The sequence below is a fragment of the Variovorax sp. 350MFTsu5.1 genome, from assembly GCF_048302515.1.
GTDB lineage: Bacteria > Pseudomonadota > Gammaproteobacteria > Burkholderiales > Burkholderiaceae_C > Variovorax > Variovorax guangxiensis.
In genome coordinates, this window is record NZ_CP157620.1 from 1 (window position 1) to 57,671 (window position 57,671).

Sequence of the window (57,671 nt, forward strand, 5' to 3'; positions counted from 1 at the left end):
ATGTCGACTGACGGCATCGGCGAAAGCCTCTGGCAGGCCTGCGTCGACCAGCTCGCGCAGGAGTTGTCCGAGCAGCAGTTCAACACCTGGATCAAACCCCTGACGGCACAGGTCGCCGACGACCTGTCGCGCATGACCGTGTTCGTCGCCAACCGGTTCAAGCTCGACTGGATCCGTGCCCAGTACGCCGGCAAGATCGCCGCCATGGCGGAGAAGATGTACGGCCAGCCGGTTGCCATCGAGTTAGCGCTTGCTCCTCGCGAAATCCCCGTGCGTGCTGCACCCGTGGCCGTCATGACCGAAACGGACGTGCCGCGCGACGTGGCTGGCCCGGGCGAGGAGCCGGCCGCCGCCGGCTTCAAGAACCGCCTGAATTCCGGCCTCACCTTCGACACCCTGGTCGAGGGCACGGCCAACCGCATGGCGCGCGCCGCGGCGATGCACGTGGCCGGCATGCCGGGTCACCTGTACAACCCTCTTTTCATCTATGGCGGCGTCGGCCTGGGCAAGACCCACCTGATGCATGCTGTGGGTAACCGACTGCTGGCCGACAAGCCGGACTCCAAAGTTCTCTACATCCACGCCGAGCAATTTGTGTCGGATGTGGTCAAGGCGTATCAGCGCAAGACCTTCGATGAGTTCAAGGAGCGCTACCACTCGCTCGACCTGCTGCTGATCGACGATGTGCAGTTCTTCGCCAACAAGGACCGAACGCAGGAAGAATTCTTCAATGCGTTCGAGGCCCTGCTGGCCAAGAAGTCGCACATCGTGATGACCAGCGACACCTATCCGAAGGGCCTCGCGGACATCCACGAGCGCCTGGTTTCGCGCTTCGACTCCGGCCTCACGGTCGCCATCGAGCCGCCCGAGCTCGAGATGCGCGTGGCCATCCTGATCAACAAGGCGCGCGCCGAATCGGCCGAAATGCCGGAAGAAGTCGCCTTCTTCGTCGCCAAGAACGTGCGCTCCAACGTGCGCGAGCTCGAGGGCGCGCTGCGCAAGATCCTCGCCTACTCGCGCTTCAACCAGAAGGAGATCTCGATCGCCCTGGCGCGCGAGGCGCTGCGCGACCTGCTGTCGATCCAGAACCGGCAGATCTCCGTCGAGAATATCCAGAAGACGGTGGCCGACTACTACAAGATCAAGGTCGCCGACATGTACAGCAAGAAACGCCCGGCCAGCATCGCGCGGCCGCGGCAGATCGCGATGTACCTGGCCAAGGAGCTCACGCAGAAGAGCCTGCCGGAAATCGGCGAGCTGTTCGGCGGGCGCGATCACACGACGGTGCTGCACGCGGTGCGCAAGATCTCGGGCGAGCGCCAGCAGCTCACCGAGCTCAACCAGCAGCTCCACGTGCTCGAACAGACCCTCAAGGGCTGACCGGAAAGAAATCGGATGTCGTCCAGGAAGCTCCCCGCGACAGCGGAGAATGGCGCCCTGCAAGCTGATTCAAAGAGATAGGAAGAGGAAGAAGACATGATCGTTTTGAAGGCAACCCAGGACAAGGTCCTCGCCGCGCTGCAGTCGGTGGCGGGCATCGTGGAGCGGCGTCACACCTTGCCGATCCTGGCGAACGTGCTGATCCGCAAGACCGGCGGCCAGCTGCAGCTGACCACCAGCGACCTCGAGATCCAGATCCGCACCACCGCCGAGCTCGGCGGCGATGAAGGCAACTTCACCACCACCATCGGCGCGCGCAAGCTGATCGACATCCTGCGCACCATGCCGGCCGACCAGACCGTGAGCCTCGAATCGAGCGCGAGCAAGCTGGTGCTCAAGGGCGGCAAGAGCCGCTTCACGCTGCAGTCGCTTCCGGCGGAAGACTTCCCGCTGGTGCAGGAAGCCGCCAACTTCGGCCCCGTGTTCAGCGTGCCGCAGAAGACGCTCAAGGACCTGCTCTCGCAGGTTTCGTTCGCGATGGCCGTGCACGACATCCGCTACTACCTCAACGGCATCCTCTTCGTGGCCGAGGGCAAGCAGCTGAGCCTGGTCGCCACCGACGGCCACCGCCTGGCCTTCTCGTCCGCCACGCTCGACGTGGAAGTGCCGCGCCAGGAAGTGATCCTGCCGCGCAAGACCGTGCTCGAAATGCAGCGCCTGCTGTCCGACGCCGAAGGCGCCATCGAGATGCAGTTCGCGAACAACCAGGCCAAGTTCAGCTTCGGCGGCATGGAGTTCGTCACCAAGCTGGTCGAGGGCAAGTTCCCCGACTACAACCGCGTCATCCCGAAGAACCACAAAAACACCGTCACGCTGGGCCGCGCGCCGCTGCTGGCCAGCCTGCAGCGCACCGCCATCCTGACCAGCGAGAAGTTCAAGGGCGTGCGCCTGAACATCGAGCCGGGCACGCTGCGCATCGCGTCGAACAACGCCGAGCAGGAAGAAGCACAGGACGAGCTCGACATCGACTACGGCGGCGACACCATCGAGATCGGCTTCAACGTGACCTACCTGATCGACGCGCTGTCGAACATGGACCAGGACATGGTCAAGATCGACCTGGCCGACTCCAACAGTTCGGCGCTGCTGACCATTCCCGAGAACGCATCCTTCAAATACGTCGTGATGCCGATGCGCATCTAGCAGACAGAAACCACGGCGCCTTGCGCACACGACCCGCGGCCTTCCGCGGGTTTGCGCTTTCAAGAGGCGGCGAATTGAGCTTTTGAGAGCCCGAAAAATCACGCGCGAATGCCGTGAGAGACTGAGGAATATCCGAATGAGTGCTGAAGAAAACAAGCCCGACGTGCCGCACACCGAGCCCGTCTACATCCCCGAGATCGAAACCGTGGCCGCCGACACCAGCTATGGCGAAGGCTCGATCACGATCCTCGAAGGGCTTGAGGCCGTGCGCAAGCGCCCCGGCATGTACATCGGCGACACCTCGGACGGTACCGGGCTGCACCACCTCGTCTTCGAGGTGGTCGACAACTCCATCGACGAGGCGCTGGCCGGCCACTGCGACGACATCGTCGTGACCATCCACACCGACAACTCGATCTCCGTCACCGACAACGGCCGCGGCATTCCCACCGGCGTGAAGATGGACGACAAGCACGAGCCCAAGCGTTCGGCCGCCGAGATCGCGCTGACCGAGCTGCACGCCGGCGGCAAGTTCAACCAGAACAGCTACAAGGTCTCGGGCGGCCTGCACGGCGTGGGCGTGAGCTGCGTGAACGCGCTGAGCACCATGCTGCGCCTGGTGGTGCGCCGCGAGGGCAAGATCCACGAGCTCGAATTCAGCCGCGGCTTCGTGCAGAACCGCCTGCTGGAGACGGTGAACGGCGTCGAGGTCTCGCCCATGAAGATCATCGGCGACACCGACAAGCGCGGCACCGAGGTGCACTTCCTGCCCGACACCGAGATCTTCAAGGAGAACTCGGACTTCCACTACGAGATCCTCAGCAAGCGCCTGCGCGAACTGAGCTTCCTGAACAACGGCGTGCGCATCCGCCTGAAGGACGAGCGCACCGGCAAGGAAGACGACTTCTCTGGTGCCGGCGGCGTGCGCGGCTTCGTCGAGTTCATCAACAAGGGCAAGACCGTCCTGCACCCGAACTCGTTCTACGCCGAGGGCGAGCGCCCGGCCGACACCTACGGCGGCATTCCCGGCACGCACATCGGCGTCGAAGTGGCGATGCAGTGGAACAGCGGCTACAACGAGCAGGTGCTGTGCTTCACCAACAACATCCCGCAGCGCGACGGCGGCACCCACCTCACGGGCCTGCGCGCAGCGATGACGCGCGTCATCAACAAGTACATCGAGGAGAACGAGCTGGCCAAGAAGGCCAAGGTCGAAGTCACCGGCGACGACATGCGCGAAGGCCTTTGCTGCGTGCTGAGCGTGAAGGTGCCCGAGCCCAAGTTCTCCAGCCAGACCAAGGACAAGCTGGTGTCCAGCGAAGTGCGCGCGCCGGTGGAAGACATCGTCGGCCGCCTGCTGACCGACTACCTGCAGGAACGCCCGAACGACGCCAAGATCATCTGCGGCAAGATCATCGAGGCCGCCAAGGCCCGCGAAGCCGCACGCAAGGCCCGCGAAATGACGCGCCGCAAGGGCGTGCTCGACGGCATGGGCCTGCCAGGCAAGCTGGCCGACTGCCAGGAGAAGGATCCGGCGCTGTGCGAGGTCTACCTGGTGGAGGGCGACTCCGCCGGCGGCTCCGCCAAGCAGGGCCGCGACCGGAAGTTCCAGGCCATCCTGCCGCTGCGCGGCAAGATCCTGAACGTCGAGAAGGCACGCTACGAGAAGCTGCTGACCAGCAATGAAATTCTCACCATGATCACCGCGCTGGGCACCGGCATCGGCCGCGCCGGCGCGAGCACGCCGGGCGGCGGCGCCGACGACTTCAACGTCGCCAAGCTGCGCTACCACCGCATCATCATCATGACCGACGCCGACGTCGACGGCGCCCACATCCGCACGCTGCTGCTGACCTTCTTCTACCGGCAGATGCCGGAGCTGGTCGAGCGCGGCCACATCTACATCGCGCAGCCGCCGCTGTACAAGGTCAAGGTCGGCAAGGAAGAGCAGTACCTGAAGGACGGCCCCGCGCTCGACGCCTTCCTGCTGAAGGTGGCGCTGAAGGACGCGCGCATCGAGACCGGCGGCGCCAGCTCGACCACGCTCAGCGGCGACACCCTGGCCGAACTGGCGCGCAAGCACCAGGTGGCCGAGGCCGTCATCGCGCGCCTGCGCAACTTCATGGACGCCGAAGCGCTGCGCGCCATCGCCGACGGCGTGGCGCTCGACCTCGACACCACGCCCGCCGCCGAGGCCTCGGCCGTCGCGCTGCAGGCCAAGCTGCGCGAGCTCAACACGACCGGCGTGCCGGCCGAGGTGAGCAGCGAGTTCGACGCCCGCACCGACAAGCCCCTGCTGCGCATCAGCCGCCGCCACCACGGCAACGTCAAGAGCAGCGTGCTCACCCAGGACTTCGTGCACGGCGCCGACTACGCCGCGCTCGCCGAAGCCGCCAACACCTTCCGCGGCCTGCTGAGCCCCGAGGGCGCGGTGGTCAAGCGCGGCGAGGGCGACCGTACCAAGGAAGAAAAGGTCGACGACTTCCGCCAGGCCATGAAGTGGCTCATCGGCGAAGCCGAACGCGCCACCTCGCGCCAGCGCTACAAGGGCCTGGGCGAGATGAACCCAGAGCAGCTGTGGGAAACCACCATGGACCCGAACGTGCGCCGCCTGCTGAAGGTGCAGATCGACGACGCGATCGAGGCCGACCGCGTGTTCACGATGCTGATGGGCGACGAAGTGGAACCGCGCCGGGAGTTCATCGAGCAGAACGCGCTGCGGGCGGCGAACATCGACGTCTGATTCTTCTTCCCGGCCCTGGGGCCGCGCTCCATCGGAGCGCCCGGCCTCAGTGCTGCAGGATCTTCGAAAGAAACTGCCGCGCCCGATCCGACCGCCCGTCAGGGTTGCCGAAGAACTCATCCTTCGCGCAGTCTTCGACGATGCGGCCGCGGTCCATGAAGATCACGCGGTTCGCGACCTTGCGGGCGAAGCCCATCTCATGGGTGACGCACATCATGGTCATGCCTTCGCGGGCGAGTTCGACCATCACGTCGAGCACCTCGTTGACCATCTCGGGGTCGAGCGCGGAGGTGGGCTCGTCGAAGAGCATGGCGACCGGGTTCATCGCCAGCGCGCGGGCGATGGCCACGCGCTGCTGCTGGCCGCCGGAGAGCTGGCTCGGAAACTTGTGCGCGTGGGCGCGCATGCCCACGCGCTGCAGCAGCGCCATCGATGCGGTGCGGGCCTCCGAAGCAGAGCGCTTGAGCACCTTGACCTGCGCGATCGAGAGGTTGTCTTCGATCGAGAGGTGGGGAAACAGCTCGAAGTGCTGGAACACCATGCCCACGCGGGCGCGCAGCTTGTTGAGGTCGGTCTTCGGGTCGCCCACCGACACGCCGTCGATGGTGATGCGGCCGCGCTGGAAGGGCTCCAGCGCGTTGACGCACTTGATGAGGGTGGACTTGCCCGAGCCCGAAGGCCCGCAGACCACCACGACCTCGCCCTTGCGGACCTGGGTGGTGCAGTCGGTCAGCACCTGGAAGGCGCCGTAGCTCTTGTCGACGTGGCTGATTTCGATCATGTCGTGTCTCCGGTGAGATGAAATTCAGCGCGCGAGCAGCCGGTGCAGGGTGTTGGCGACCACGCGCGTGGCCTTGTGCAGTTCGTCCAGCGGCACGCGCTCGTCGGCGCGGTGGCCGTTGGCTTCGAGCAGCGACTCGGGGCCGGCGCCGTACATCACGGTGGGGATGCCGGCCTCGCTGTAGAGGCGCGCGTCGGTGTACAGCGGCACGCCGATCGGCGTGACCGGCTTGCCCATGACTTCGCTGGCCTCGCGGCACACGAGCGCGGCGAACTCATCGGCGCCGGGTGCGGGCGCGAAGGGGCGGGCCAGCAGGATCTGGCGGATCTCCACCGAGATGCCGGGCAGCGGCCGGCAGGCGGCTTCGATCACCTCGCGCAGCTCGGCCTCGACGGCTTCGGGCGACTCCTCGGGCACGATGCGCCGGTCGATACGCAGGCTCAGCACGTCGGACACCACGTTGGTGTTGATGCCGCCGTCGATGAGGCCCACGACCATCGTGGGATGGGTGATGCCGGGCGTGCGCGATGGGCGGCCGGCGAGGCTGTCTCGATATCGATAGAGCGCGGGCAGCAGCGTGGCCGCGGCTTCGATCGCGTCGTGGCCGGTGTCGGGTCGGGCGGCATGCGCCGAGGTGCCGCGCACGACGACCTCCAGGTGCAGGCAGCCGTTGTGCGCCACGACGACGTGGTGCGAGAACGCGGCGGAGAGCACGAAGTCGGGCTTGCTCAGGCCCTTGGAGAGGATCCAGCCGGGTCCCGTCATGCCGCCGGTTTCCTCGTCGTAGGTCAGGTGAAGCTCGACGCTGCCGGCCAGCGGCGTACCCGAGGCCGCGAGATGCTTGAGCGCGCGCATCGCGAAGGCGTAGGTGGTGAAGTCCGACTTCGACACGGCGGCGCCGCGCCCGTAGAGCCAGCCGTCGCGTACCTCGCCGCCGTAGGGGTCGACGCTCCAGCCTGCGCCGGGCGGCACCACGTCGCCGTGCGCGTTGAGCGCCACCACCGGGCCGTCGCCGAAGCGCTCGCGCACGATCAGGTTGGTCACGCTGCGCATGCCGTGCGTGGCCGCGAACTCGGCCGGCACCTCGTGGCGCTCGACCGTGAAGCCCATGGCCTCGAGCAGCCGGGCGGTGAGCTCGGCGTGCGGGGCGCAGTCGCCGGGCGGGTTGTCGGAGGGGCAGCGCACGAGCTCGGCGAGGGTGCGGACCTGCTCGTCGAAGTGCGCGTCGATGTAGTCGCGCAGCGTGTCGCGCGGGGATGCGTTTTCGGTCATGGCGGTCAGAGGAAGCGGTCGATGAGGAAGGGGCTGATGTCGATGTCGGTGCGGCCGCGCACGATGAGGTCGGTGACCAGCCGCGCGGTGACGGGGGCGAGCGTGTAGCCGTTGGAAGTGACGGCGTTGTAGAAGCCGGGGCGGCCCGGCACTTCGCCGAGGATGGGCGCGCCGTCGATGTTCACGTTCATGCCGGCCCAGCAGCGCACCATGTGCAGCCCGCGCACGGCTGGCAGCACGTGGCCGGCCACCCAGAGATTGCCTTCGATGCTCTCGCGCTCGGCGCGGTTCAGGCGCATGCCTTCGTTGAAGGCGGCCGTCCAGCCGCCACCGACGATGAGGGCGCCGCTGGCGGCCTGCTTCAGGCTCAGGTGCCGGTCGGCATGCGCAACGAGGTGGTTGACCAGCGGCGGCGCGGGCTCGGTCACGATCATCTGCAGCGGCGCGCCCTTGACGGGGATGTCGATGCCCAGCATGCGGCCGACGGCGCTCGACCAGGCACCGCTCGCGTTCACGACGCGCCCGGCGTGGATGCTGCCGCGCGAGGTGCGCACGATGAAGCCGGCGCCTTCGCCCGGCAGCGCCTCGATGGACTGCACGTCGCAGCCGCGCAGCATGCGCGCACCCTGCTGCTGCGCGCGCCGGGCGACGGCGTAGGTGGCGCGCAGCGGGTTGATCTTGCCTTCCATGGGGCAGAGCTCCGCGCCCAGCAGCTGCCCGGAGAGCGCGGGCGAGAGTCGCCGCAGCTCGGCGCCGTCGATCACCTGCGCGTCGATGCCGTGGCTGCGCTCCAGCGCGGCCTTGGCTTCGAGAAAACGCATGCCGGCTTCGCTGTCGGCCACCATGAGGCCGCCGGTGATCTTGATCTCGAGGTCCTCCCCGCAGTCGGCCTCGATCTCCTGCCACAGGCGCACCGACATCGGCCCGAGCGGCAGCGTGGCCGCGGCCGGGCCACCGCCTTCCTGCGCCTTGGCACCGAAGTCGAACGAAAGAAGCTGCACGTGCAGGCTGCCGGCGTTGGCGCCGGAGGCCTGGAGGTTGATGTCGTCGCGGTCGACCACCGTCACGTCCTGGCCGGCCTTCGAGAGGTAGTAGCCCAGGCAGGAACCGAGCACGCCGGCGCCGATCACCAGCACGTCGGTGCGCAGCGTGCCATCGAAGGGCGCCTGTTCCACCGGCCTCGCGAGGTTGGGCGTGATGGCGGGCTTGTGGCCGCCCCATTCGGGTTTCTCGAAGCCGAGCGCGCCGGCCGGCACCGGCTTGGCGGGCGGACGCGGGGCGAAGTACTGCTCGACCTGCGGCGGCCGGCCGGTCATCTCGGCCAGCAGGCGGCCGGCGGTAACGCCGCAGTAACGCGCCTGGCAGCGGCCCATGCCGAGACGGGTGTTGCGCTTGAGCGCGGCCAACGTGTCGCTGCCGGCGCGGATCTGCTCGCGTACCGAGCCGAAGGTGATCTCCTCGCAGCGGCACAACAGGGTTTCGTCGGGCACCGCCGCGAGGGTGACGGGCGGCGGCGCGTAGATCGACCACAGCGCCTGCTGGAAGCATTCGGCGCGATGCAGTTTTTCAGCGGCCCCGTCGGGCTCGGGCGCCTTCAGGCCGAGGTTGCGTGCGACTGCAGCGCCCGCCAGCGTGCCGCGCGCGAGCGCGACACGGGAGCCGCCGAGGTCGGCGCCGTCGCCCACCACGTACACGCCGGGCAGGCTGGTGGCGCCGTCTTCCTGGGTGACGGTTGCCAGGTAGCCGAGATGGCGGGGCGCGAGGCGGTGCTCGCAGCCCAGCATGCGCGCGAGTTCGGTGGAGGGAATGAAGCCGTAGCCGAGGCAGAGCGTGTCTGCTTCGAGGCGGCGTTCCGTCGCGGGCATGGCCTGGCCCTGGGCGTCGATCTGCGCGACCTGCACAGCGTGCAAGCCGGTGGAGCCTTCGGCGGAGACGACGGCGTGCTCCCACAGCACTGGCACCTTGCGGGCGCGCAGTTTTCGCAGATAGCGCCAGCCGTCGAGCAACAGGTCGGGGGCCGTGCGCGCCGCGCTCAGCAGATGACGCCATTGCCGCAGCGAAGGGCGCGGCGCCGACTCCAGCACGGCGACTACTTCGGCGCCGCCCGCGAGCAGCTCCGCGGCGAGCTGCAGGTTCAGCGGCCCGTTGCCGGCGATCACGACGCGGCGCCCGGGCGCGACGCGGTAGGCGCGCGCCAGCGTCTGGCCGGCGCCGGTGGTCATCACGCCGGGGAGGGTCCAGCCGGGGAAAGGCACGGGGCGCTCGTAGGCGCCGGGGGCGATGACGAGTTGCCGGCAGCTGATCACGCAAGCGCGACCGTCGATGAGCGCGGCGACTTCGTGTGCAGAGAAGGCCGCCCAGACCTGTGCGCCCTGGACGATGACGACGCCGGCAGCGCGGACATCGTTTTCCAGCGCGAGGCCCTGCGCGAACTGGCGGTCCGCAGGGGAGGGCGCCGCATGCGAAGGCGCGAGCGGCTTGTAGAACTGGCCGCCGGACTGCGGGCGCTCGTCGAGCACCAGCACGTCGGCACCGGCGCGGCGCGCGGCGAGCGCGGCGGAAAGGCCGGCCGGACCCGCGCCGACGACGAGCACGTCGACCTGCCGGCGCTCGGGTTCGGCGCCGGGCTGCGGGGTGAGCGGCTGCAGCGGATCGTCGTGCGTGCCGGCGGGCTGGGTCGAACGCACCTGCTGGCCGTCGGCCACTTTGGTCAGGCAGGCGCGCTGGCTGGCCTGGCCGTCGACGGTGACGAGGCAGTCGAAGCACGCGCCCATGCCGCAATAGAGACCCCGGCGCTCGCCGCCGCGGGTGTGGCGCATCGCCTTGATGCCGCCGGCCGCCAGCGCTGCGGCGATGGTTTCGCCTTCCAGGCCCTCGACGGGCTGGCCGTCGTACCAGAAGCGCACGGGGCGCCCGGCCGGGGTGATGGAAGGGTGGGTCAGTCTGGCGCTCATGGTCAGTGCGATGGAAGAACGTCAACTTACGGTTGACGCGCTAAATTGTATACGTATACTCAACGTATACATATACCGAATCGCCCGAATTTTCCCCAAGGACTGCCCATGACAGCGTTCCGCGGCACCTATACGGTGCTCATCACCCCCATGACCGCCGACGGCAAGCACGTGGACGTGCCTGCGCTGAAGAAGCTGGTCGACTGGCAAATCGAGGAAGGCATCCACGGGCTGATCCCCCTGGGGAGCACCGGTGAGTTCCTCTCGCTGACGCCCGACGAGCGCCAGCTGGTGATCGAAACCTGCGTGAGCACTGCTGCAAAACGCGTGCCGGTATTGATCGGCACCGGCGCGGAGTGGACCGACGAGTGCGTGCGGCTGAGCCGCGAGGCCGAGAGCATGGGCGCCGACGGCGTCATGATCATTCCGCCCTTCTACAGCACGCCCACCGACGACGAGCTGTTCGAGCACTACCGCAAGGTGGGCGAGGCGATCGGCATTCCCATCATGGTCTACAACAACCCGGCCACCGCCAACGTCGACCTCAAGCCCGAGCTGGTGGCGCGCCTCTCGCGCATCGACAACTGCAAGTACATCAAGGAGTCGACGCTCGAAGTCACCCGCGTGCGCGACATCATCGAGCTGTGCGGCGACCGCATGACCGTGTTCGCCGGCATCCTGGGCTACGAGTCGTTCTGGCTCGGCGCACAGGGCTGGGTGGCCGTGTGCTCCAACCTCATTCCGAAGATGTCGGCGCGCCTTTTCGAGCTGGTGGCCGACGAGCGCGACATGCCCGCGGCACTCGAGCTCTACAGGAAGATGCTGCCGATCGTGCGCTGGGTCGGCGGCCATCGCTATGTGGCGGCCTCCAAGGACGGCCTGTCGATGATGGGCCTGCCCGTCGGCAAGCCCCGCGCCCCGCGCCTGCCGCTGCCCGATGCCGATGCGGCCGACCTGCGCCGCGAACTCGCGCGCCTCGAACTGCTGGACTCGATCCGCACCTGACGCGGCCAGCCCCGTTCCGCTTTCCCTTTCCCACCTCGTCGCCTCGATCCCTTCCTCAAGGACCACACCATGAAACTGCTCCCCGCTCTCGCGTCGGCAACGGCACTCTTCATCTCCTTCGCTGGCGCCGCGAACGCGCAGCAGGCCTGCAAGTCGCCGGTGCCCGACTCGGCCCTCGTCAAGAAGGGCACGCTGACCATGTCGGTCAACCCGACGCTGCCGCCGATGCAGTTCGTCGACCAGTCCGGCGCGCTCAAGGGCATGCGCGTGGAACTGGGCGAGCAGATCGCCAAGCGCCTGTGCCTCACGCCCGAGTACGTGCGCATCGAGTTCTCGGCCATGATCCCCGGCCTGCAGGCCGGCCGCTGGGACGTGATCAACACCGGCATCTTCTTCACCGAGGAGCGCGCCAAGCTGATGCAGATGCTGGTCTACGAAGACCAGGCCATCAGCATCAGCGCCGCCAAGGGCAATCCGCTGAAGATCGCCAAGCCGGAAGACCTCTCGGGCAAGAGCATCGGCGTGGAGATCGGCGGCTTCGAGGAGCGCAAGGCGCGCGAGCTCGACAAGCAGCTCACCGACAAGGGCATGAAGGGCATGACCATCCGCACCTTCGAGAACTTCGCGATGGCCTTCCAGGCGCTGCGCGCGGGGCAGGTGGAGGTGGCGCTGTCCATCGACTCGACCGGGGCCGAATACCAGAAGCGCGGCGACTTCGAGCGCGTGCTCAACGGCCTGTTCCCCACGCCGGTGGCGCTGGCCGCGCGCAACAAGGAGCTGGCCGCCGCGATGGCCAAGGTCATGAACGACATGAAGGCCGACGGCAGCTTCCAGAAGCTGTTCGACCAGTACGGCGTCAAGGCCGCCGACGGCGCCGTGACGGTCAAGGGCCCGGCGAGCTGAGGGCGCGCCGCCGTCCGCATCGCCATAGAGCAAGCAAGCGAAGGAAACTTCCATGGGACAAGGCTGGAGCTGGTCGGGCTTCTTCGACTACCTGTTCAATCCGTACATCCTCAGCGGCGCGGTGACCACGCTGTGGCTCACGCTCGCGGCGATCGCGGGCGGGCTGGTGGTGGGCTGCGCGCTGGCCCTGGCCCGCCTGTCCAGCCACCGCTGGCTGTCGGCGCCGGCGCACTTCTACATCTGGGTGTTCCGCGGCACGCCGCTGCTGGTGCAGCTCATCATCATCTTCACCGGGCTGCCGCAGCTGGGGCTGAAGCTATCGGTGATCGAGTCGGCGCTGCTGGGCCTCATCCTCAACGAGGCGGCCTACCTTGCGGAGATCGTGCGCGGCGGCATCCAGTCGATTCCCGCCGGGCAGACCAACGCCGCGCGCGCCGTGGGCTTCAGCAGCGCGCAGACCATGCGCTACATCGTGCTGCCGCAGGCCATGCGCCTGATCGTGCCCACGCTGGGCAACAGCATCAACGGGCTGCTCAAGACCACCTCCATCACCTCGGTGATCTCGATGGAGGAGCTGCTGCGCCGCACGCAGGTGCTGATCCAGGAGAAGTTCATGGTGCTGGAGCTCTTCATCGTCGCGGCCATCTACTACCTGCTCATGACCACCGCCTGGGACTTCATCCAGCGCCGCATCGAGCGCCACTACGGCCGCGCTTACGGCAGTGCCGCCGATGCGCCGATCGTGCCCGCAGAGCCCGCGCTCGAACAGCGCTAGAAGGAACCCGAGCCCCATGAGCACCTACGACCTGATCCTGCGCAACGCGGACATCGCCACCGCCGGCGACCGCTACACCGCCGACATCGGCGTGCGCGACGGGCGCGTCTGCGCCATCGCGCAGGGGCTCGACGCCAGCGCCACGCGCGAGATCGACGCGCGCGGCCGGCTGGTCACGCCCGGCGGCGTCGACGGCCACTGCCACTTCGACCAGCCCACCAGCGACGGCTCGCGCTTCGCGGACGACTTCCTCTCCGGCACACGCTCGGCGGCATGCGGCGGCACCACCACCGTGCTGCCCTTCGCCGCGCAGCAGAAGGGCCGCAGCGTGCAGGAGGCGGTGGACGACTACCACCGCCGCGCCGAGGGCAAGGCGGTGATCGACTACGCCTTCCACCTCATCGTGGCCGACGCCACGCGCGACGTGACGCAGCGCGAGCTGCCCGCCTTGATCGAGAAGGGCTACACCTCCTTCAAGATCTACATGACCTACGACGACCTGAAGCTGGACGACCGCCAGATCATCGAGGTGCTGGCCACCGCGCGCCGCCACGGCGCGATGACGATGATCCACGCCGAGAACAGCGACTGCATCGCCTGGCTCACCGAGCAGTTGCTCGACGCGGGCCTCACCGCGCCGCGCTACCACTCCAGCTCGCGGCCGATGGCGGTGGAGCGCGAGGCGACGCACCGCGCCATCGCGCTGGCGGAACTGGTCGACACGCCGATCCTGATCGTCCACGTCTCGGGCCGCGAGGCCGTCGAGCAGATCCACTGGGCGCGCGGGCGCGGGCTGCCCATCCATGCCGAGACCTGCCCGCAGTACCTGTTCCTGAGCGCCGAGGACCTGGGCATCGACCCCGACGACCCGATGCACGGCGCGCGCTGCATCTGCAGCCCGCCGCCGCGCGACAAGGCGAACCAGCAGTTCATCTGGAACGGCCTGTCGAGCGGGCTCTTCACCATCTTCTCGTCCGACCATGCGCCCTTCAACATGAGCGGCAGCGACGGCAAGCGCGTGGCCGGCGACGACGCCTCCTTCGACCGCATCCCCAACGGCATTCCCGGCGTCGAAACCCGCCTGCCGCTGCTCATGAGCGAAGGCGTGCTCAAGGGGCGCATCGACATCCACCGCTTCGTCGAGCTCACCGCCACCAACCCGGCGCGCCTGTACGGCCTGTACCCGCGCAAGGGCACCATCGCCGTGGGCAGCGACGCCGACTTCGTGGTGTGGGACATGTTCCCCGAAGGCCAGGAGAAGCTGCTCGCCAACGACATGCTCCACCACGACGCCGACTACACGCCCTACGAGGGCATGCGCCTGCGCGCCTGGCCCGGCCTGACCGTCTCGCGCGGGCGCATCGTGTGGCAGGACGGCGTGTTCCAGGCCGAGCCCGGCTCCGGCCAGTTCCTGCCGTGCCTGCGTCCTCGTGCGCCCAACGACGGCAATCCGCTGGACAAGTGGCTCTGAAAGAATGGCTCTGAGCGCGCCTGGCCGCCCCTGCTAAGCTCACCCGCCCTCGTGGCTTTCGCCCATCCCCGCATGCCCAGCCTTCCCAGCCCCACGCAGCCCGCCACCATCACGATCGCTCCGCTGGAGGTGCGCTCCGCCAGCCTGGCCGAACAGGCCTACGACCGGCTGCGCACCCTGATCCTCGATCGGCAGATCTCGGCCGGCAGCCCGCTGCAGGAGGCGCGGCTGGCGGAAGACCTGCGCATCTCGCGCACGCCCATGCGCGAAGCGCTGGTGAGGCTGGCGGGCGAGGGGCTGCTGGTGCGGCGCGACGCGCGCTCCTACGCCGTGCGAGCGCTCGGCACCAAGGAGTACTTCGACTGCATGCGCGCGCGCGAAGTCATCGAGTGCGAGGCGATCGCGCTGGCGGTGGGCAAGATCACCGACGCGGAGATCGACGCCCTGGAGGCCGACATCGCCACGCTGGGCGGCGGCGAGCACAGCGAGACCGAGCACTGGCACTTCGACGACCGCTTCCACCTGCTGATCGCCAAGGCCAGCGGCAACGTCGTGTTCCCCCGGCTGGTGGAGGAGCTTCGCGTCAACGCACGGCTCTTCCGCCTGCACAGCCCGCTGCACAGGCATTCGGAGAACCACGACGAGCACGGCGAGATCATCGGCGCCCTGCGCGCGCGCGACGCCGAACGCGCGCGCGTGGCCATGCGCGACCACCTGCGCAGCCTGCAGGAAGACGTCAAGCGCGCGCTGATCGAGTAGCCGGATAGCGGCGGGCGCGCGCAGCTTCGTCGATCAATCGCCCTCGAGCTGCGTCTCCAGCTTCTTCGCGACGCCGCTGTAGTGCCGCGCCGAGGCCGCATTCTTCTGTCCGGCATAGTGCGCGCTGACAGCGCGTGCCGCGCGCAGCGCCGTCTCGAAGCCGTCGTGCCGCTCCTGCCATTCGGTGTCGCGCGTGCCGATGTCTCCCCGCACGAACCTGCCCACCTGGAAACCGCCATCGAGGTCGACGGTGCCGATCACCGGAACGCCTTCGCGCAGTTCGCCGTAGAACGCGTGGCCCGCGGTGGTGCCGACGCGGGTGCGGAGCATGCCGAGGCCGGCGGCCTTGCCGCCGGGGCAGGCGCCAATCCAGTAGGTCGGTGCCGTGCCCAGCGAGGAGGGCGCCACGAAGCGGCATCCCGTAGCGGGGTCCTGCGACCACTTCATGCCGCCGCCGCTTTCCTGCCCGACCGCCAGCATCGGTGCCGATGAGAGAACCAGCGCCACGAGCATGGCGGCACCCGGTCCGGTACCTGGATAACTCTTCTTCTTGCGCGAAATGCGGCATTCCAGTTGCATGACATCGTTCCTGTAGAAGCCCGTTGGCCGACCCGCCTGCGGTATGTGGCGGCCCCGAACAGCCGGGGATTCTCCTATGGCTGCGGGCGTCCGGCACCTCTTCCGGCCGCGCAAGGTGCCGGCCCCGGAATTCGGGCCGGTCCATTTAAAAACTGCCAACGAATTCATTAATAAAAAGGCCTCGGGCATTGCCGGAGGCCTTTTTCTTTTTCCCCTACCCGCAGTGCGGCAATCCCTTTGCCGTGGTTGCCCTGCCTGATTTTTTCGAGTGCCCGATTCAAAAACTCCCAACGCTTTCTTTTTTCTACAAATGAATTTCTAAACAGAATTACTACGCCGGCCCGGCCGATTTCCGGGCCCGATCCGCCAACCTGTCCTCCACCTGAACACCTCAGGGGAGACAAGGTGTTGCACTTCGGATTTGACTCTCCGTGCCCTTTAGGGCCTGCGCCACAGCCTTTCCGGGTCGTCCGATGCCATTCGTATTGCCCCGTTCGCCTGCAAACGGAACAGATCTTCGTAATTCCAAATACGCTTCAATTCCGAAGTTCTCGTGCTTTCACGTCAACAAATTTAACTGATGCGTCATTTGTGCGAGCACCCCAATTACAGTGCTGCAGCGCGGAATAATCGTGCAACGCCCGCGGCCCGGCCGCGCAAATATTCATCCCGCCACCCGAAGTACCTGCGCTTTTTTATTAATTGACAGAGCGCGGACCCTGGAGAGCGCACGTTATGCAGGAAGTGACCGTGGAAGCCGCTGCGACTCCAACCCGTGACAACCCGGCCAGGCCGCCGCCCCTGCAACAACAGGAGCAGCAACAGGCCCGGGGCACCCGCTCCACTTTCGCCCTGCTGTGGCTCAGCGAGACCGCCTTCGACCTCGGCACCACGCTGGTCAGCTTCGCGGTGGGCGTCTGGATCTTCTCGCGCACCGGCTCCGCGCAGGACTACTCCTTCTCGGTGCTCGCCGCCGCGCTCGCGGCGATGCTGGCCACGCCTTTCGCCGGCGTGCTGGCCGACCGGCACGACCGGCGCCGGGTGGTGCTGTGCTGCGACCTCGCCGCCGTCGCCGGCACCTTCGCGATCGTGCTGGCGCTGACCTCGGGCCGGCTCGGCATCGACGCGCTCTACGCCTATGCCGCGGTCGCGGCCGCCGTCGGTGCGCTGCGGCGGCCGTCGATCCGGGTGGCCGTCAGCCGTTTCGTGCCCAAGGACCGCTTCGCCCAGGTCGGCGGGCTGACCGGCATCTCCCGCGCGCTGGTGCAGGTCGGCGCGCCCGCCACGGCCGGCTTCCTGATGGCGCACGCGGGCGGCCTGCAGGGCGTGATGGCGACGCAGCTGTGCCTGCTGCTGGCCGCCGCCGCGCTGGTGTTCGCCGCGCTGACCCGCGCCGGCGCGGACGTACGCGGTGGCGCGGACGTACGCAGTGGCGGTGTGCCCGCGCAAGGCGGCGCGCTTTGGCGCGGCGCTGGCGCCAGCCTTTCCGGCGCGCTCGCCTACCTGCGCGAGCAGCCGCTGATGCGCGCGCTGCTCGGCTACGGCGCGCTGGTGCAGTGCCTCATGGTGCTGGCCACGGCCATGGTGACGCCGATGGTGCTGTCCACGCACTCCAGCGGCGTGCTGGGCCTGGTGATGTCCGTCGGCATCGTCGGCGGCCTGCTCGGCTCGATCCTGGTCGCCACCGCGCGGCTGCGGCACGGGCTGATGCGATGGGTGCTGGCCTGCGACGCGCTGCAGTGCGCGGCGGTGCTGGCCGCCGGCTGCGCGACCACGCCGGCGCTGTGGTGCGCCGCGGCCTTCGTCTGCCTGTTCTGCGGCAGCACCTCGGTCGCGTGCTCGCATGCGCTGTGGATGCGCAAGGCGCCCCTCAGCTGGCAGGGCAGCGTCTTCGCGCTGATCGCCGCGTCCAACATGCTCGTGATGTGCGCCGTGCTGCTGGCCGGCGGCTGGCTCGCCGACGCGGTGCTCGAGCCCGCGCTGCGCCCCGGCGGCGCGCTCGACGGCACGCCGGTGGGCAGCCTCTTCGGCACGGGGCCGGGCCGCGGCATCGGCTTCCTGTTCTTTGCGAGCGGCGCGGCCGGCCTCGCGCTGACCGTTTTCGCGCTCTTCCACCCGCGCCTGCGCCGGCTGGAAACGCTGGTCCCGGACGGCGGCCAATCGTGAGCGGCCCGCACGTGCACCCCCTGAGTTCGCCCCAGCAGGCCGTCTGGCTCGAGCAGTCGCTGGCGCCCGATGTGCCCTGTCACAACATCGGCGTGACGGCCAGCCTCGACGGGCCCACCGACGTCGACCGGCTGGAAGCGGCGATCCGCGCCGTCGTCTCGCGCCACCAGGCGCTGCGCACCGTGCTCGAGCGCGGCGGCAACAACGGCGACAACAACGGCGAAGCCATGCAGCGCTTCGCCGCGCCCGACGACGATGCCGCCGGCGCGCCGCTGCAGCGCTTCGATTTCACCGGCGACGCCGACCCTGAGGCGAGCGCATGGGCACACCTGCGCGCCGCCTTCCTCGCCCCCTTCGCGCTCTACGGCCAGCGGCTGTGGCGCATGCAGTGGCTGCAGGTCGCGCCCCGGCGCGGCTACTGGCTGGTGTGCTTCCACCATCTCGTCGCGGACGGGTGGTCGGTCTCGCTGATCGGCAATGCCGTCGCCGATGCCTACAACCGGCTCGGGCGCGGCGAGGCAGCGCTCGGGGAAGAAGAAAAAGACGAAGGCGGCGACTATGCCGGCTTCATCCGCCTCGATGCCGAGTACCAGGCCTCCCCGCGCTACGCCCGCGACCGCGCCTTCTGGCTGCAGCGCCACGCACGCCTGGCCGCGCCGCTGTTCGAGGACGCCCCCGCGCGGCGCAGCCAGGCGGCCCGCCGCAAGGTGGAGCAGGCCGTCTGGCACCTGGACCGCGCCGACCACGACCGCCTGACCGAAGTGGCCGCCGCGCAGGGCGCGTCGAGCACGCACTTCCTCGCCGCGCTGCTGGCGGTGTACTTCGCGCGCCTTCATCAGGAACGCGAAGCTGGCGACGAAGTCGTGATCGGCATGCCGGTGCACAACCGCACCAGCGCCGCGCACAGGCGCATGCCCGGCATGTTCTCGGGCGCGATCCCGGTCGGCATCGCGGTCGATCCGCGGCAGAGCTTCGCGCAGACCCTGCGCGGCGTCGCGGCCGAACTGAAGCGGTGCTACCGCCACCAGCGCTATCCCCTGGCCGAGCTGCACCGCGAGCTGCTGGCCGGCACGGGCGAGCGCCGCGGCCTGTTCGACATCTCCCTGTCGATCGAAAGCTTCCAGGGCGACCTGAGGCTCGAAGGCATCCGCAGCACGGTGTTCCCGCTGCACAACGGCCACGAGCGCCAGCCGCTCGCGGTCTACGTGCGCGACTACGAACCCGGGCGCCCGGTGCACGTCGAGTTCAACCACGACCCGGCGCTGTTCTCCGCGCCGCAGATGGCCATGCACCTGCGGCGACTGCAGGCGCTGATGCGCGCCGCAACCGATGCGCCGCATACACCCGTGCGCGACCTGCCGCTGATGGACGAAGCCGAGCGCGACTTGGTCGTGCACGGCTTCAACCGGCCGCTGCTCGACACCGGCGCCCCTTCGCTGATCCACGCGCTGTTCGAGCAGCAGGCCGCGCGCGACCCGGACGCCATCGCCGTGCAGTTCGAAGACCAGCGGCTGAGCTACGGCGAACTCGACCGGCGCGCCAACCAGCTGGCCCACCACCTGCGCGGGCTGGGCGTGGGCCCCGACGCGCTCGTCGCGATCTGCCTGGAGCGCGGACCCGGCATGGCGATCGCGATCCTCGCCACGCTCAAGGCCGGTGGCGCCTACGTCCCGCTGGATCCGGCGCAGCCCGACGAACGCCTGGCCCACATGCTGCGCGACAGCACGCCGGTGGCGCTGGTCGGCGACCGCGCATCGCTCGATCGCCTGCCCGCGCTGCCCTCGTGCCAACGGCTGCGCCTCGACCAGCCATGGGAAGAAGCACCGTGGTGCGACGCACCCATCGGCAATCCGCAAATCGAGGGCCTCGCGCCCTCGCACCTGGCCTACGTGATCTACACCTCCGGCTCCACCGGCCTGCCCAAGGGCGTGATGGTCGAGCACGCGCAGGTCGGCCGACTCTTCGCCGCGACGCGCGGCTGGTTCGGCTTCGGCCGCGACGACGTGTGGACGCTCTTCCACTCCTTCGCCTTCGACTTCTCGGTGTGGGAGCTGTGGGGCGCGCTGCTCCACGGCGGCCGGCTGGTGATCGTGCCGCACGCGGTCAGCCGCGCGCCGGCGGAGTTCCACCGCCTGGTGTGCGAGCAGGGCGTGACCGTGCTCAACCAGACGCCGAGCGCATTCCGCCAGTTCGCCGCCGCATGCCGGTCTGCCCCGAAGGAGCTGCCGGCGCATGCGCTTCGCCACGTGATCCTCGGCGGCGAGGCTCTGGAAACCGCCACGCTCGCACCCTGGTACGCGCTGGCGCACAACCGGCGCGCGCAGCTGGTCAACATGTACGGCATCACCGAGACCACCGTGCACGTCAGCTGCCGGGTGCTCGGCCCCGACGATGCCCATCGCGCCGGCGCGAGCCCGATCGGCACGCGCATTCCCGACCTGAGCCTGTACGTGCTCGATGCGCAGGGCCGGCCGCTGCCGGTGGGCTGCGCGGGCGAGATCTGCGTCGGCGGCGCCGGCGTGGCCCGCGGCTACCTGCGCCGGCCCGAGCTGGACGCGCAGCGCTTCGTGCCCGATCCGTTCGGCGGCGTGCCGGGCGCGCGCATGTACCGCAGCGGCGACATGGGCCGCCTGCTCGCCGACGGCAGCCTGGAGTACCTCGGACGCAACGACCAGCAGCTCAAGATCCGCGGCTTCCGCATCGAGCCCGGCGAAATCGAGGCCCGGCTGTTGCGGCTCGACGGCGTGGCCGACGCGGTGGCGATCGCGCGGGAGGACCAGCCGGGCGATACGCGCCTCGTCGCGTACCTCGTCTTCGCCGACGCAGATGCCAGGGCGGCCTTCGATCCCGCCGCCGCGCGCATCGCCTTGGGCAGGCACCTGCCCGACTACATGATCCCGGCCGCGTACGTGCCGCTGGACGCCCTGCCGCTGACCCCCAACGGCAAGCTCGACCGCAAGGCGCTGCCCCCGCCGGAGCCTGGCGCATGGCACGGGCAGCGCGAGCATGAGCCGCCGCAGGGTGCCACCGAGCAGGCAATGGCAAGGCTGTGGTCCGAAGTGCTCGGCATCGAGCGGGTGGGGCGCGGCGACAACTTCTTCGAGCTCGGCGGGCATTCCATCCTCGCGGTGCGGCTGGTCGAGCGCATGCAGCGTGAAGGGATGGAGGCCGATATCCGCCAGCTCTTCACCGAGCCGACACTGGGCGCGCTCGCAGCCCGCGTGGCGGCGCAGGACAAGGCCGCGGCACCTGCACCTGTGCCGCCGAATGCGATCCCCGCGCAATGCGGGCGCATCACGCCGCGGATGCTTCCGCTCGCGAGCCTGACGCAGGCGCAGATCGACCTGATCGCCGCCGCCGTGCCGGGCGGCATGCGCAACATCCAGGACATCTACCCGCTCGCGCCGCTGCAGGAAGGCATCCTCTTCCACCACCTGCTGCAGGGCGAAAGCAGGGGCGAAAGCAGGGGCGGGGGCGACGCCTATATGCTGCCGGCACTGCTGCGCTTCGACGATCGCTCGCGGCTCGACCGGTTCGTGGCCGCGCTGCGCCAGGTCATCGCCCGCCACGACATCCTGCGCACCGCCGTGCAGTGGGAAGGGCTGGACGCGCCCGTGCAGGTCGTCTGGCGCAGCGCCGGCCTTGCGCTGCGGGAGCACCGCTTCGACCCGGCCGATGGCGACGTACAGGCGCAACTGCAGGCCCGTGCCGATGCGCGCACGGTGCGCCTGGACCTGCGCCGCGCGCCGATGCTGCAGGCCCATGCGGCCTTCGACCCCGTTTCGCAATGCTGGCTGCTGCAGCTGCTGCATCACCACCTGACGCTGGACCACACCACCACCGAGCTGATCCTGCACGAGGTGGTGGCGCTGCTGCAGGGGCGCGGAGACAGCCTGCCCGCGCCCGTACCGTTCCGGGATTTCGTGGCCCGCTCGCGCCAGGGCACGAGCGAGGCGGAGCACGAAGCCTTCTTCGGCGCGATGCTCGGCGACGTGGACGAGCCGACGGCGCCATTCGGCCTTCTCGACGTGCAGGGCGATGGCTCGCAGGTCGAGCAGGCGAGGGCGACGCTGCCCCCGGCCTTGTCGCTGCGGCTGCGCGCGCTCGCCATGCGCCACGGCGTGAGCACGGCCAGCATCTTCCATCTGGCCTGGGCGCGTGTGCTGGCTTCATGCAGCGGGCGTGACGACGTGCTGTTCGGCACGGTGCTGTTCGGCCGCATGCAGGGCGGCCCGGGCATCGAGCGTGCCATGGGCATGTTCATCAACACGCTGCCGGTGCGCATTGCGCTGGGCGGGCGCGGAACGCTGCAGGGGCTGCGCGAGACCCATGCGGCGTTGAGCGCGCTGCTGCGCCACGAGCATGCATCGCTCGCGCTGGCGCAACGCTGCAGCGGCCTTGGGCCGGGCGTGCCGGTCTTCCCGGCGCTGCTCAACTACCGGCACAGCCGAAGCGAGAGCTTCTCCGCGGAGGGCGGGATCGCGATCGCCGATGGCATGCACTACCTCGGCGGACGCGACCTCACCAACTATCCGTTCAGCCTGTACGTCGACGACCTGGGAGAAGGTTTCGTGCTCAGCGCCGAGATTCACGACTCGGTGCCCGCGCGGCGCGTGTGCGGGTTCGTGGTGCGGGCATTGCAGGCTGTTGCCGAGGCGCTGGAAGAGGAGCCCGGCCGCGCGCTGATGGCGCTCGAAGTCTTGCCGGCGGAAGAGCGTCGGCGCGTGTTGCACGGCTTCAACGATACGCATGGTGCGTACAGCACGGCGGCGCTGGCGCACGAGGCCTTCGAGCAGCAGGCGGCGCAGCACCCGGAACGCATCGCGCTCGAACTCGATGGCGCCCAGCTGAGCTATCGCGCGCTCAACGAGCAGGCCAACCGGCTTGCACGGCATCTTCATGGGCTCGGAGTCGGGCCGGACACCCGTGTCGCGATCCGTGCCGGGCGCAGTTTCGCGATGGTGGTCGCGATCCTGGCCACGCTCAAGGCCGGCGGTGCCTGCGTGCCGCTGGATCCGGCATATCCACGCGAGCGCCTGGGCCACATGCTGCGCGACAGCGGGGCAGCGGTCGTCCTGGGGCAGATGGAAGGGCTCACGCCCGACGTGGCGTCGGTGTCGCTCGATGAAGCGGCCTGGACCGGAGCATCTGCCGGCAACCTTCACGTCGAAGGGCTCGCGCCATCGCACCTGGCTTACGTGATCTACACCTCCGGCTCCACCGGCGAGCCCAAGGGCGTGGCGATGCCGCATCGCGGGCTCGTCAATCTGCTCGCATGGCAGCGGGAGCAATTGCCCGAACCCGCGCGCACACTGCAGTTCGCGGCGCTCGGCTTCGATGTCGCCTTCCAGGAGATCTTCTCGACGCTGGCCAGCGGCGGCACGCTGGTGCTGCTGCGCGAGGGCTTGCGCCAGGACCTGCCGGCCTTGGCCGAATGGCTCGCCGAAGAATCGGTCGAACGGCTGTTCCTGCCTTGCATCGCGCTGCAGAACCTGTGCGAGCTGTGGTCGCAGCGCAGTGCACTGCTGCCCATGCTGCGGGACGTGATCACGGCAGGCGAGCAATTGCGCATCACGCCCGCGATCCGGCTCATGTTCGGCAAGCATCCGCAGGCTCGGCTGCACAACCACTACGGCCCGACCGAGACGCACGTGGTCAGCACGCACACGCTGGGCGGCGCGCCCGGGCAATGGGAAGACCTGCCGCCCATCGGGAAGTCCGTCGGCAACAGCCGCATCTACGTGCTGGATGCGCAGCGCAATCCGGCTCCCGAGGGAGTCGTGGGCGAGCTGTATCTGGGCGGCGAACAGGTCGCCCGGGGATATCTCTCGCAGCCCGATCTCACCGAAGCACGCTTCCTGCCCGATCCGTTCGGCGGCCCGGGCGCACGCATGTACCGAAGCGGCGACCTCGGCCGCTGGCGCGCCGACGGCAGCATCGAGTACCTGGGGCGCAACGACCATCAGGTGAAGCTGCGCGGCTACCGCGTCGAATTGGGCGAGATCGAAGCGCAACTCGCCCGCATCGAAGGCGTACGCGAAGCTGCAGTGATCGCCCGCGAAGACCAGCCGGGCGACAAGCGATTGGTCGCCTACCTCGTCTGCGCCGGTGCCCTCGATCCATCCGCACTGCGCGCCGCCTTGCGCGAACGCCTGCCGGACTACATGGTCCCCTCGGCCTTCGTCGCACTCGACGCGCTGCCGCTGACCCCCAACGGCAAGCTCGACCGCAAAGCACTGCCCGCACCCGGGGCCGATGGCCACGGCACCTCCTCGCCACCCCAGGGCGAAGTCGAACAGGCCCTCGCCGGCATCTGGTCCCAGCTCCTCGGCATCCGCCAGATCGGCCGCGACGACGACTTCTTCGAGCTCGGCGGCCATTCCCTGCTCGCCATCCGGTTGCTCGAACAGCTGCGCCGGCGCGGCTGGTCCACCGACATCCGGTCGCTCTTCACGCACCCGAGGCTGCATGCATTCGCCTCCACGATCCGGCGCGGCGAAGAGACTGCATCGGTGCCGCCCAACCTGATCCCGCCGGGCTGCGAAGCCATCGAGCCCGCGATGCTGACGCTCGCCAGGCTCGACGCGGCCGATATCGCGCGAATCGTGCAGGCCACGCCGGGCGGCGCGGCCAACATCCAGGACATCTATCCGCTCGCGCCGCTGCAGCAGGGCATCCTGTTCCACCACCTGCTGCAGCGCGAAGGCAAGGGCGAGGGCGACGCCTACGTGCTGCCGACGCTGCTCGAGTTCGACAGCAGGCCGCGCATGGACAGCTTCGCCGCGGCGCTCTCCCAGGTGATCGGGCGCCACGACATCCTGCGCACCGCGATCCACTGGGAGGGCCTGGCCGAGCCCGTGCAGGTGGTGTGGCGAAACGCCGGATTCGCGCCCGAGACATTGACGCTGGCACCGGGCGAGAGCCCCGCGCAGCAGCGCCTGCGCGAGCATCCGCGCGTGCGGGGCCTTCGCATCGACGTGCGGCGCGCGCCCATGCTGCAGGGCTTTGCGGCCCGTGACGACGCGAGCGGGCGCTGGCTGCTGCAGCTGTCCTATCACCACCTCGTGATGGACCACACCGCGCTGGAGCTGCTGGTGGAGGAGATCGCGGCCATCGAGCGCGGCGACGCGGGCAGCCTGCCCGCGCCGGTGCCGTTCCGGGATTTCGTGGCCCGCTCGCGCCAGGGCACGAGCGAGGCGGAGCACGCGGCCTTCTTCGGCGCGATGCTCGGCGACGTGGACGAGCCGACGGCTGCGTTCGGCCTGCTCGATGTGCAGGGCGATGGCTCGCGCATCGGGCAGGCGAAGTCGATGCTGCCTGCGGCCTTGTCGTCGCAGCTGCGCGCGCTCGCCATGCGGCATGGCGTGAGCACCGCGAGCCTTTTCCATCTGGCCTGGGCCCGCGTACTGGCCTCGTGCAGCGGACGCGAGGACGTGGTGTTCGGCACGGTGCTGTTCGGCCGCATGCAGGGCGGCCCGGGCATCGAACGCGCGATGGGCATGTTCATCAACACGCTGCCGGTGCGCATCGCGCTGGGCGGGCGCGGGACGCTGCAAGGGCTGCATGAGGCCCACGCGGCGTTGAGCGCGCTGCTGCGCCACGAGCACGCCTCGCTGGTGCAAGCGCAGCACTGCAGCGCGATGCCCACGCATGTGCCCCTGTTCTCTGCGCTGCTCAACTACAGGCACGGCCAGCTCGCGCGCGCCGAGGTGCTCGACGGCGTGCGCCTGCTCGACGTGCGCGACCGCACCAACTACCCCTTCGGCCTGCATGTGGACGACGACGGCAGCGGCTTCGGGCTGACGGTGCAGGTCGATGCCTCGGTGGGCGCGGAACGCGTTGCCGGGTTCGTGCAGCAGGCGCTGCAATCTGTTTCGCGGGCTCTGGAAGAAGAGCCGGGGCGGCCGCTGATGGCGCTCGATGTGCTGCCTGAGCAGGAACGTTGGCGTGTGCTCCATGGTTTCAACGACACGCATCGCGCGCACGACCCGACAGCCCTGGTCCACGAAGCCTTCGAACGGCAGGTGGCGGTGCACCCCGAGCGCATCGCGCTCGAACTCGATGGCGCGCAGCTGAGTTATCGCGCGCTCGGCGAGCAGGCCAACCGGCTTGCCCGGCATCTGCGCGGCCTCGGCGTCGGGCCCGATACCCGCGTCGCCATCTGCGCCGGGCGCGGCTTCGCGATGGTGGTGGCGATCCTGGCCACGCTCAAGGCCGGCGGCGCGTGCGTGCCGCTGGACCCTGCGTATCCGCGGGAGCGGTTGGTCCGCATGCTGCGCGACAGCGCGGCGACTGTCGTGCTGGGCCAGCAAGCCCTGATCGAACGGCTTGCGCCGGACGTGGCAACGGTCCCGCTCGATGAAGCAGGCGCGGCCTGGGCCGAAGCCTGCGCCGACAACCTGCAAGTCGAAGGGCTCGCCGCATCGCATCTGGCCTATGTGATCTACACCTCCGGCTCCACGGGCGAACCCAAGGGCGTGGCGATGCCGCATCGCGGGCTGGCCAACCTGCTGGAGTGGCAACGGGAGCAGCTGCCCGAGCCCGCGCGCACCCTGCAGTTCGCGGCGCCCGGCTTCGATGTCGCCTTCCAGGAGATCTTCTCGACACTGGCCTGTGGCGGCACGCTGGTGCTGCTGCGCGAAGGGCTGCGTCAGGATCTTCCGGCGTTGGCCGAGTGGTTGGCGCGGGAGTCCGTCGAGCGCCTGTTCCTGCCCTACATCGCGCTGCAGAACCTCTGCGAACTGTGGTCGCGGCGCGTCGAGCCCTTGCCGATGCTGCGCGATGTGATCACTGCCGGCGAGCAGTTGCGCATCACGCCGGCGATCCGCCGCATGTTCGCGCGGCATCCGCAGGCAAGGCTGCACAACCACTACGGCCCGACCGAGACGCACGTGGTCAGCACGCACACGCTGAGCGGCCTCCCCGAAAAGTGGAAAGACCTGCCGCCGATCGGAAAGCCCGTCGGCAACAGCCGCATCCATGTGCTCGACGCGCAACGCAATCCGGTGCCGGTGGGTGTCGCCGGCGAGCTGTACCTGGCCGGCGCACAGGTGGCGCGCGGCTACCTGTCGCAGCCCGAACTGAGCGCGGACCGATTCGTGCCCGACCCGTTCAGCCGCGGCGGCACGCGCATGTACCGAAGCGGCGACCTGGGCCGCTGGCGCGCCGACGGCAGCATCGAGTACCTGGGGCGCAACGACCATCAGGTGAAGCTGCGCGGCTACCGCGTCGAGCCCGGTGAGATCGAAGCGCAGCTGGCGAGGCTCGACGGCGTCAGGGAAGCAGCGGTGATCGCGCGAGAAGACCAGCCGGGCGAAAAACGGCTGGTCGCGTATCTCGTCCTCACCGGGGCCGCAGATCCGGGCGCACTGCGCACCGCCTTGCTCGACCGCCTGCCGGACTACATGGTCCCCTCGGCCTTCGTCGCACTCGACGCGCTGCCGCTGACCCCCAACGGCAAGCTCGACCGCAAGGCACTGCCCGCACCCGGGGCCCATGGCCACAACACCTCCGCGCCACCCCAGGGCGAAGTCGAACAGGCCCTCGCCGGCATCTGGTCCCAGCTCCTCGGCATCCGCCAGATCGGCCGCGACGACGACTTCTTCGAGCTCGGTGGCCATTCCCTGCTGGCCATCAGGCTCATCTCGCAGATCCGCGAGCGCCTCGGCGCGGAACTTCCGCTTGCCACGCTCTTCGCCCGCCCACGCCTTGCCGCGCTCGCCGAGGCCATCTCCAAGGCCATCTTCGAGGCAGGTCCGGGCGCACCGGACACGATCACGCCCGTCGACCGCAGCCGGCCTCTGCCCCTGTCCCCGGCACAGCAGCGCCTGTGGTTCATCTCCGGTGTCGATGCCAAGGCCAGCGTCGCGTATCACATCACCGGCGCCCTGCGCCTGCGCGGCGCGCTCGACGGCACGGCCCTGCGTGCCGCGCTGGACCACGTCGTGGCCCGGCACGAGGCCCTGCGCACGCGCTTCGTCGAAGCGGATGGGCAGCCATGGCAGCACATCGACCCGCCGCGCGGCTTCGAGCTGCGCGAGCAAGGCGTCAGCGCCGCGGACCCCGCGGACCCCGCGCACATCGAGGCGCTGTGCCGCGAAGCCGCCGCCGAGCCCTTCGACCTCGCGGCCGGCCCGCCGATCCGTGGCCGACTGCTGCGCGTCGCGGCGCAGGACCACGTGCTCGTGGTCTCGATGCACCACATCGTCTCCGACGGCTGGTCGCTGGGCGTGCTGATGCGTGAGTTCGCCACCGCCTACAGCGCGCTGCGCGAGGGGCGCGAGCCTCGCCTGCCGGCGCTGGCCGTCCAGTACGCCGACCATGCCGCGTGGCTGCACCGCCACCTGCAGGGCCCCGCCGCACAGGCCCGGCTGCGGGAGTGGGCCGGGCATCTGCAAGGCGCACCGGCGCTGGTCGAGCTGCCGCACGACCGTCCGAGGCCCGCGCTGCAGGACTATCGCGGCGCGAGCATCGAGGTCGGCGTCGATGCCGAAACCACGCGGGCCCTGCGAGCGCTCGCCCGGCGGCACGGCGCGACGCTGTACATGGTCGTGCTGGCGGCCTGGGCCGCGGTGGTGGCGCGCTACGGCGGCCAGCGGCAGGTGGTGATCGGCAGTTCGCATGCCGGCCGCGGCCGCGCCGAGGTCGAGCCGCTGATCGGCTGCTTCATCAACACGCAGGCGATGAAGATCGCGCTGGACGGCAACCCGAGCGTGGCCGGCCTGCTCGCGCAGGTGCGCGAGACCGCGCTGCGGGCGCAGGCCCGGCAGGACGTGCCCTTCGAGCGCCTGGTCGAGACGCTGAACCCGCCGCGTTCCATGGCCCACCACCCGGTGTTCCAGTTGATGCTGGCCTGGCACAACACGCCGCCGATCGCGCTGGAGCTCGCGGGCCTCGCCGTCGAGCGGGTCGAGAGCCTGCCGGGCAGCGCGCAGTTCGACATGGCGCTGGACCTGCAGGAAGCCCAGGAAGAGGGCGGCCGCATCGCCGGCAAGCTCAACTACGCCACGGCGCTTTTCGACGAGGCCACGGTCCGCCGCCACTGGCAGGCGCTGGTGGCGATGCTGCGCGGCATGGCGCAGAGCGACGAAGGCCTGCCGGTCGAGCGCATCGCGCTGCTCGACGACACGGAACGCGACCGCCTGCTGCACGTCTTCGCCCAGGGCGCATCAGCAGTTCCCGCGCACCCGTTCGCGCACGCGGCGTTCGAACGGCAGGCCGCGCTGCGGCCGCAGGCGGTCGCGCTGGAGCACGATGGCGAACGCCTCGGCTATGCCGAGCTCGACCAGCGGGCCAACCGGCTCGCACACCACCTGCGCGGCCTGGGCGCCGGGGCCGGCGAGCGGGTCGCGCTGTGCCTCGAACGCGGGTTCGACCTCGTCGTCGCTGTGCTGGGCACGCTCAAGGCCGGGGCCGCGTATGTGCCGCTCGATCCCTCCCACCCCGACCAGCGGCTGGCCTGGCAACTGGAAGATTGCGCGCCGGCCGTGCTGCTGACGCATTCCGCGCTGAGCCCGCGCCTGCATCCGCCGCCGCGCTGCACGACGATCGCGCTCGACAGGCACGAGCCGCTGGCGAACGAGCCCGCGCACACGCCCGATGCAGGCGGCCTGCCCGGCGACGGCTCGCACCTGGCCTACGTGATCTACACCTCCGGTTCCACCGGCACGCCCAAGGGCGTGATGGTCGAGCACCGGCAGCTCTCCCACCAGGTCGCGGCGCTGCAGGCGCTCTACGGCTTCGGTGCGCAGGACAGGGTGCTGCAGTTCTCCGGCCTGAGCTTCGACGTGGCGGGAGAGGAGATCTTCGGCGCGCTCAGCCACGGCGCGACGCTGGTGCTGCGCACCGACGAATGGCTCGCCGAGCCCGCGCGCTGGTGTGCGCTGTGCGGCGAGCACCGGCTCAGCGTGGCCAATCTGCCGACGCTGTTCTGGCAGCGGCTCGCGCTGTCGCCCGAAGCGGTGTTTCCGCCGTCGCTGCGCCAGATCGTGATCGGCGGCGACACGGTCGGCGCGGCCGCGCTAGACGCGTGGTGGCGGCGCGGGGGCCATCGCCCGGCGCTGGCCAATGCCTACGGGCCGACGGAAACCACCATCAACGCCACCGTCGCGCGCTGCCGTGCCGGAGATTCGCCGCTGGACATCGGCCGGCCGGTCGCCAATGCGCGCGTCTATCTGCTCGACACGCATCGCGAGCCGGTGCCGGTCGGCGCCATCGGCGAAATCTGGATCGGCGGCGCGGGCGTGGCGCGCGGCTACCTGCATCGCCCCGAGCTGACGGCGCAGCGCTTCGCGGCCGATCCGTTCGTGAAGGCGCCCGCCGATGCATCGCGGCCGCGCATGTACCGCAGCGGCGACCTCGGCCGCTGGCGCGCCGACGGTTCCATCGAATTCCTGGGCCGCGACGACCGGCAGCTGAAGATCCGCGGCTTCCGCATCGAGCCGGGCGAGATCGAAGCCGAGCTGATGCGCCTGGGCGGCATCCGCGAAGCGGCGGTGATCGCCAGCGAAGGGCAGGACGAAGACAGGCGCCTGCTGGCCTACGTGGTGGCCGCCGACCCGACCAGCCCGCCGCCCGAACCGGCGCAGATGCGCGCACGCCTGGCCGTGCGCCTGCCCGAGCACATGCTGCCGGCCGCCTTCGTGCCGCTCGATGCATTGCCGCTCAACGCCAACGGCAAGCTCGACCGCGCCGCGCTGCCTGCGCCGGACGACGAAGCCCATGCGCGGCGCGGCTACCGGGCGCCCGAAGGCGAGCACGAAAGGGCGCTGGCACAGACATGGGAATCGCTGCTCGGCATCGAGCGCGTCGGCCGCGACGACGGCTTCTTCGAGCTGGGCGGCCATTCGCTGCTGGCCGTGCGCATGATCTCGCAGCTGCGCCAGCGCTTCGGCGTCGAGCTGGCGCTGACGACGGTGTTCGCGCGGCCCCGGCTGGCGCAGCTCGCGCAGGAGATAGCGCGCGAGGCGCCCGGCGCGGCAGACCCGATCGTCGCGGCGGATCGGGCAGCGCTGGATCGCGGCACGTGGCCGCTGTCGCACTCTCAGCAGCGCCTTTGGTACGTGACGCGCATCGACGCACAGGCCGGCGCGGCCTACCACCTGCCCGCCGCCCTGCGCCTGCGCGGCGCGCTCGACCGCGTCGCGCTGCAGCGCGCGCTCGAGCGGATCGTCGCGCGGCACGAGTCGCTGCGCGCGCGCTTCGTCATGGTCGACGGCCAGCCGCGCCAGCGCATCGAGGCGGCGCAGGGCGTCGCGCTGGAGCTGCAGGAAATCGACGGCCTCTTCAGCGGACCCGGCGGACCCGACGAGCTCGGCCGCAGCACCCTGCGCGCGCTGTGCCAGGCCGAGGCCGCCGCGCCCTTCGACCTGGAGCGCGAGCCGCCGCTGCGCGTGCGCCTGCTGCGCCTCGCGGCCGACGAGCATGTGCTGCTGCTCACGATGCACCACATCGTGTGCGACGGCTGGTCGCTGGCGGTGCTGGCGCACGAGTTCTCTGCGCTGTACGCGGCCTTCGGCCGCGGCGAGCCCGACCCGCTGCCGGCGCTGCCGGTGCAGTACGGCGACTACGTCGCGTGGCAGCGGCGGCGCCTGCAGGGCGAGGGCGCGCAGGCGCGGCTGGGCTACTGGGTGGAGCGGCTGCGCGACGCGCCGCCGCTGATCGGCCTGGCCACCGACAGGCCTCGCCCGCCGCAGCAGGACTATCGCGGCGCCAGCATCGAAGTCGGCATGGACGAGGCGTTGACGCGCGAGCTCGGCGCGCTGGCGCGGCGCCATGGCGTCACCGTCTACATGGTGGTGCTCGGGGCATGGGCGGCGGTGCTCGCGCGCCTGAGCGGCCAGACGCGCGTGGTGCTCGGCAGCGCCGTCGCCGGGCGCGACCGGGCCGAGCTCGAGCCGCTGATCGGCTTCTTCGTCAACGCGCAGGCTCTGCGCTTCGACATCGGCGAGGGCCTGGACGCCGAAGGCCTCCTGAAGCAGGCGCGGCAGGTGGCGCTCGAAGCGCAGCAGCACCGCGACGTGCCTTTCGAGCAGGTGGTGGAAGCGCTGAACCCGCCGCGCTCCAGCGCCTTCAACCCGGTCTACCAGGTCCGGCTGGCATGGCAGAACACGCCGCCGGCCCGGCTGGAGCTGGAAGGACTTGCCTTCGACAACCTCGCCAGCCACGCGGGCAGCGCGCAGTTCGATCTCTCGCTGGACCTGGAGCCGGCCGGCGAGCGCATCGCGGGCCAGTTCAACTACGCCACCGCCCTCTACGACGAGGCCACGGTGCGGCGCCACTGGCACGCACTGGTGGCAATGCTGCGCGGCATGGCGGCCGATGCCGCCGCGCCGGTGGACCGCATCGCGCTGATGGCGCCACGCGAGCGCGAGCTGGTGCTGCGCGGCTTCAACGACGGCGGCGAGGCCGGCGGGGGCAATGGCCTGCTGCACCGCCTCTTCGAGGCGCAGGCCGCAAGACGGCCGGGGACGCTGGCACTGGCCTGCGAGGGCGAGTCGCTGGACTACGCCGGGCTCAACGCCCGCGCCAACCGCATCGCGCATCACCTGCGCGGCCTGGGCCTGCGCCCCGACGACCGCGTCGCGCTGTGCCTGGAACGCAGCGTGGACCTCGGCGTGGCGCTCATGGCCACGCTCAAGGCCGGCGGCGCCTGCGTGCCGCTGGACCCGGTGCACCCCGACGACCGCCTCGCCCACATGCTGGGCGACAGCGCCCCGGTGGCGGTGCTGACGCAGGCCCGCCTGCTGGAGCGCCTCGCGGTGCCCGAAGGATGCGCGGTGCTGGTGCTGGACGGCGATTCGCCGCCGCCATGGGCCGGTGCGCCCTCGCACGACCCCGACCCCGAAGCCGTGGGGCTGACCCCCGCGCACCTGGCCTACGTGATCTACACCTCGGGCTCGACCGGCGTGCCCAAGGGCGTGATGGTCGAACACCGCAACGTGCTGAACTTCCTGCGCGGAATGGAGCGGCGCATCCATGGCCCGGCGCCGGACTGCAGCCGCGTGGCCTGGAACTCCTCCTTCGGCTTCGACATGGCGGTGAAGGCATGGGGCCAGCTCGCCTTCGGCCGCAGCGTGTTCCTGCTGCCGGAGCGCACACGCCTCGATGCGCAAGCGCTGCTCGACTTCCTGGAGCGCCATGCCATCGAGGCGATGGAGTGCACGCCCTCGCACCTGCGCATGCTGCGCGCGGCCGGATTTCCGCAGCGGCGCGGCACCTCGCTTCGAAAGCTGCTGCTGGGCGGCGAGGCGCTCGACGCCGACACCTGGCAGGGCCTCGCGGAGAACGGCACGGAGCTCCGGTTCCACAACATGTACGGCCCGACCGAATGCAGCGTGGACGCCACCTGCGGCCCCATCGCGGGCGCGGTGCCGAACATCGGCCGGCCGATGCCAGGCGCGCGTGTCTACCTGCTCGACGCGCATGGCGAGCCGGTGCCCATCGGCGTTGCCGGCGAGATCCACATCGGCGGCGCCGGCGTCGCGCGGGGCTACCTGGGGCAGCCTGCGCTCACCGCCGGGCGCTTCCTGCCCGATCCCTTCGCGGCCGAAGCCGGCGCGCGCATGTACAGGACCGGCGACCTCGGCCGCTGGCGCGCCGACGGCAGCATCGAGTACCTGGGCCGCAACGACCATCAGGTGAAGATCCGCGGCTACCGCATCGAGCTGGGCGAGATCGAGGCCAGGCTCGCGCGGCTGGAAGGCGTGCGCGAGGCCATCGTGGTGGCCGATGGCAGCCAGCCCGGCGAGCCCCGCCTGGTCGCCTACCTGCTCGCGCAGCAGGGCGCGGCGCCGGAGCCTTCCACGCTGCGCGCGCAGCTCGGCGCGCAGCTGCCCGACTACATGCTGCCCGCCGCGTGCGTGGTGCTCGCGGCCTGGCCGCTCAACGCCAACGGCAAGCTCGACCGCATGGCGCTGCCGCCACCCGGCGACAGCGGCCTCGCCCGCCGCACCTACGCCGCGCCGCGGACCGACATCGAGGCCCGGCTGGCCGCCCTCTGGGGCGAACTGCTCGGCGTGGCGCAGGTCGGCCGCCACGACAACTTCTTCGAGCTCGGCGGGCATTCGGCGCTCGCGATACAGCTGATCCACGCCATGGGCGAGCAGCAGCTGCAGGTCGACGTGCAGATGGTGTTCAACGCGGCGACGCTGGCAGAGCTCGCGGCGGCCACCGTGCAGCTGGAGGAGATCGTCCTGTGAGCAACTTCGACGCGACGCCCTTGCAGCTGCTCGAGGCGCTGGCCTCGCGCGGCCTCGCGCTGCGGCTGGACGGCGAGCGGCTCGCGCTGCAGGGCGATGCGCGGCTGCTGGCCGACCCGGCGTTGGTGCGGGCACTGCGCGAGCGCAAGGCCGAGCTGATCGCGCTGCTGCGAGAGGGCCAGGGTGCCGATGCGCTGCCGGCGCTGGAGCAGGGCGCCATCGACCGCCTCGCGGCGAAGGTGCCCGGCGGCCTGCGCAACGTGCAGGACATCTATCCGCTCGCGCCGCTGCAGGAGGGCATCCTGTTCCATCACCGCCTTCATCGCGAGAGCGAGGACGGAGGCGACGCCTACGTGATGCCGACCCTGCTGCGCTTCGACAGCCGCGAACGGCTGGAGGGTTTCGTGCAGGCGCTGCGCGAGGTGATCGCACGCCACGACATCCTGCGCACCAGCGTGCACTGGCAGGAGCTGGAGCAGCCGGTGCAGGTTGTGCAGCGCGAGGCGGACCTGGAGATCGCGATGCTGGCCGCCGCGCCCGCAGAAGAAGCACTGCAGCGGCTGCGCGCGCTGGCCGACCCACGCAGCTGCCGCCTCGACGTGCGCCGCGCGCCGATGCTGCGCGGCCATGCCATCGGGGAAGAGGGCAGCGGGCGCTGGCTGCTGCAGCTGTTGCACCACCACCTGATCCTCGACCACACGGCCTCGCAGCTGCTGGTGCACGAGGTCATGCTGATCCTGCAGGGCCGGCGCGATGAATTGCCAGTACCGGTGCCGTTCCGGCGCTTCGTGGCGCAGGCGCGCCGCGGCGGGTCGGAAGCGGGGCATGAGGCCTATTTCCGCCGCGTGCTGGGCGACGTGGAGCAGGCCACCGTGCCCTTCGGGCTGGACGAGGTGCGCGGCGACGGCAGCGGCGTGCTGCAGTCGCGCGGCGAACTGGAGCCCGGGCTGGCGCGGCGCCTGCGCGAACAGGCGCGGCTGCACGGGGTGGGCGCGGCCAGCGTGTTCCACCTGGCCTGGGCGCTGGTGCTGGCGCGCTGCTGCGGCGCAAGCCGTGACGTGGTCTTCGGCACGGTGCTCTTCGGCCGGCTGCAGGCGGGCGCCGAGGCGACGCGCGCGATGGGCATGTTCCTCAACACGCTGCCGCTGCGCGTGCGCATCGACGACGGCGCCGAAACGGCGCTGCGCCGCGTGCACGCCGATCTCGCGCAGCTGATGCGCCACGAGCACGCCTCGCTGAGCCTGGCGCTGCGCTGCAGCGGGCTGCCGGCCGAGGCGCCGCTCTTCACCAGCCTGCTCAACTACCGCCACAGCCATCGCGAAGGTAGCGGGGGTGCCGCGAGCATGGCGGGCATCGAATCGCTGGGCGGGCACGACCGCACCAACTATCCCTTCGTGCTGCACGTGGACGACCATGGCGACGGCTTCGGCATCACCGCCGAGATCGACCGCCGCATCGATGCGCGGCGCATCCGCGGCTTCGTCGAGCAGGCCCTGCGTTCGCTGGCCGATGCGCTGGAGGCCGAGCCCGGTCGGCCGCTTCATCGCATCGAGGTGCTGCCGGAAAGCGAGCGCCTGCGGGTGCTGAGCGGTTTCAACGCCACCGCCGCCGACTATCCGCGCGGCCTGCTCCTGCACCAGCTCTTCGAGCGCCAGGCCGCGCAACGCCCCGACGCGACCGCCGTGGTGTTCGAAGGCCGCAGCCTCAGCTACGCCGGCCTCGACGCGCATGCGAACCGGCTGGCGCGGCGGCTGCGCGCGCTCGGCGTGGCGCCCGACGCGCGCGTGGGCATCTTCATGCAGCGCAGCGAGATGCTGGTGGTGGCGCTGCTCGCGGTGCTGAAGGCCGGGGGCGCGTATCTGCCGCTCGACCCCTCGCATCCGCCGCAGCGGCTGCGGGAAATGATCGACGAGGCCGGCCCGGTGGCAGTGCTGGCCGACGCCGGGCTCGCGGCGGACCTGCCGGCGATGGTGCCCGCGCTCGCGCTGGATCGCGGCGCCCTCACGGATGCGCCCACCGAACCGGACGAACGCGGCCCCGAAGTCCGCGAAAGCCACCTGGCCTACGTGATCTACACCTCCGGCTCCACCGGCCGCCCCAAGGGCGTGATGAACGAGCACCGGGGCATCGTCAACCGCCTGCACTGGATGCAGCAGGCCTACGCGCTGACACCCGACGACCTGGTGCTGCAGAAGACGCCGCTGGGCTTCGACGTGTCGGTGTGGGAGTTCTTCTGGCCGCTGATGGCGGGCGCGCGGCTGGTGCTGGCGCGCCCCGACGGGCACAAGGACCCCGCCTATCTGTGCGAACTGATCCGCGAGAGCGGGGTGACGACGCTGCACTTCGTGCCTTCGATGCTGCGGCTTTTCCTGGCGCGGCTCGACGGCGATGCCGATGGCGCAGCCGCCTGCGCCGGCCTGCGGCGCGTGGTCTGCAGCGGCGAGGCGCTTTCCGCCGGCCTCGCGCGCCGCTGCCGCGAGCGCCTGCCGCATGCGCGCCTGCACAACCTGTACGGGCCGACCGAAGCGGCGGTGGACGTGAGCGCCTGGACCTGCGGCGATGGCGATGGCGATGGCGATGGCGATGGCCACGGCGACTGCGTGCCCATCGGCAGGCCGGTCGCCAACACCCGGCTCTACCTGCTCGACGGCGCGCTGCGCCCGGTGCCTGCCGGCGTCGCGGGCGAGCTCTACATCGGCGGCGTGCAGGTGGCGCGCGGCTACCTGGGCCAGCCGGAGCTGACGGCGCAGCGCTTCATCGCCGACCCCTTCGGCGGGAACGGCCGGCTCTACCGCACCGGCGACCTCGGCCGCTGGCGCGCCGACGGCGCCATCGAGTACCTGGGCCGCACCGACTTCCAGGTCAAGCTGCGCGGGCAGCGCATCGAGCCGGGCGAGATCGAGGCGCGGCTGCGCGCCGTCGATGGCATCGCCGATGCCGTGGTGCTGGCGCGCGAGGACCGTTCCGGCACACCGGCGCTGGTGGCCTACGTGGTGCCGGGCTCGGCCGGCGACGCGCCGGAGCCCGCCCGGTTGCGCGGCCGGCTCGCCGAGCACCTGCCCGAACACATGCTGCCCGCCGCCTACGTGCGCCTCGCCGCGCTGCCGCTGGGCGCCAACGGCAAGCTGGACCGCAAGGCGTTGCCCGCGCCCGGCGACGAGGCCTTCGGCCGCCGCGCCTTCGAGCCGCCGCAGGGCGAGGTCGAGGAAGCGCTGGCGTCGATCTGGTCGCGGCTGCTCGGGGTGGAGCGCATCGGCCGCCACGACAGCTTCTTCGCGCTCGGCGGGCATTCGCTGCTGGCGGTGCAGATGCTGGAGCAGTTGCGCGGACGCGGCTGGGGCATCGACGTGCGCGCGGTCTTCGACCGGCCGGGGCTGGCCGCGATGGCTGCGGCCGTGCGCACCGCGCCGGGCGCGCACGTGGTGCAGGTACCGCACAACGCCATTCCGGCGCATTTCGCCCACCACGAGCCCGAAGCGCAAGCCGGGTGTGACACCGAATCGGAAACCGAGGAGTTCAGACTGTGAATCTGGAAGCAGCGAACACGCAATCCATGGACGCGCCGGCGCTGATCGGCCTGCTCGAGCAGCGCCAGGTCCTGGCGCGCATCGAGCAGGGCGAGCTGGTGCTCAAGGCGCCGCGCGGCGTGCTGACGCCGGGCGTGATGGCCTCGCTGAAACTGCACAAGCAGGCGCTGCTGAGCTGGGCTGCCGCGAAGGGCGACGCAGCTGCGCGGGAACAGCAGCCGCACGAGCCCCGCACCACACCCCGCACCACTCCCCGCATCACGCCCCTCATGCTGCCGCTGGTGCGGCTGGAGCAGGCGCAGATCGACCGCATCGTGGCCGCCACGCCCGGCGGCGCGGGCAACGTGCAGGACATCTATCCGCTCGCGCCGCTGCAGGAGGGCATCCTGTTCCATCACCTGCTGCAGCAGCAGGGCGACGCCTACCTGACCCGGCTGCTGATGGCCTTCGACAGCCGCGAGCTGCTGGACGGCTTCGTCGCCGCGATGGACGAAACCATCGCGCGCCACGACGTGCTGCGCACCGCGGTGCAATGGGACGGCTTGCCCGAGCCGGTGCAGGTGGTGTGGCGGCGGGCCCGGCTGGAAATCGAAATGCTGGAAGCCGGTGACGGCGGCAGCGAGAGCGATGTGCGGGCGCGGCTGCAGGCCCATGCCGACCCGGCGCGCTGCCGCCTCGACGTGCGGCGCGCGCCGATGATGCGCGGCTTCGCGGCGTTCGACGCACCTCGCGGACGCTGGCTGCTGCAGATGCTGCATCACCACCTCGCGATGGACCACGTCACGCTGGAGCTGCTGGCGCAGGAAGTCGGCCTGGTGATGCAGGGCCGCCGCGCGGAACTGCCGCCGCCCGTGCCTTTCCGAAACTTCGTCGCGCAGGCGCGGCTGGGCGCACGCGAGGCGGAGCACGAGCAGTTCTTCCGCGCGATGCTGGGCGACGTGGAGCAGCCGACCGCGCCCTTCGACCTGCTCGACGTGCAGGGCAACGGCAGCGACGCGGTGCAGGCGAGGCTGCGGCTGGAACCCGCGCTGTGCGCGGACCTGCGCCGCGTGGCGCGGGCGCGCGGCACCAGCGCGGCCAGCGTGTTCCACCTGGCCTGGGCGCAGCTGCTCGCGCGATGCAGCGGCAACGGCGGCGGCGACGTGGTGTTCGGCACCGTGCTGCTGGGCCGCCTGCAGGGTGGCGCGGGCGCCGACCGCGCCATGGGCATGTTCATCAACACGCTGCCGCTGCGCGTGCGGCTGGAGGGGCGCGGCGCGGGCGCGGCGCTGGACGAAACTGCCGCGGCTCTTGCCGAACTGCTGCGCCACGAGCACGCATCGCTGACGCTCGCGCAGCGCTGCAGCGGCCTGCCCGCGAACACGCCGCTGTTCTCGGCGCTGCTGAACTACCGCCACAGCCGCGAACAAGCGGCGCAAGGCGAGCAGGGCATCGCCGGCATCCATCACCTGGAAAGCCGCGACCGCACCAACTACCCCTTCGTGCTGCACGTGGACGACCATGGCGAGGACTTTTCCATCACCGCCGAGATCGTCGAGCGCGTGGACGCCGCGCGCATCGCCGGCTGGATGCGCGAAACCCTCGGCAACCTGGTGCGCGCGCTCGACCGGGCACCCGACACGCCGATGCACCGCATCGAGACCCTGCCGCCGGCCGAGCTCGAACAGGTGCTGCGCGGCTTCAACGGCACACGCCGCGACCACGCCGAAGGCGAACTGGTGCACGCGCTGTTCGAGCGCCGGGCCGACGGCGATCCGTCCACACCGGCGCTGGAATCCGCCACCGGGCGGCTGACCTATGGCGAGCTCGAAGCGCGGGCGAACCAGCTGGCCCGGCATCTGCGCACGCTGGGCGTGGTGCCCGACCAGCGCGTGGCGATCTGCCTGGACGGCGGCGCGGCGGCGGCGATCGCCATCGTGGCCACGCTCAAGGCCGGCGGCGCCTACGTGCCGCTGGACCCCACGCTGCCCGACGGGCGCCTGGCGCACATGCTCGCCGACTGCGCGCCGCGCGTGCTGCTCACGCAGCAGCGGCTGTTGCACCGCCTCGCCGCTGCGCCGGCCTGCGAACGCGTGCTGCTCGACGACATCGCCGGGGCGCCATGGGCGCAGGCCGCCGCGCCGCGTCCCGACGCGCATGCGATGGGCCTGCGCGGCGACCACCTGGCGTATGTGATCTACACCTCCGGCTCCACCGGCGTGCCCAAGGGCGTGGCGATGCCGCACCGTGCGCTGGCCAACCTGCTGGCCTGGCAGCGCGAGCAGCTGCCGGACGCGGCGCGCACCCTGCAGTTCGCGGCGCCGGGCTTCGACGTCGCGTTCCAGGAAATCTTCTCGACGCTGGCCACGGGCGGCACGCTGGTGCCGGTGCCCGAGGAGCTGCGCCGCGACCTGCCCGCGCTGGCCGGCTGGCTGGCCGGGCAGGGGATCGAGCGGCTCTTTTTGCCCTGCATCGCGCTCCATGCGCTGGGCGAGCTGTGGTCGCAGCAAGGGGAAGCGCTGCCGCCGGCGCTGCGCGACCTGATCGTCGCGGGCGAGCAGCTGCGCATCACGCCGGCGATACGGCGGCTGTTCGACGGCGGCGGCGCGGCGCGGCTGCACAACCACTACGGCCCGACCGAAAGCCACGTGGTCACGACCCACACGCTGGCGGGCCCGGCCCGGGACTGGGACGACCTGCCGCCCATCGGCACGCCGGTCGACAACTGCCGGCTGTACCTGCTCGACGCGCTGGGCCGGCCGGTGCCGCGCGGCGTGGCGGGCGAAATCCACATCGCCGGCGCGCAGGTGGCGCGCGGCTACCTGAACCAGCCCGCGCCTGGCGCCGAGCGCTTCCTGCGCGATCCGTTCCCGGACGCCGAAGGCGCGCGCATGTACCGCAGCGGCGACCTGGGCCGCTGGCGCGAGGACGGCACGATCGAATACCTCGGGCGCAACGACTTCCAGCTCAAGATCCGCGGCCACCGCGTCGAGCCGGGCGAGATCGAGGCGCGCCTGGGCGAGCTGCCCGGCGTGCGCGAGGCGGCCGTGGTCGCGCGCGAGGATGTGCCCGGCGAGAAACGCCTGGTCGCCTACATCGTCGTCGCGGACGGCGCGCCGACCGAAGACCCCCTCGATCCCATCGACCCCGCCGAACTGCGCCGGCAACTGGCCGCGCGCCTGCCCGAGCACATGCTGCCCGGCGCCTTCGTGCCGCTCGCCGCGCTGCCGCTCACGCCCAACGGCAAGCTCGACCGCAAGGCGCTGCCGGCGCCGGAGAGCCTGGCCTTCGCCCACCGCAGCTACGAGGCGACGACGGGCGAGATCGAGGACACCCTGGCGCGCATCTGGTGCGAGTTGCTCGGCATGGAGCGCGTGGGGCGTGACGACGACTTCTTCGAGCTCGGCGGCCATTCGCTGCTCGCCGTGCGGCTGGTCTCGCAGCTGCGCGAGCGGCTCGGGGTGGAGCTGCCGCTGCCGGTGCTCTTCACCCACCCGCGGCTCGCCGACCTGGCGCGGGAGGTGGCCGAGGCAAGCCAGAACACGCTGGGCGCGATCGCGCGCGCCGACCGCTCGGCGCCGCTGCCGATGTCCTTCGCGCAGCAGCGGCTGTGGTTCATCGCGCGGGTCGATCCCGAGGCGAGCAAGGCCTATCACGTGCCCGACGCGGTGCGGCTGCGCGGCCCGCTGGACAGGGAAGCTCTGCAGGCCGCCTTCGACCGCATCGTCGAGCGCCACGAGGTGCTGCGCACCCGCTTCGTGGGCATGGCGGGCGAGGCGCGGCAGGTCATCGACGCGCCGCGCGGCTTCGCGCTTCTGCATGAAGACCGGCGCGGCATCGACGACGAGGCGCTGGAACGCATCGTGCGAGAGGAGGCGCTGCGGCCGTTCGACCTGGCGCTGGGCCCGCTGATCCGCGGCCGGCTGCTCGCGCTCGGCCCCGACGACCATGCGCTGCTGGTGACCATGCACCACATCGTGTCCGACGGCTGGTCTGGCGGAGTGCTGGCGAAGGAGTTCTCGGCCCTGTACGGCGCCTTCCGTGAGGGCCGCCCCGATCCGCTGCCGCCGCTGGCCATCCAGTACGCCGATTTCGGCATGTGGCAGCGCCAGTGGCTGCAGGGGCCGCTGCTGCAACAGCAGCTGCAGCAATGGGTGCGGCAGCTGCGCGGCGCGCCGGCGTTGCTCGACCTGCCGACCGACCGGCCGCGCCCGCCGGTGCAGGACTACCGCGGCGCCAACATCGCGGTCGAGCTCGACGCGGCGCTCGGCCAGGGCCTGCGCGCGCTGGGACAGCGCCACGGCACCACGCTCTACATGACGCTGCTCGCGGCATGGGCTGTGGTGCTGGGCAGGCTCGCCGGGCAGGAGCAGGTGGTGATCGGCAGTTCGCACGCCGGGCGCAACCGGGTGGAGGTGGAACCGCTGATCGGCTTCTTCGTCAACACGCAGGCGCTGAAGATCGACATCTCGGGCGGCCCGAGCGTGGGCGCGCTGCTGGCGCAGGCGCGGCAGACGGCGGTGCAGGCGCAGAGCCTGCAGGACGTGCCCTTCGAGCGGCTGGTGGAGGCGCTGAACCCGCCGCGCTCGCTGGCCCATCACCCGGTGTTCCAGGTGATGCTGTCGTGGCACAACACGCCCGGGGCCGCGCTCGACCTGCCCGGCCTGCAGGCGCAGAGCCTGGGCGGCGGCGCCGACAGCGCGCAGTTCGAGCTGTCGCTGGAGCTGCGCGAGAACGGCGAAGGCATCGCCGGCCAGCTCAACTACGCCAGCGCGCTGTTCGACGAGGCCACGGTGTGGCGCCACTGGCGCTGCCTGGAGGCGGTGCTGCGCGCCATGGTCGCCGACGACGGCCAGCCGGTCGACCGCATCGACCTGCTGGATGCCGAGGAACGCGCGGCGATCGTGGAAGGCTTCAACGAAAGCCATGCCGCGGCGGCCGAACCGGTGCTGGTGCATGCGCTCATCGAGCAGCAGGCGGCGCGCCAGCCCGACGCGCAGGCGATCGAATACGCGGGCGAAAGCCTGGGTTATGGCGAGCTCAACGCGCGCGCCAACCGCCTCGCCCACCATCTGCGCGCGCTCGGCGTGAAGCCCGACGACCGCGTGGCGATCTGCGCCGAACGCAGCCTCGAACTGGTGGTGGCGATGCTGGCCACGCTCAAGGCCGGCGGCGCGTACGTGCCGCTCGATCCGGTGCATCCGGACGAGCGCCTCGCGCAGATGCTGGAAGACAGCGGCGCGGCCGTGCTGCTGACGCAGCGGCGCCTCGACGCACGGCTGCAGGCGCCGCAACGATGCGCGCGCGTGCTGCTCGATGCCGAACTGCCCAAGTGGGCCTCGGCGCCATCCGCCAACCCGGACCCGGCCGCAGTCGGCCTCACGCCCTCGCACCTGGCCTACGTGATCTACACCTCCGGCTCGACCGGCGAGCCCAAGGGCGTGATGGTGGAGCACCGCAACGTGGCCTTCTTCCTGCGGGCGATGGAGGCCTGCGTGCACGGCACGGCGCCCGATTGCCGGCGCGTGGCGTGGAACTCCTCCTTCGGTTTCGACATGGCGGTGAAGGCATGGGGCCAGCTGGCTTTCGGCCGCAGCGTGTTCCTGCTGCCCGAAACGGACCGGCTCGGCGCGCACGAGCTGCTCGGCTTTCTCGAAACCCATCGCATCGAGGCGATGGAGTGCACGCCCTCGCACCTGCGGCTGCTGCAGGGCGCGGGCCTCCTGCAAGGCCGCGCACCGAGTCTGCGAAAGCTGCTGCTCGGCGGCGAGGCGATCGACGCGGCCACCTGGGGCGCGCTGGCCGCGGTAGACGACCGCCTTTTCTTCAACATGTACGGGCCCACCGAGTGCAGCGTGGACGCGAGCTGCGGCGTGATCGACGGGCGCCGCCCGCACATCGGGCAGGTGATGCCGGGCGCGCGCATCTACGTGCTCGACGCGGCGGGGCACCCGGTGCCGGTGGGCGTGGCCGGAGAGATCCACATCGGCGGCGCCGGTGTCGCGCGCGGCTACCTGGGCCGGCCCGAGCTCACGGCCCAGCGATTCCTGCGCGACCCCTTCGTTGCCGAAGATGCGCCGGCGCGCATGTACCGCACCGGCGACCTCGGCCGCTGGCGCGATGACGGCACGCTCGAATACCTGGGCCGCAACGACCAGCAGATCAAGCTGCGCGGCTTCCGCATCGAGCCCGGCGAGATCGAGGCGCGGCTGACCCGGCTGCCAGGCGTGCGCGATGCGGCGGTGGTCGCGCGCGAGGACGTTCCCGGCGACAGGCGGCTTGTCGCGTATGTGGTGGCCGGTGCGGAAGCGCCCGATCCGGCACTGCTGCGCGCGGGCCTCGCCGCGCAGCTGCCCGAATACATGCTGCCCTCGGCCTTCGTGGCCCTCGACGCGCTGCCGCTCACGCCCAACGGCAAGCTCGACCGCAAGGCGCTGCCCGCGCCCGACGCGCAGGGCCTGGCGCTGGGCCGCTACGAGCCGCCGCAGGGCGAGGCGGAGCGTGCCATCGCCGCGCTGTGGTCGGAGTTGCTCGGCATCGAGCGCATCGGCCGCCACGACAACTTCTTCGACCTGGGCGGCTATTCGCTGATGGTGTTCCAGGTCATCGAGGGGCTGAAGCGCAAGGGCTACGAGGTGGCGCTGCAGGACGTGCTGCTGGCGCAGCAGCTCGGCGCGCTGGCGGCGCTGATCGGCAAGCCGCGCGAGGACGTGGCGGACGGGAACGCGGGTGCGAACGCGCAGTGGGTGACCATCCGCAAGGGCGGCGGCACACGGCGCGCGCTGGTGTTCGTGCACGAACCCAGCGGCGAGGTGCTGTCGTACGAGCGGCTGGCGCGGCATGTCGATCCGGAGATCGGCCTCTACGGCATTCGCGCCGACCGCGCGGCGGTGCATGGCGAAAGCCGCTACGAGGACCTGGCCGCCGGCTACGCGCGCCTGATTCGCAAGGCGTTGCCGCAGGGGCCCTACCGGCTCGCGGGCTGGTCGGCCGGCGGCGTGCTGGCCTTCGAGGTCGCACGGCAGCTGATCGCGGCGGGCGGGCAGGTCGAGTTTCTCGGCCTCATCGACAGCTGGCACCGTGGCGAGGGCGAGCGCGGTGTGTCCGAGCTGGGTGAGCAGGACCGCAAGCTGCTGCTGGTGGCCTTCGCCGAGTACTACGGGCGCAAGCTGGAGGCGAGCGAGATCGAGCGCATCCTCGCCGCCGACGGGCTGCCCGCCGCGATCGCGCTGGCGCGCGCCGAGGGGTGGCTGAAGAAGGACATGAGCCCGGCGGAGTTCGATGCGCGCGCGGAGCTGTGGTTCGATCTGCGCGCGGCGGCGCACCGCTATCACGCGCGGCCGCTGGAGGTCGATGCGCACCTGTTCTCGGCACTCCCCGGGGACGCTGGCGATCCGGCCAACGGCTGGAGCGCGGTGCTGGGCAACCGGCTGCAGGTGCATCACGTCGGCGGCGACCACTGGAGCATCATGATGGACGCCGGGCATGCGGCGCGCGTCGGCGGGGCGATCGATTCGCTCCTCGCGCGGCTCGATGGCGCTCAGGCGAAGCCGGCCATGACCATGGCCAGCCGCCAGCCGGCGCCCGGCGCGGTGGTGACCATCAGGAGCGGCAGCGGCGCACAGGCACGCAAGGTGTTCTGCCTGCCGGGTGCCGGCGCCAACGCGACCACCTTCCTCGACTTCGCGTCGCGCAGCCCGGGCGACGCAAGCTTCATCGGCCTGGAGGCGCCCGCGCTGCTGGGTCGCGAGGGCGAGCCGCCGACGCTGCAGGAGGCGGCGCGGCGGCATGTGGATGCGATACGCGCGCTGCAACCGCAGGGGCCCTATCACCTGATCGGCCATTCCTTCGGCGGCTGGGTGGCGCTGGAGGCGGCGCGGCAACTCGCCGGAGCCGGTGCGACGGTCGCGCCGGTGGTGCTGGTCGACACCGATGCGCCGCGCGCCGAAGGCTTCGGCGACCGCGCCCACGCGCTGCGCGAGTACCTGGCGCTGATCCGGCTGCAGGGCGGAAAGGAGCACGGGCTCGACGCCGGCACGCTGGCCGCGCTGCCGGCCGGCGAGCAGACGGCATCGGTCTTCGAGGCCATGCGGCGCGCGCGCCTGCTGCCGCCCAGCGCGCGGCGCGCGGACTTCGCGCCGGTGCTGGAGATGTTCTGCCGCCAGTGCGCGATCGGCTACCGACCCGAGGGCGAGTTCACCGGCCTGGCGTTGCTGCTGCGCGCGGTTTCAGGCGACGGGACGGAGGCCGTCGGCCTCGATGCCTGGCGCCGCCACGAGCCCCGGCTGCGCAGCTTCGATGTGCCCGGCAGCGATCACCTGTCGATCCTTCGGCCGCCGCACGTCGATCGCGTGATCGGCATCGTCGGGCGCCATTGGTACCTGGGGCAGCGGCCATGAGCGGGGTGGCGATGACCGCAACGGACCCGGGCGAGAGCGAGGGTGAGGGTGAGGACTTCGGCGACGGTTTTCCGCATCGCATCCACGCCGATGCGGAACTGGCCGGCGGCAGCGCGGCCGACGCGCAAGGCTGGTTCGGCGAGGCGATGCCGCGGCTGGAGCCGGTGCTGCTGCGCGCCGGCGCGCTGCTGTTTCGCGGTTTTCCGCTGCGCGAGGCGGCGGACTTCCGGCGCGCGGTCGCGGCGATGGCGCCGCTGCAGCTGCGCGACTACGCGGGCGGCACCTCGCCGCGCAGCAAGGTGGACGAGGGCGTCTACACCTCGACCGAGTACCCGAGGCAGCTGGAGATCCCGCTGCACAACGAGATGTCGTACAGCCTGCGCTGGCCGGGGCGCCTGTATTTCTTCTGCGCGACCGCGCCGCAGGCCGGCGGCGAGACGCCGCTGGCCGACTCGCGGCGCGTGCTGCAGGCGATGCCGGCTTCCATCGTCGAGGAATTCGAGCGCCGCGGGCTGATGTACGTGCGCAACCTCGCGCCGGCGCACGCGCCCTACAACGCCTGGAGCAAGGCCTTCGAGACCGCCGACCGCGGGCAGGTCGAGGCGCATTGCCGCGAGATGGACATCGGCTGCGAATGGCAGCCCGGCGGCGGCCTGCGCATCCACGAGCGGCGGCCGGCCACGCGCGTGCATCCGCTGAGCGGCGAGCGCGTCTGGTTCAACCAGGCGCACCTGTTCCACGCCTCCAACACGCCGATGGGCGCCAGGGTCGATGCGCGCATCGAGGCCGGGCTGCCGATGGCGGCGTACTACGGCGACGGCGGGCGCATCGACAACGACACGCTGGCCGGCGTGCGCGAGGTGCTGCGCGCGCAGCGCCGCAGCTTCGCCTGGCGCCAGGGCGACCTGCTGGTGGTGGACAACCTCCTCGCCGCGCACGGGCGGCTGCCCTTCGAGGGGCCGCGCCGCATCCTGGTGGCCATGACCTGACGAGATCGAAGAACCCAAGGTGTGAAACAACCCATGCAGATCACTTCCCCTTCCCACGAGCCGCTCGCGCCCTGGATCCGCCGGCACCGCGAGCGCATCGACGAGGCCCTGTGGAGCGACGGCCACGTGCTGTTCCGAGGCTTCGACGTCGGCGGCCTCGCCGGCTTCGAGGACTGCGCGGGCTCGGCCTGCGACGCGCTCTACCGCCATTACGGCGACCTGCCGCTGGCCAGCGCGGGCGACAACGTCTATTTCGCCACGCCGTATCCGAAGCACCTGGAGATCCGCTTCCACAACGAGGCCTCGCACACGCGTAGCTGGCCTTCGCGCCAGCTGTTCTTCTGCCTGGAGCCGGCCTCCGAGGGCGGCGAGTGGACGCTCTCGGACGGGCGCCAGGTGATCGAGCGGCTGCCGGCGCAGATGCTCGAGCGCTTCCGCGAGCTGGGCCTGATGTACCGGCGCCGCTTCATCCGCGGGCTGGACACTTCCTGGCAGCAGTTCTTCAAGGTCGAAAGCCTGGGCGAGTTGCGCGAGAAGATCGGCGCCAGCGGGCACGGGATCGACGCGATCTCCGAGAACGACCTCACCGTGTCGTACCGCACCCATGCGGTGCTGCGGATTCCCGAGCGCGGCACCGAGGCGTGGTTCAACCAGATCCTGCTGCACCACCCCGACGCGCTGCCGGCCGAGGTCGATGCGATGCTGGGCAGGCACTTCCGCCGCGACCAGTTTCCGCGCACCGTGTTCTTCGGCGACGGCAGCCCCATTCCGGCCGAATGGGTGCGCACCATCGACCGGGTGCTGGTGGAGTGCTCGGTCCGCATACCCACCGAGGCCCACGACGTGCTGCTGGTCAACAACCTGCTGATGGCCCACGGGCGGCTGCCCTACAGCGGCAACCGTCAGGTGCGCGTGGCGCTGGGCGACATGCGCGAGGTGGCCGCGTGATCCGCCGCCAGCACGTCGCCGCCGACTTCTTCCCGGAGGCCGAGGCGATGCGCGCGGCCTACGACGAAAAGGTGGGCAACGCCTACCGGCAGGCCATCGAGTGGCAGTACTTCTGCGACCCGCGCATGTACACCTACCTGCGCACGGCGCCGCAGCAGGTGTTTGCGCAGCCGCTGTGGCGGCGCTTCGACCGGCACCTGCGGCAGTGGTGCATGGAGCACGCCGGCCTGGTGCCGACGGGCGAGCCCAACCTGCACCTGATGGTCAATGGCTGCACGCTGGGCCTGCACAGCGACTTCCAGAACGGCACGCTGGGCTTCGTCTACTCGCTCACGCGGTGGGAGTCGCGCAAGTTCGCCGGCGGCGAGACGCTGCTGATGCGCGACGGCGTTCCCAGCTACAGGAAGCACCACGTACAGGGCGAGGTGCTGTACGAACTGGTGCCGGCGCGGTTCAACCAGCTGCTGCTGTTCGACGACCGCATCGTCCACGGCACGCCGACCATCCAAGGCAGCATGGACCCGCTGGAAGGGCGCATCGCGCTGGTGGGGCACCTGCGCGCCGCCTCGCCGGTGGTGACCGCGGGGCCGCTGGACGAAGCGGCCGCGCGCGAGGTGATCGCCGGATTCCATCGCTCGCTCGCGCAGCCGCTGAAACCGTTCAAGGATGTGCAGGGCGTGACGAGCCTGCGCCTCGCGGTGGCGGCGGACGGCCGGGTGGAGTCGGTGGAGGTACTGACCGACAACTTCGTCACCGCGCAAAGCGGCTACGAGGCGGACGACGATGTCGCGGCGGCGCGCGCGCTGGTGCTCGACGCGGCGGCGAAGCTGCGCTTTCCGGGCGCGGGCGGGCAGTCGAAGCTCATCGCGCCGGTGCTGCTGCCGCTGCCGGATTTGCGGCCGGTGGAGATCGTCGTTGCGCATGCCGGTCAGGCGGCGGTGCTGCGCGAGGCGCTCAAGGCGCAGCTGAAGGAGGGCGAGGCACTGGGCTTCCGGGTCGAGGTGCAGGGCGACAGCTTCGCGGTGCGCGAGCCGCTGGCGGGCACGATCCGCATCGAGAGCCATCGCATCGTCGCCTTCTTCGACGCGCCGATGTGGGTGCCCTCGCAGCGCGAGCATTTCCAGGCCGCGCTGGCCGAGAAGCTGGGCATGCTGGCCAGGTACGCGGGCTGAGGGAGCCCAGGCCGTGTCGGTGCTCGATGGCGCGATCGTGCTGGTCGCGGTCGGTCTTGCGTTGGCCGCCGCGGCGACGAGGCGGGTGGGCGCGCGCGTGGTCTCCGGCGTGTCGGCGATGCTTCTGGCCGCCTGTGCTTTCCAGCTCTGGCGCGAGGGCTTCTACTGGCAGTTCCTTCCCGTCTATTCGTTGCTGGCGGGGCTGCTGGCGCTGGGCTGGAGGCGCGGCCGGCCAGCACCATCACCGCTGCCGCCGCGCGCGCTCGCCTGGCTCGGCCGTGGCGGCGTGGCGGGTCTGGCCCTGGCGGCGCTGCTGGCGTGGAGCTTCCTGCCTGTGCCGGAGCTGCCCGCGCCGCGCGGCCCCTACGCGGTTGGAACCCAGGTGTTCCGCTGGGTCGACAGCGAGCGCGCCGAGGACGCGACCGCCGACCCGGACGACCGGCGCAGCGTGGTGGTGCAGGCCTGGTATCCGGCGGCAGCCGGGGAGGGCGCCGCGGGGCCGTCGCGCTACATCGACGGCCTCGAGAGGCTGCCGGACTTCGTCTCGCTGATACCCGGACTGGTGATGCGCCGCTACGACCGCATCGACACCCACGCGCGCCTCGACGCGCCGGTGGCGGCGCAGCGGGAGCGCTGGCCGGTGGTGCTGTTCTCGCCGGGGTACGGTGCCTCGCGCGCTTTCTATTCCGGCCTTCTTGCCGACCTGGCCAGCCGCGGCTTCGTGGTACTCGCGCTGGACCATGCCTACGAGGCGCCGGTGGTGGAGCTGGCCGACGGCCGGCTCGCGACGCCGGTCGTGCGCTTCCTGCCCGACGACCCCGACCGCCTGCGCTACATGGGCGCCAGGCAGGCTGTGCGGGCGGCGGACCTTCGCTTCGTGGCCGGCCGCGTCGGTGAGCCCGGGGCCTTCGGCCCGCGCCTGTCGCAGCGGCTCGATCCGCGGCGCATCGCGGCGATCGGCCATTCCTTCGGTGGCGCCAGCGCGGTGGAGGCGGCGATGGAGGACGCGCGCATCCGTGCCGTCGCCAACATCGACGGCACGCTGTACGGCCACGCGGCCACCGGCGCGCTGCCGGTGCCCTTCCTCCTGCTGGAGAGCGACCACCGCGAGACGCGGCATTCGCGGCACTACCTGGACGGCAATCTCGCCCTGGTGCGGCATGCGCGGGCAGGCGGCTACCGCTACCAGATCGCCGAGGCGAACCACTACGGCTTCACCGACGTGCCGCTGTATCTTTCGGCGCCGGCGCGCTTCGCTGCCGCAGTGCTGATCGGCGGGTCGCGCGGCCCCGCGCGGACGCAGGCGGCCACCAACGACGTGCTGGCTGCTTTTCTGGCGGGGCTGTCGATGGATGCGCCCGGCGATGGCGTCGCCGCCGCGGCGGCGCGGCATGCCGGGGTGAGCGGGGGACCGGTGGGCATGCGTGCCGGCGGCCCCTGAATGTCACTTCACGTCGGTGCCGTGGCCCGTGGCGTTGCGGGGACAGCCGAGGTTGAACTGCTTCTCGAGCGTGTGCTGCAGCTGCCGAGTCAGCTTCGAGATGCCGCCGGTGCCGCTGGCGGCGCGGCCGATCAGCGCGCCACCCGCCGCGCCCGCCGCGAGGCGCGCCACGAGCGAGCGGCTGCGGCCCGCGGCGAGCAGCAGCAGCACGCCCACGCCCAGCACCACCAGGTGCTCGCCGGGGTAGTCCTCGCGCTGCGCGTCCACTCGCCTGAATTCGTTGATCGTCGATTCCCAAGACATGGCTGAAAGCTCCTTCGTTGCGGTTTGCAGCCGTCGTTCTTAGCCCGCCCGGGCGTGCACCGCTGTAGGCGTTCGCCATGCACTGTTGCCGAACGCACTCCCGGATGCGCTCGATGGAGCGGATCAGGGTTTCCATGAGGTTTGTGAGCAGAAGTAGCGCGGGGCCACGTCACACGGCCGTCATCAGCTATGAAAACAATAGCATTCAGTTCCGATCCGCAGATCGTTCCTCGTAAACGCTATATCTAGCCCGACTCTTGCTAAGCAAAATCCCCGACGGATTTCACGTCACGCAAGTTCGAGGACCACACAGCAATGAACCCTAAGCGTCTCCGCCGGCCCCTGGCCGCGCTGGTATTGGGCGGCACAGCAGCATTCCTCGGGGCCGTGAGCACGGCCCATGCGTTCACCAACCCGCCCATCCAGGTGGCGCAGGGCATCGAATACATGTGCGGCGGCGCCGCCAGGGACGAGGCCGCGTTCATGGAAATGGTCTCGCCGCGCTGGGCCGCGACCATCGAGCTGGGCATCAGCGACGGCAAGGGCGCGCTGAAACCCGGCTTCCCGGCCAAGGCCGCGGTGGAAATCCACCAGAAATACACCGGCCAGACGGTGATGAGCGTGGAATCGCAAAGCCCCTACATGCTCGCGCGCCTGAATCCGGGCGCCTACGACGTGAACGTGACGCTCGGCGGCCTGACGCTGACGCAGACGCTGGTGGTGATCGCTGGCGTGCCGGCGCGCGCTTCCTTCGTGTGGCCGTCGAACTTCGACATGGCCTCGGTGATGCCGCCGCAGACGCAGACGCTCGCGCAGTCGTCCGCCACGGCGCGCTGAGCCAGCGAGCGCCCGCCCGCCGCCGCGGGCATCCACAGGTCAGACTTTCCTAAGCCGCGCACAGCACAGTGGCGGCGTGGCTTCTCGCCACGACGACCAAGGAAAGAAAGGACTCTGACCATGACCCCCCGTTTTCCATCCTCGCTGCGCGCAATGCGGCCGCTGGCGGCCGCGATGTTCTGCGGCGCCGTCCTGCTCGGCGCCGTGACGTCGGCCCAGGCCACGGTGAACCCGCCTATCTACATGTCGCACGGCGTCGAATACATGAGCGGCGGCATCGGCAGCGACGAGGCCCAGCTGATGGAGACGGTGTCGCCGCGCTGGCCCGCCACCTTCGAATTCGCGATCAAGGACCACAAGGGCGCGGACTTCGCGGCCAACGTGCACGTGACAGTGCGCGACGGCAGCGGCACCGCGCTGCTCGACAACGTGGTGTCGGGCGGCCCCTTCATGGTGGCGCGGCTGGACCCGGGCAACTACACGGTCGAGGCGCGCATCGGCAGCCAGGTGCTCAAGCAGGAGCTGCGCGTGCCGCAGGGCGCGCCGGCCAAGGCGACCTTCGTCTGGCCGGCCGGCACCGACATGGCCTCGGCCGGCACGCGCACGGTGCAGTAGCGCCGCGCAAGTGAGCGCCGGCATGCATCCGGCTGGCGCACAATCCGGGGTTGGGCCATGCCACAAGGCTTGCTATCCGGGCGCCGTACGCTATAGAAAAAATAGCGACCGATGCGCCTCGCGGTGTCTTGAATGCGCGGCATGCGCCTTGCAGATGGCCTGTCCCGGGCCGCGCCCGACCCCTTTGCCCCGATGCCGATCCGTCCCCTGAGCGCACTGACCGCGCTGTTGCACGTCTATATCGCGTTGCGCCTGCTGCCCGCGCTCGCCGTGCTCACGCCCGCGTGGCCGCTGGCGCTGGTCGCGCTGGCGGTGTCGGCGGCGACGATTCCCCTGCCTTTCGTGTCGCGCCGCGGCACCCGCGAGCGCTCCGGAAACGGCAGCGTGCTCAAGTGGACCGGCCTGATCAGCATGGGCTGGTTCTCCTCGATGTTCGTGCTGACGCTGGTGCGCGACGCCGGCATGCTGCTGGCCTGGCTCGCGGGCGCCGTCGGCGGCGTGCAGGTGCAATGGGCCACGCTGCTGCCGTGGAGCGCGCTGGCGGTGCTGGCGATGGCCACGGCCACCTCGGCCGTCGGCTTCCTGAACGCGCGCCGCACGGCCGGCGTGAAGCGGGTGGAGGTGCCGATCCGCGGCCTGCCGCAGGCGCTGGAGGGCTTCAGCATCGCGCAGCTCAGCGACATCCACGTGGGGCCGACGATCCGCAACAGCTACATCCAGCGCATCGTCGACGCGGTGAACCGCCTGGGCGCGGACGCCATCGCGATCACCGGCGACCTGGTCGACGGCAGCGTGCCCGAGCTGCGCGAGCACATCGCGCCGCTGGCCGGGCTGCGCGCGCGGCACGGCACCTTCGTGGTCACGGGCAACCACGAGTACTACGCGGGCGCGCATGCCTGGATCGACGAGCTGCGCCGGCTGGGCCTGAAGGTGCTGCTCAACGAGCACGTGGTGCTGCAGACGCGCAACGTGCGCGGCGCGCAGACCGACGAAGAGCTCTTCGAAAGCGCGCTGGTGCTGGCCGGCGTGACCGACTTCACCGCCGGACATTTCGACGCGGCGCACGCCAGCGACCCGCACCTGGCGCTGCACGACGCGCCGCCGCTGGTGCACACGCGCGTGCTGCTGGCGCACCAGCCGCGCAGTGCGCCGCTGGCGGCTGCGGCCGGCTACCAGCTGCAGCTGTCGGGCCACACGCACGGCGGCCAGTTCTTTCCGTGGAATCTTTTCGTGCCGATGCAGCAGCCCTTCACGGCCGGCCTGCACCGCCTGCACGACATGTGGGTCTACGTGAGCCGGGGCACCGGATACTGGGGCCCGCCCAAGCGCTTCGGCGCGCCTTCGGAGATCACGCTGCTGACGCTGGTGCCGGCGAAGGCCTGAAGCTCAGGATTCTTCGAGCCCCGACAGCCGGCGCGCGTTCGACGTGGCGGCGGCGTGGATGGGCGTGAGGCCCTGGCGCGCGATGCGCGCCGCGATCTCGGGCAGCTCGCCCGCCGCATCGACCGTATCCGCCGCCGATTGCACGAAGGCGTCGCCGTGCGCGGCCGCCTGCGCGGGCGTGACGCTGCCCGCGAGCGAGAAGAAGGCCGTCGTGCTCCGCAGCCATTGCTGCAGCACCCGGTTGGCCAGAGAGAAGTGGCTGCTGTGCCACTGCCGGGCCATCGCGAAGCCCGACTCGCTCGCGGCATCGAGCTTTTCCTGTCCCATGAGCTGGAACTCGGCAAGGTCGTCCGCGCTGGGCGCAAGCCCCGCGCGGGCCATGCGCTCGGTGCGCATGCCGATCACGAGGCCGGAGGACAGCAGCATCTCGTGGGTCTTGAGCGCCAAGTCGAACCACTGCTGCATGAGCGGGCCCGAGAGGCGGGCGACTGAACTGGAAGACGACATGTGGGAGGCCGCGCCAGAGCGCGTGGAATGGGGTCGGGCCACTATAGGCGCGGCCGGCCGCGGAGGTTTGCGCACAACGGAATCGGACCTGCATTTTTGTTGATCAAGTCCTACTTTCCGATGTGGAAATTACGTGCCGGGCGAATGCCGGATGCGGCGGAAATTGAAGATGAGCTCCTTATTTCCACCTAGTGCATTGGCGAGTCGCATCATGAGATTCAACACCTGCGCGTCCCTTGCCGGATCGGCCCTTTTGGCGGGCCTTCTGGGCCTGTCGGGCACCACCGCCCACGCGTTCGAAGACAGCGCGCGCGGTTTCTATGTCGAAGGGGGCCGTGCCCCGCATGGCGAAATGGGCAGCACCGATTCGGCCACCATGGGCATGACCATTCCGTGGTCGCCGCGCGAGCCAGTGCACGAAGGGGCGCTCACCACCTACTGGGACATCTTCCTGAGCAACTGGCACGCACCCGCGCTGGGCGAAGGTCCGCACGACTACGCGCAGATCGGCGCCATCTACACCTGGCGCTACCGCTTCGACCACGGCGGCTCGCCCTGGTTTGCCGAAGGCGGCGTCGGCGGCAGCGTGATGGACCACGTCTACAGGACGCCCGACCGCAGCTTCAGCACCGCCTTCCAGTTCACCGAGGTGATCGGCATCGGGCGCAGCTTCGGAGAGCACGGCGCGCACGAACTGACGCTGCGGCTGCAGCACTTCTCCAACGGCGGCATCAAGAAGCCCAACCCGGGCGAGAATTTCGTGCGGCTGCGCTACACGTATCACTTCTAGCTAGCGCCCGCCACGCAGCGCGGGCGCGCGCAGCCGCCTGGCCCGCGCCTCGGTGAGCAGGTAGCCCAGCGCGGCCACCGCCAGAGGCAGCAGGTAATAAAGCCCCCTGTACGCCAGCAGCGCGCCGAGCAGCTGCGCCTGCGGCACCTCGTGCGAGAGCAGCGCGACGAACACCGCCTCCAGCACGCCGAGTCCCGCCGGCACGTGCGTGAGGACGCCCGCCACCGCCGCCACGAGCAGCACCGCGAGCACCTGCGCATAGGCCACCTGCCCCTGCAGCAGGAACCAGATCACGCCGCCGATCAGCGACCAGTTGGCGCACGACATCGCGAGCTGCAGCAGCGCCATGCCGAACCCCGGCACCTTGAGCCCGAACCCGCGCACGCGCCACACGTGCCCGCGCGCCAGGGCGCACATCACCAAGTAGGCCAGCGCGACCACCAGCAGCGTCGCGCCGAGGACGCGCAGGCCCTCGCTGCCGATCTTCCATTCGGGCGGCAGCGTCATTGGCCAGAAGCAGAAGGCGGCGCCGGCCACCACGAGGTAGCCCAGCCAGTTGGTCAGCATGCTGAAGCCGAGCACGCGCGTGATGGTGTCGTTGGAAAGCCCCAGCCGCGAATAGAGCCGGTAGCGGAAGGCCACGCCGCCCACCAGCGAGCCGAGGTTGAGGTTGAAGGCGTAGCTGATGAAGGTCACGCCCATCACCGTGCCCGTGCCCAGGCGGTGCCGCGTGATGTGCCGGCCCAGCAGGTCGTAGGTGCTGTAGAGGGCGAAGCTGCAGGCCGCCAGGGCGCCGCCCGCGAGCAGGGAAACCGCGGGCAGCGCGCGGATCGCGTCGAGCACGTCCTCCCAGTCGATGACGAGCGCCTGCCGCACCAGCAGCCACGCGATCAGCGCGAAGAAGGCCCACACCGCCGCGCGGCGGGCCCAGGGCCACCAGCTGTGGCGCGAAAGGGCCAGGGTGCTCATCGGAAGGCGCTCCTGTTGCGGTTCGGGCGGTCCGGGCCGTTCAGGCCGCTTCCGTCTGCGTGGCGCCGCCCGTCGGGTTGCTGCGCCCGGTGTCGCGCCGGCTCGCGAGGTCGGTGGCTTCGGCCGGCGTCAGGCGCGGCACGTGGCGCGGCAGTCGTCCCAGCAGGGCCGGGTACCAGCGCAGGATGTGGAACACGAAGAAGCTGCGCACCAGCCGCCAGCCGCTCCATTCGCTGGCGAGGTCGGCCGCCTGCACCTGCTTGCAGCTGTGCTGCATCAACCTCTCCATTCGCTCGGCCAGCACGTTGTTGAAGGCCTCGTCGCGCACGACCACGTTGGCCTCGAGGTTGAGCGAGAGGCTCAGCGGATCGAGATTGCTGGAGCCCACGGTGCTCCACCTGCCGTCCATGAGCGCGACCTTGCCGTGCAGCGGGCGGTCGCAGTACTCGTAGATGCGCACGCCCGCGTGCAGCAGATGGTGGTAGAGCATGCTGGCCGCGGTCTTCACGATCGGCATGTCGGGCTCGCCCTGCAGGATGAGCCGCACGTCCACGCCGCGCCGCGCGGCGCGGCGCAGCTCCTTGATGAGCCGGTAGCCCGGGAAGAAATACGCGTTGGCGATCACGATGCGCTCGCGCGCGGCGCGGATCGCCGCGCGGTACTGCCGCTCGATGTCGTTGGTGTGGCGCCGGTTGTCGCGCGTGACGAACATCGCGTCGGCCGTGCCGGCGGACTGCGCATGCCTCGCATCGGGCAGCTGGCGCAGCCTGCGGCGGAACCAGCCGGCGCCCTTGCCTCCGAGAGCGATCGCGCGCAGCACGAACTGGTGGATCTCGCCCACGATCGGGCCTTCGAGCTCCACCGCGTAGTCCTGCTTGGCCATCGGGCCGTAGTCGAGCAGGTGGTCGGCCGAGTAGTTGATGCCGCCGACGAAGGCGCGCTCGCCGTCGATCACCACGATCTTGCGGTGCATGCGGCGGAACACGTTGAGCCGCTGGCCCATGAAGCGGCGGCCCGGGTCGAACACACGCACCTTCACGCCGGCCGAGGTCAGGCCCTCGATGAATTCGCGCGAGAGATCGGGCGAGCCGAAGCCGTCGATCATCAGGTCGACCTTCACGCCGCGCAGCGCCGCCTCGCGCATGGCGGCATGCAGCTGCAGGCCGACCTTGTCCTCGAACAGGATGAAGGTCTCGACGATCGCCTCGCGCCGCGCCCGGCGGATGGCTTCGAACACGCGCGGGAAGAACTCCTCGCCGTTCTCCAGCAGGCCGATGCGGTTGCCGGCGATCCAGTGGTTGTCGTTGACGTTGTTGTCGCTCATGGCGGCGTGCTCACAGGTCGATGTCCGCCACCAGCGGCGCGTGGTCCGAAAGATGCGACCACGGCCTGCGTGGCAGCACCACCGGCGCATGCGCGCCGGCGTTGCGCACGTAGATGCGGTCCAGCGAGAGCACCGGGAAGCGCGCCGGAAAGGTCCGGGCCGCCCGGCCGGTGGCGTGCACGAACACCTCGCGCAGCGAGGCGCCCTTTTCGAGGATGTCGTGCGCACGGCCGCGCCAGTCGTTGAAGTCGCCCGCCACGATCAGCGGCGCCTCGGCGGGCACCTCGTCGCGCACGAT

At 70.7% G+C, this 57,671-nt stretch carries 27 protein-coding genes and 2 pseudogenes (1 of these 29 running past the window's edge); 20 read left to right on the forward strand and 9 right to left on the reverse strand.

What is annotated here, in order from left to right:
* Nucleotides 1-29 precede the first annotated feature (29 nt).
* The 3 genes and pseudogenes from dnaA to gyrB all read left to right on the forward strand — a co-directional run.
* A pseudogene (gene dnaA / locus ABL843_RS00005) lies at nt 30-1,377 on the forward strand (chromosomal replication initiator protein DnaA); the annotation flags it as partial.
* Between the two features lie 99 nt (nt 1,378-1,476).
* A complete protein-coding gene (gene dnaN / locus ABL843_RS00010; RefSeq protein ID WP_126020843.1) occupies nt 1,477-2,583 on the forward strand; it encodes a DNA polymerase III subunit beta in 1,107 nt (368 codons plus the stop codon).
* A gap of 136 nt (nt 2,584-2,719) precedes the next feature.
* A complete protein-coding gene (gyrB, locus tag ABL843_RS00015; RefSeq protein ID WP_418118566.1) occupies nt 2,720-5,326 on the forward strand; it encodes a DNA topoisomerase (ATP-hydrolyzing) subunit B in 2,607 nt (868 codons plus the stop codon).
* Between the two features lie 46 nt (nt 5,327-5,372).
* On the opposite strand, the gene ABL843_RS00020 is transcribed toward gyrB, so the two are convergent.
* Genes ABL843_RS00020 through ABL843_RS00030 form a run of 3 tightly spaced genes read right to left on the reverse strand, consistent with a single transcriptional unit; the run spans nt 5,373 to nt 10,333 of the window.
* Nucleotides 5,373-6,107 (reverse strand): amino acid ABC transporter ATP-binding protein, encoded by a 735-nt coding sequence (locus ABL843_RS00020; protein WP_418118567.1) that lies wholly within the window; start codon nt 6,105-6,107, stop codon nt 5,373-5,375.
* Between the two features lie 24 nt (nt 6,108-6,131).
* Nucleotides 6,132-7,379 (reverse strand): M20/M25/M40 family metallo-hydrolase, encoded by a 1,248-nt coding sequence (locus tag ABL843_RS00025; RefSeq protein ID WP_418118568.1) that lies wholly within the window; start codon nt 7,377-7,379, stop codon nt 6,132-6,134.
* A gap of 5 nt (nt 7,380-7,384) precedes the next feature.
* Nucleotides 7,385-10,333 carry an FAD-dependent oxidoreductase gene (locus tag ABL843_RS00030; protein WP_418118569.1) on the reverse strand — a complete coding sequence of 983 codons (2,949 nt, stop codon included), beginning with the start codon at nt 10,331-10,333 and terminating at the stop codon, nt 7,385-7,387.
* A gap of 108 nt (nt 10,334-10,441) precedes the next feature.
* Here ABL843_RS00030 and ABL843_RS00035 point away from each other — a divergent pair, with 108 nt between their 5' ends.
* The 5 genes from ABL843_RS00035 (at nt 10,442) to ABL843_RS00055 (ending at nt 15,246) form a co-directional block, all read left to right on the forward strand.
* Complete coding sequence (locus ABL843_RS00035) at nt 10,442-11,338, forward strand: dihydrodipicolinate synthase family protein (protein WP_418118570.1); 897 nt, start codon at nt 10,442-10,444, stop codon at nt 11,336-11,338.
* A gap of 69 nt (nt 11,339-11,407) precedes the next feature.
* A complete protein-coding gene (locus tag ABL843_RS00040) occupies nt 11,408-12,241 on the forward strand; it encodes an ABC transporter substrate-binding protein (RefSeq protein WP_184639119.1) in 834 nt (277 codons plus the stop codon).
* A 52-nt stretch (nt 12,242-12,293) separates the two neighbouring features.
* Nucleotides 12,294-13,016 (forward strand): amino acid ABC transporter permease, encoded by a 723-nt coding sequence (locus ABL843_RS00045; protein ID WP_418118571.1) that lies wholly within the window; start codon nt 12,294-12,296, stop codon nt 13,014-13,016.
* Nucleotides 13,017-13,032: 16 nt separating this feature from the next.
* Complete coding sequence (gene hydA, locus ABL843_RS00050) at nt 13,033-14,487, forward strand: dihydropyrimidinase (RefSeq protein ID WP_418118572.1); 1,455 nt, start codon at nt 13,033-13,035, stop codon at nt 14,485-14,487.
* A gap of 72 nt (nt 14,488-14,559) precedes the next feature.
* The gene (locus ABL843_RS00055; protein ID WP_418118573.1) at nt 14,560-15,246 is read left to right on the forward strand and encodes a GntR family transcriptional regulator; all 687 of its coding nucleotides are present in this window, start codon (nt 14,560-14,562) and stop codon (nt 15,244-15,246) included.
* Between the two features lie 33 nt (nt 15,247-15,279).
* Here ABL843_RS00055 and ABL843_RS00060 read toward each other — a convergent pair whose 3' ends face one another.
* A complete protein-coding gene (locus tag ABL843_RS00060; RefSeq protein ID WP_418118574.1) occupies nt 15,280-15,825 on the reverse strand; it encodes a hypothetical protein in 546 nt (181 codons plus the stop codon).
* A gap of 735 nt (nt 15,826-16,560) precedes the next feature.
* Between ABL843_RS00060 and ABL843_RS00065 the strand changes: the two genes are divergently transcribed.
* From ABL843_RS00065 to ABL843_RS00100, 8 genes and pseudogenes are all read left to right on the forward strand, one after another.
* The gene (locus ABL843_RS00065; protein WP_418118575.1) at nt 16,561-17,991 is read left to right on the forward strand and encodes an MFS transporter; all 1,431 of its coding nucleotides are present in this window, start codon (nt 16,561-16,563) and stop codon (nt 17,989-17,991) included.
* On the forward strand, nt 17,988-34,190 hold the full coding sequence (locus ABL843_RS00070) for an amino acid adenylation domain-containing protein (RefSeq protein ID WP_418118576.1): 16,203 nt from the start codon (nt 17,988-17,990) through the stop codon (nt 34,188-34,190). Before ABL843_RS00065 ends, ABL843_RS00070 begins: the two co-directional genes overlap by 4 nt.
* Nucleotides 34,187-37,717 carry an amino acid adenylation domain-containing protein gene (locus ABL843_RS00075; protein WP_418118577.1) on the forward strand — a complete coding sequence of 1,177 codons (3,531 nt, stop codon included), beginning with the start codon at nt 34,187-34,189 and terminating at the stop codon, nt 37,715-37,717. The genes ABL843_RS00070 and ABL843_RS00075 overlap by 4 nt, the downstream gene beginning before the upstream one ends.
* A gap of 254 nt (nt 37,718-37,971) precedes the next feature.
* Nucleotides 37,972-46,002: pseudogene (locus ABL843_RS00080) on the forward strand (amino acid adenylation domain-containing protein); the annotation flags it as partial.
* 104 nt (nt 46,003-46,106) lie between these two features.
* A complete protein-coding gene (locus tag ABL843_RS00085; protein ID WP_418118578.1) occupies nt 46,107-47,084 on the forward strand; it encodes a TauD/TfdA family dioxygenase in 978 nt (325 codons plus the stop codon).
* A gap of 33 nt (nt 47,085-47,117) precedes the next feature.
* Nucleotides 47,118-48,032 carry a TauD/TfdA family dioxygenase gene (locus tag ABL843_RS00090; protein ID WP_126020810.1) on the forward strand — a complete coding sequence of 305 codons (915 nt, stop codon included), beginning with the start codon at nt 47,118-47,120 and terminating at the stop codon, nt 48,030-48,032.
* Complete coding sequence (locus ABL843_RS00095; protein ID WP_418118579.1) at nt 48,029-49,204, forward strand: hypothetical protein; 1,176 nt, start codon at nt 48,029-48,031, stop codon at nt 49,202-49,204. The genes ABL843_RS00090 and ABL843_RS00095 overlap by 4 nt, the downstream gene beginning before the upstream one ends.
* Nucleotides 49,205-49,217: 13 nt before the next feature.
* On the forward strand, nt 49,218-50,645 hold the full coding sequence (locus tag ABL843_RS00100) for an alpha/beta hydrolase family protein (RefSeq protein ID WP_418118580.1): 1,428 nt from the start codon (nt 49,218-49,220) through the stop codon (nt 50,643-50,645).
* A 3-nt stretch (nt 50,646-50,648) separates the two neighbouring features.
* On the opposite strand, the gene ABL843_RS00105 is transcribed toward ABL843_RS00100, so the two are convergent.
* Nucleotides 50,649-50,948, reverse strand: coding sequence for a hypothetical protein (locus ABL843_RS00105; RefSeq protein ID WP_184639107.1), 300 nt, complete (start codon nt 50,946-50,948; stop codon nt 50,649-50,651).
* Nucleotides 50,949-51,263: 315 nt separating this feature from the next.
* Here ABL843_RS00105 and ABL843_RS00110 point away from each other — a divergent pair, with 315 nt between their 5' ends.
* The 3 genes from ABL843_RS00110 (at nt 51,264) to ABL843_RS00120 (ending at nt 53,783) form a co-directional block, all read left to right on the forward strand.
* Nucleotides 51,264-51,785, forward strand: coding sequence for a hypothetical protein (locus tag ABL843_RS00110; protein WP_126020802.1), 522 nt, complete (start codon nt 51,264-51,266; stop codon nt 51,783-51,785).
* Nucleotides 51,786-51,905: 120 nt separating this feature from the next.
* Entirely contained in the window at nt 51,906-52,400 is a 495-nt protein-coding gene (locus ABL843_RS00115) for a hypothetical protein (protein WP_126020800.1), read from the forward strand.
* A gap of 132 nt (nt 52,401-52,532) precedes the next feature.
* Entirely contained in the window at nt 52,533-53,783 is a 1,251-nt protein-coding gene (locus tag ABL843_RS00120; RefSeq protein ID WP_418118581.1) for a metallophosphoesterase, read from the forward strand.
* Nucleotides 53,784-53,786: 3 nt separating this feature from the next.
* Here ABL843_RS00120 and ABL843_RS00125 read toward each other — a convergent pair whose 3' ends face one another.
* Nucleotides 53,787-54,290: a polyhydroxyalkanoate granule-associated phasin gene (locus ABL843_RS00125; protein ID WP_126020796.1), complete on the reverse strand. Its 504-nt coding sequence runs from the start codon at nt 54,288-54,290 to the stop codon at nt 53,787-53,789.
* A gap of 211 nt (nt 54,291-54,501) precedes the next feature.
* Between ABL843_RS00125 and ABL843_RS00130 the strand changes: the two genes are divergently transcribed.
* Nucleotides 54,502-55,080: an acyloxyacyl hydrolase gene (locus ABL843_RS00130; RefSeq protein WP_418118582.1), complete on the forward strand. Its 579-nt coding sequence runs from the start codon at nt 54,502-54,504 to the stop codon at nt 55,078-55,080.
* Here ABL843_RS00130 and ABL843_RS00135 read toward each other — a convergent pair whose 3' ends face one another.
* The 3 genes in view from ABL843_RS00135 to ABL843_RS00145 are tightly spaced (at most 40 nt apart) and all read right to left on the reverse strand, a layout consistent with a single transcriptional unit that may run on beyond the window.
* Entirely contained in the window at nt 55,081-56,049 is a 969-nt protein-coding gene (locus ABL843_RS00135) for a lysylphosphatidylglycerol synthase domain-containing protein (RefSeq protein ID WP_418118583.1), read from the reverse strand.
* Between the two features lie 40 nt (nt 56,050-56,089).
* Nucleotides 56,090-57,373, reverse strand: coding sequence for a cardiolipin synthase ClsB (gene clsB, locus ABL843_RS00140; protein ID WP_369660212.1), 1,284 nt, complete (start codon nt 57,371-57,373; stop codon nt 56,090-56,092).
* Nucleotides 57,374-57,383: 10 nt separating this feature from the next.
* Nucleotides 57,384-57,671, reverse strand: the end of a protein-coding gene (locus tag ABL843_RS00145; RefSeq protein ID WP_375792094.1) for an endonuclease/exonuclease/phosphatase family protein. The gene runs 552 nt beyond the window's last position; only the last 288 of its 840 coding nucleotides appear in the window; its start codon lies beyond the right edge, outside the window; the stop codon is at nt 57,384-57,386.

Excerpts from the sequence above, each read along its gene's own strand:
- dnaN (WP_126020843.1), top strand. The coding sequence starts at position 1,477 with ATGATCGTTTTGAAGGCAACCCAGGACAAGGTCCTCGCCGCGCTGCAG.
- gyrB (WP_418118566.1), top strand. The coding sequence starts at position 2,720 with ATGAGTGCTGAAGAAAACAAGCCCGACGTGCCGCACACCGAGCCCGTC.
- ABL843_RS00020 (WP_418118567.1), bottom strand. The coding sequence starts at position 6,107 with ATGATCGAAATCAGCCACGTCGACAAGAGCTACGGCGCCTTCCAGGTG.
- ABL843_RS00025 (WP_418118568.1), bottom strand. The coding sequence starts at position 7,379 with ATGACCGAAAACGCATCCCCGCGCGACACGCTGCGCGACTACATCGAC.
- ABL843_RS00030 (WP_418118569.1), bottom strand. The coding sequence starts at position 10,333 with ATGAGCGCCAGACTGACCCACCCTTCCATCACCCCGGCCGGGCGCCCC.
- ABL843_RS00035 (WP_418118570.1), top strand. The coding sequence starts at position 10,442 with ATGACAGCGTTCCGCGGCACCTATACGGTGCTCATCACCCCCATGACC.
- ABL843_RS00040 (WP_184639119.1), top strand. The coding sequence starts at position 11,408 with ATGAAACTGCTCCCCGCTCTCGCGTCGGCAACGGCACTCTTCATCTCC.
- ABL843_RS00045 (WP_418118571.1), top strand. The coding sequence starts at position 12,294 with ATGGGACAAGGCTGGAGCTGGTCGGGCTTCTTCGACTACCTGTTCAAT.
- hydA (WP_418118572.1), top strand. The coding sequence starts at position 13,033 with ATGAGCACCTACGACCTGATCCTGCGCAACGCGGACATCGCCACCGCC.
- ABL843_RS00055 (WP_418118573.1), top strand. The coding sequence starts at position 14,560 with ATGCCCAGCCTTCCCAGCCCCACGCAGCCCGCCACCATCACGATCGCT.
- ABL843_RS00060 (WP_418118574.1), bottom strand. The coding sequence starts at position 15,825 with ATGCAACTGGAATGCCGCATTTCGCGCAAGAAGAAGAGTTATCCAGGT.
- ABL843_RS00065 (WP_418118575.1), top strand. The coding sequence starts at position 16,561 with ATGCAGGAAGTGACCGTGGAAGCCGCTGCGACTCCAACCCGTGACAAC.
- ABL843_RS00085 (WP_418118578.1), top strand. The coding sequence starts at position 46,107 with ATGACCGCAACGGACCCGGGCGAGAGCGAGGGTGAGGGTGAGGACTTC.
- ABL843_RS00090 (WP_126020810.1), top strand. The coding sequence starts at position 47,118 with ATGCAGATCACTTCCCCTTCCCACGAGCCGCTCGCGCCCTGGATCCGC.
- ABL843_RS00105 (WP_184639107.1), bottom strand. The coding sequence starts at position 50,948 with ATGTCTTGGGAATCGACGATCAACGAATTCAGGCGAGTGGACGCGCAG.
- ABL843_RS00110 (WP_126020802.1), top strand. The coding sequence starts at position 51,264 with ATGAACCCTAAGCGTCTCCGCCGGCCCCTGGCCGCGCTGGTATTGGGC.
- ABL843_RS00115 (WP_126020800.1), top strand. The coding sequence starts at position 51,906 with ATGACCCCCCGTTTTCCATCCTCGCTGCGCGCAATGCGGCCGCTGGCG.
- ABL843_RS00120 (WP_418118581.1), top strand. The coding sequence starts at position 52,533 with ATGCGCGGCATGCGCCTTGCAGATGGCCTGTCCCGGGCCGCGCCCGAC.
- ABL843_RS00125 (WP_126020796.1), bottom strand. The coding sequence starts at position 54,290 with ATGTCGTCTTCCAGTTCAGTCGCCCGCCTCTCGGGCCCGCTCATGCAG.
- ABL843_RS00130 (WP_418118582.1), top strand. The coding sequence starts at position 54,502 with ATGAGATTCAACACCTGCGCGTCCCTTGCCGGATCGGCCCTTTTGGCG.
- ABL843_RS00135 (WP_418118583.1), bottom strand. The coding sequence starts at position 56,049 with ATGAGCACCCTGGCCCTTTCGCGCCACAGCTGGTGGCCCTGGGCCCGC.
- clsB (WP_369660212.1), bottom strand. The coding sequence starts at position 57,373 with ATGAGCGACAACAACGTCAACGACAACCACTGGATCGCCGGCAACCGC.